Genomic DNA, 44,409 nt, shown 5'->3' with positions numbered 1-44,409 from the left:
CCCCGCGGCGTTTTCCCCCCCCCCGCCTCCTACGCCGGCGGGTGCCGCGGCCCCCACCCGCCCCCCGCGCCCCCGCGTGTGGGGGGGCCCGCTTCGGGTGGAGCCGGCTCAGTGGACGTCCCCGTCGACCGGCCGCGCCGGGTCTCGATCAGCACACCGCGCTGCGCGGGCTGCTGCGCCGTCGTCCCCGGCCCGCCCGCCCCCGCACCGAGGGCCGCCGACGACTCGCCGGCATCGGCAAGCGGCACGACGCTGCGGATGACGCTCACGAAGCCCCAGGTCAGCGACGTGGGGCCGCGTCGTTGTCCAGACCCCTGAGGGTGCCTGCTGTGCCCTGTGCGTCGACAAGGCGCGCGAGTTCCACCCTCGAAGAGATGCCGAGGCGGGCGTAGGTGCTGCGAAGGTGGTGGTCGATCGTGCGGGGACTGAGGACCATCCGGATCGCGATCTCGCGATTCGTCGCTCCGTCCGCGACCATCCGGGCGATCAGGGTCTGCTGCGCGGTGAGCGCGCCAAGGGCCGCCGCTGCCGGGAAGCGGGTGGACCGGGCCGTATCACCGAGTGCGCGCAGCTCTGCCTCCGCGTGCCGGGCGCCGGGCAGGGCCCCGAACTGCTCGAACGCCTGGAGCGCCGCACGCAGCCGGTCCCGTGCCTCCGTGGTTCGCCGCATCCGTCGGAGGGCGATGCCGTACAGCAACTCGGTCCGCGCGCGTTCGAGGTGACGGCCATCCGCGTCGTGCAGGTCCAGGGCGTCACGGTAGTGGGGGAGGGCCTCCCCGCCGGAGGCGAGCAGCGCCCGGCAGCGGGCCGCGAGGGCCAGATGACCCGGGCTGGCGACGGTGTCCGCCCAGCGTGTGTAGCCGGCGGCTGCCGCGGCCGCGGCAGCCGGTTCGCCGGCGCGGACGGCGGCCTCCACGTAGTGCGGGGTGGAGAGCAGCCGAATCGCCGGATGCCCGTGCCCGGGGCCGAGGCGGGCCAGGGTGCGCAGCTGGGAGGCGGCCTCGGCTGGGCGGCCCTGCGCGAGGTCGAGGTAGGCCAGCGCCCAGAGGCTGAGCGCCGTGGCGAGCCCGATGCCGTGCTCCGCCGCGTACGTCCGGGCCTGCCGGGCGCGGTCCCGGCACGTGGTGGTGTCGCCCTGGAGCGCGGCCAGCAGGGCGAGGCCGGCCAGGATGTGGCAGGCGACGTTGTCCTGGCCGGTTTCGCGGGCGAGGCGGTGCGCGTCGACCGCGGTGGCCGTCGCGGCGCCGAGGCGCCCGTTCCATGCCTCGGCGTACGAGCGGAACTCCAGCAGCCGGGGCAGGGCGGCGTGTTCGCCCTGGGCGCGGGCGGCGGACTCGGCCCGGTGTGCCACGGCCAGGGCGAGGTCGTCGTCGCCGAGGTAGAGCGCGGCCAGCGCCGCGTGCACCAGCACAGTGGGGTCGTCGCCATCGCGGGCGAGGGACACGGCTTCACGGAGCCGGACGGCGGCCTCGGCGTAGCGGCCACGTACGGCGGAGGCGATCCCGGTGAGACCGGCGAGCAGGGCGCGGGCGGCGGGAGCGGACGGTGGCGGGCTCTTGCGGGCGAGGACCGCGGCCTGGTGGCAGCGGTGCAGGTCGCCGGTGTAGTGGCCGACTTCGGCCGCGTACGCGAGGGCGTACGCGGCGGTCGCCGGGGCGGCGAAGGCGGAGTCGGCAGGCGTACCGCCGGTGGCCGAACGCCCCGCGCCGGTCACCGCGTACGTCCCCCGCGCGTCGGCGAAAGCCGAGGTCGCCGCCTCGGCAAGGTCGTCGTAGGCGTTGGGGGCATGCCCGGAACGCAAGGTGACCAGGCCGCGCAGCAGCCGCACGCGGGGATCCGTGCCGGGTGCCGTGCGTTCCGCGGCGGCGAGGAGGCAGCGTGCCCGGTCGGGCAGGCCTCCGTGCCAGGCGTGGAGGGCGGCACGGGCGAGGGTGGCGTGGCGGACGGCGGTGTCGGGGCTGAGGAGCGCTGAGCGTTCCGCGTGGTGGGCAGCGGTGGCCGGGTCGGGGGCGGGTGCGCCGGCCAGGGCGCGGGCGAGGCGGCTGCTCGGGCCGAGGGAGGCGCAGGCACGATGCCAGTTCCACGGGCCGGGCTCGGCCCTCGGGTCGAGGACGAGCGCCAGCGACCGGTGGGCGAGACGCCGCTCCTCGGGTCCGGCGCTGTCGTACACCACGTCCCGTACCAGCGGGTCGGCGAAGACGAGACCGGCGGCGGTGGAGCGGATGAGGCCTGCTTCCTCGGCGGGTTCGAGGTCCGTGGGCTCGTGCCCGGCGGCGGCCACCGCGCGGTCGAACGCCCGGCTCTTCACGGGGTGCTGGTCGGCGGCGGCGAGCAGCAGCAGTCGGCGCGTGGCGGCCGGCAGCCGGGCGAGGCGGGCGCGGTGCTGTTCCGTGGCCAGCAGCCGGAGGGTCAGCGGATCCGGGAGCGGGTCGAGGCCGGCGCGTTCACGCGCGGTGAGTGCGGCGGTGAACTCGGCCGCCGCGCGCGTGTCGCCGTACACCGCGAGCCTGATGCGAACGCTCACGCCGTCCTGCGACAGCCCGGGGGCGCGGTCACCCGACTGTTGTTCCAGCGCACCCGCGCTGCGTGGCCCCACTGGCATGTCTCGTAACGCTAGAGCTAAGTTACCGGCGTGTAAAGACCGGTGTAACAGCCGATGGCCGTGGCGTCGCGCCGCCCTCACTCTGGGGCTCCCCCAGCAAGTGAGAGGAACCCCGATGCGACGATTCACCCGTGCGCTCTCCGCCGCCGCGGCCTGTGCCGCGGCGACGGCCGTCCTGCTGCCGGCGGCCCCGGCCCAGGCGGCGGTGCCCGATCCGGTTCTGTTCGTCCACGGGTACAAGGGCGGTGCGTGGAACTTCAACGAGATGGTCTCCGACTTCAAGGCGTCCGGCTGGCCCGCCGACCGCCTGTACGCGATGTCGTACAACCCGTTCCAGTCGAACGAGACGACCGCCGTGCAGATCCGCGATCAGGTCAACGCGCTGCGCGCCCGCACCGGCGCGGCGAAGGTGGACGTCGTCACCCACTCGATGGGCGGCCTGGGTTCGCGCTGGTACCTGAAGTTCCTCGGCGGCACCTCGTACGTCGATGACTGGGCGTCCCTGGGCGGCCCGAACCACGGCACGAACGCGGCGCAGGTCTGCGACTGGGCGCTCGCCTCGTGCAAGGAGATGGCGACGGGCAGCACCTTCCTGACCGCGCTCAACAGCGGCGACGAGACGCCCGGGGCCGTCAACTACGGGACCTTCTGGTCCACGTGCGACGAGTTGATCAACCCGGACTCGAGCACGGTCCTGTCCGGCGCGAGCAACATCAACGTGGGGTGCGTGGAGCACGCGTGGCTGCTGGTCAGCGAGAACGTCTCGCAGCTGACGCGCAACTTCGTCAGATGACGCGAACCGTCACCGACTGAACCCCGGAGGCGGAGGGCGGTCACCCCAAGGCCGTCCTCCGTTCGGGTGCCCCACTGATCGTTTCAAGATGCCGTCCTGCGGAGACGTCGGTGCCCAAGGGAACAATGCTTGCAGCCGCGGGCTCAGGGGGATGACGCCGTAGGGAACGGCGCCGGGCTCCACGGGAGTTGGTGCTCATGTCCACGCTCCGAACGCAATTGACGAGGCCATGAGGGTGGCGATTTCCTCGCTGGAAAGACTGAGATGTCCTCGGCCTGGTCCGTTCGCGCCGGATCATCAGCCGGAGCGGGCACGTCGGCACCTACTCCTCCACGGTTCATGGGGCAGGGTGCCGCTTCGTCAGCGACGACGCCACTGAGGTCGATGTGGACTTCGCAGCCGACGGGAGCGACGTCTTCGACCTCTGACGGCTGCGCTGGTATGGGCTGAGCCAGCCGGAGCCTCTGGACGTCACGGATCAGGACCTGAGGTCCGCAGTAGGGCCCCTGCAACCGCTTCTGGACGAGCGGCCGGGGTGGTTCAGCTCGATCACTCTCGGCGCGGGGTTCATCGCCGCTCCGGCGGCGGCCCCCGCCTCCTTCACGGCGGCGGCCGACGCGCCGAGCCGGATCGCCGATCCCGGAGGCAGCCTCCTCGGTGCCGGCCGGTCCGGCTTCCTGAACCGGGCCCTCGTCGGCGACACCCACCGGCTCCGCTGGACGGTATACGCGGACGGCATGACGACCACGCTGCCCGCGACGGAGTCGACGCGCGCCGAGGTCTTCTTCACGGAGGTCCGTCCGGAAGGTGTCCGGCCTGCCCGAAGGCGCGCTCATCGGCTCTGTCCGGGCCTCCCGCTCCGGGGCCGCGTTGGTCGACATCGTCGCCCGTTCCGAGACCGTCTTCGACCCCCAGCTGACCATGGTGGACGTGGCCGCCGCCCAAGCCGGTCGGCCTCACTCCGCCCTGGAGATCAGCCTCCCCGGCAGCACCCACGGCCTCTCCGACACGCACGCGGCCTGGTCGGAGGGCACCGGCTCCACCGTGACGCCGGCCATCGCCGACCGGGGCACCGAGAAAGTGCGGCGCGTAGCGGTGGGGAAGCAGCTCGACGGCGGAACCAACGTCGGCGTGCTGGGCACATGGGTCACGTACGGCACGCCGATCGGGCTCGACCGGGACATGGACTCCCCGCCCGTCGACGTGATCCAGGCGCTCACGGCCAGGTCCGCGACCACGGACGAGACGATTAGGCTCCTCGACCACATGACCGACGCCGTGCCCGCTCCCGACGGGACCCTGCTGGTGCGCGGCGGCATCGTCGGGAAGGGCGAGGGCCTCTACCGGATCGCCGCCGGCGACGACGGCAGACCGACCGCCGAACTCGTCGCCTCCGACGGACGGCCGACCGCCGAACTCGTCGCCTCCGACGGACGGCCGACCGAGCTGACCTACCTCGGGACCGACCTCCGCATGCTCGACCTCGACGCCGATCCCGCCAAGACCCACCTCAAGTGGCGGATGTCCCGGGTCAACGCCGACGTGTACCTCAAGCTGACCCACCGGAGGTCCGGCGAGACCTTCGAGCTCAAGATGCACCTCTACCGCGAGTCCGCCGGGCGCCTACACCTACGACGACCGGACCTTCGGTGCGACAAGGCCGGGAAACTGTGGCTGTACCTCGGCAAGGGGGACGGAACCTTCGCCCCCGGACGCCGATCGGCGGCGGCTGGGGCCCGTACACCGACACCGTCGGCATCGGTGAGGCCGACGGCGACGGCAGGCCCGACCTGTATGCCCGCGGCACGGGGAACACCTCGTACTTCTACGCCGGTACGGGCGACTGGAAGGCCCCCTTCAAGGCCCGGACGGCCAGCACGGTCCCGGGCACCGAGCCGAACAGCCTGCACTACAAGGTGTTCTGACGATCCGCCACTCGCTGCCGCACCTCTCTCCCCGCCCGGGCACATCGGCATCGCCGCGCGCGCCCGGGCCGGTCCGTGAAACCCTCCCCCTCAACGAGTACGTGGACAGCGACCACCAGTTGCGTGCCTACGTGCAGGCCGACAGGGGGATCGTGGTTGCACCTCGAACTGGACTACCTTGTTCTGCTGATGAGCTTCGGGACCAAGGGCCAGGAGGAGCCGGATCCGAAACGAAGACGAGCCCCCTCCCGCGGTGCGCGGGAGGGGGCTCGTTGCGTTCTGGATCAGTCGGTCAGTTCGAACTTCCGCGTGGGCGGCTCGGCCTGACGGGGTGACCAGTGACGCTGGTGAGCCAGCGGCTCGTCAGCCGACGATGGCCCAGGACTGGGGGTGGTTCCAGGGCGTACCACAGGTCCACAGCGTGAGCCAGGTCCCGTTGCTCAGGGAGTTGCCCTTGGCGGTGATGCGCTTGCCGCCGTGGCGGGTCCAGATGCGCTCCTCCGCAAAGTTGCTTTCGAAGCGCTGCGGGTTGGCGGACGCGTAGGGGTTGCAGTCCCACAGGGTGAGCACGGCGCCGTTGGTGCCGGAGGCGTTGCCCTTGGGCGTCAGGCACTTGCCGCTGACATCGTGACGCAGCATCGTGCCGTCGTACCAGTGCCACTTCTGGAGGCTGCTGCCCGTACAGGACCAGACCGTGACGACGGTGCCGTTGGCGGTGCTGTTCCCCTCGGGGGTCGCGCACTTGTTCTCGGTGTTCCACAGGACCGAGGTGCCGACGGCCTGCGCCGGGCTAACGGTGAATGAGGTGAACCCGATCATGGCGGCCAGTGCGAAGAGCGCGGTCGACAAGATGCCGGCTTCGGGGGTCATCGGTAGGAGAGCGGGTGGTACTGAGAACGATCACGGCCGGGCTACCTCAGAATTGTCCCGTAAATGATCTTGAGTCACCCAAGGCAGTGACGATTGCCGTACGTTCGCCGGCCTGTCCAGGAGGACGAGACTGTGCATCCGGGCGATGCCGAGATGGCCTACATGTTCTTGGTGACCGAGCAGCTCCTGCTGGGCTTCGAGCGGCAAGGTGGCGGCCCGCTGGCCCAGGGCGGCGAACAGTCGTCATCCGCCCATCCTGCCGCCTGGCCGACGGCAGGGGAGGGGCGGGGCGTGCAGATCGTTGACGGCACCCTGATCCCCACCGACCGGATCCGCGCGGACGAGCCGTCCTACTCGATGAAGCACCGCAAGCACGGGATGAACGTGCAGGTCATTGCCCGTCCCGACGGCACACCGCTCTCGTTCTCCCGCGCGACACCCGGTCGCACCATGACCTGACCGCGGCCTGCGCCCACGGCATCCTGCAGCCCTGCCTCACTCGACAGATCCTCGTGAACGGTGTCGTGTGATGCGCAGGGGTGTGCGTCAAAGGATTTCACCGGTGCTGACTGCGGGGGCGATACCTGCATGACCCACCGCTGATGATCACAGGCATAGGATCACGAGCATGGACATGCGAAGAGTCGTCGAAGAACTTGTAAAGGAAGCCGACCGGCAGATCCGCGACCACAAATGGGTCCTGACGCCCGACGACCGTGCCGTCGCGGCGAAGGCCGCCGACGAACTGCACGCTGCCGTGGGCGCCCCGAAGTCCCAGCAGGACCTGCCCGAGGTCGCCCGGCTGGAACACCTGCGGGAAGCACTCGCCGCAGTGGCCATCGCCCTCGCCCACGTACACGGACACCTGGCCTGGTTCCTCGGCGCCGCGGCCACCGCTCTCACGCCAGTCCTGCACTGGCGCGCCCTGCCCGCCGATCACGGCCCCACCTTCGGCGCCGTCCCGCCGACCCTCCAGCAATACGCGGAAGCCGAGGACGCGATCCGCCGACTTCAGACCACTCTCGCCAGTATCGCCACCGCCTGACACGGTCTGACGGAGGCGCGACCCGCGCCCAGTACGGCCCACGCCCTCACGCCTGCCCGCTGGCCGGTCCACCCGCAGCGATGCGCACCCGCGAGCAGCACCGCGTACCAGTCCGGCGCCGGTATCGGGGTTCGGCGGGTCGGTGCCCCGTGCTCGCCCGCCTCGCTTCCTGTGGTGCGTCAGCTTCATGGCATCGAGGCGAGCCCTGAGGACTTCGACAAGGCCGGTGTCACCGTCTCCGGCGCTGTCCCCGCGTAGCAGTCCCGTCACGGTGCGAGTCCAGGCGGGGCGACAGAACCGCTACCGAAGGAGCGGGCGGCAGCGGAGCGAGGTAGCTGTCGCCCTTCACCGTGACACAGGTGGTGGGTGCGGGTGGTGGACGGGCGGCCGGGCGGTCAGCTCGCCGCGGGTTCAGTGGTCGTGGTGCGCGGGCCGGGATGACGTCGCCGGCCGACGGGTGCGGGCTTCCACCAGTTGGTCGGCCCGAGAAGTGCCATGACTGCGGGGACGAGGATCCCGCGGACCAGCATCGCGTCGAGGATCGCTGCGGAGGCGATGCCCGCGCCCATGAGTTTGAGGATGGTGACGTGGGAGGTCGTGATGGCAGCGGTGGAGATGGCGAGGGCCACTGCGGCGGAGGTCATCAGCCGCCCGGTGCGGGAGATGCCCTTGACGATTGCCCTCTGGTTGTCCAGGCCGCGGTCGAACTCCTCCCTGATTCTTCCGAGGAGGAAGACCTCGTAGTCGATGGACAGGCCGAACGCGACGGCCAGGGTGAACAGCAGCAGACTCGCGTCGAGGGAACCGGTGACCGTGAACCCGCCCAGCGCGTCCGCCCCGTGTCCGTACTGGAAGATCCACACGATCAAGCCGAGAACGGCAGCCAAGCTGATGACGGCCACCGCGAGCGCCTTCAGGGGTGCCATGGCACTGCGGGTGAACGCGGTGAGCGCGGCCAACAGAACCACACACATCGCCACGGCCACCCACGGCAGCGCGCCGCGCACCGCGTCTGTGGTGTCGGTGATCTGCGCGGCCCGACCGCCGACCAGGGCCGGGCCCGGCGCGGGAGTCTTCCGCAGCCCATCGACCAGGCGCGCGGCCTGAGGCGTGTCGGGTCCCGCCGTGGCCGCCACCAGCACCACTGCCGGGCGCCGCTCCTGGTCCGTCTGTCCAGGCCGACCTGCCGCAGGGTGGGGCACCACTCGCACCGCACCAACATGTGGCAGCCGGGCCACGGCGGCCGTGTAGTTTCCCAGACCTGCGCCCGGCCGTTGAAGGACCACCACCTGGACTCGTTCCGGAGGTACGTCGAAGCGCCCGCGCAGATCCGCGGCAGCGGCGGCGGCTGAGGCCGTCGGCGGCAGCGTCCGTTCGTCGATCGCGCCCAACCGCAGGCCCGCTGCGGGCCAGGCCATCACGACCAGCATCGCGAGCGCCCCAGCGCCCGCCGCCACAGGCCGGGCAGTGACACGGCGGGCGAGCTCCCGCCAGAACCGGCTGGCTCCTCCGATCGGAGCCCGGCGCAGCCTGCGCAAGGGGTCGGCGCCATCGACGCGATCACCCAGCAGCGTCAACGCGGCCGGCAGCACCGTCAACGCGGCCAGCGCCGCCAGCAACGTCACCGCAACACCCGCGAGGGCCAGCGCGCGCAGCAGCGGGACGGGGATGGCGGCCACCGCCACCAGGCACGCAGAGATCACTGCTGCCGAGCAGAGCACGCAGCGCCCCGACGTGTTGAGCGCCAGGTCCAGTGCTTGGGTGCGCGGCATCCCCTTGGCGTGTTCCTCGCGGTAGCGGGCGAGGACGAACAAGGTGAAGTCGATCGACAGGCCGAAGCCGATAGCCGCGGCCGCGTTGACCGCGAACGCAGACACCTCGGTCACGTGAGCCAGCAGACCCAGCAAGGGCACACAGCAGACGACAGCCAGCATCGCGACCACGAGGGGCAGCGCGGCCGCAGCCCACGAACCGTAGGTCAGCAAGAGGAGAAGCATGATGAGCGGCGCAGCCCAGAGCTCCGCCTTCAGAAGATCGGCCTCGGCCTGCTGGTCGATCTCGGCCGTCGCCCAAGAGACCCCGCCGGCGTCCACCCGCATCCCCGGCACCGCCGCCCGCACCTTGGGCACCAGACGCAACGCCGCTTGCTTGCGGTCCGCGTCGCTGCCCGACAGCGAGACCGTCACCAGCCCGGTGCGTCCGTCCCGCGAGATCAGCCAGGGATCTCCCGTGGCAGCCGACCGCACCGTACGCACGGCCGGCTCGTCTGCCAGCACGCGAGCAACGACCCCGGCACCCGCTGCAACCGCCGATGGTGCGCCTCCGTCGCGCATCGTCACGGCGAGCTCCAGATCCGGGATGCCGACTCCCAGCAGTTCAGCCTGGGTCTGAGCTTCGGCTGATTCGGTGCCTGTGGCGATGGTCCCTCCTGCGCCGAAAGCGCCGGAGACCGCTGGGAGGCTCAGGAGCGCCGCGACCAGCGCAACCGCCGCGCACACCACCACCCCCCAGGCCCGGGCCGCCGACCATGCCCCTCTCGCTGTCCCCTCTCCACTGCGTACTGGCATACCCCCCCTAACGATCAAGGCGTACATAAGTGATGTTGCTGTGGGCGGGAGGGCGACCCAGCGGCGACGAGCCGAGCTGCCTCTTCCCGCCCGCTCCGGGCGCGTCAGGAGCGGGTTCAGTGGTGAAGGGTGACCTTGTCATTGCGGGCTTCGGGCAGTTGGGCCGCCCTGTCGGCGGGCGCGGCGTCCAGAGTGGCGCGGCGCCGTCGGCACAGGCGGTCCAGGACCTGCACCCCCGGTTCCGCGCCGCGGAGCAGGGAGGGGCCGGAGCCGACGAAGCGCGAGCAGACGCCCACGTGGGCGTGGTGAACATCTGTCAGGACTTCGACCAGGCGTCGGTGGGCTGGTCGCAGGGTAGAAGACCTGGCCGGTGCGGCCAGGCCCCACTCGCGCAGACTCTGCACCAGGACACGGTGATCGGCCGACCACAGGCCGGAGAAGCCACGGGGAGCCTGCGGCGGGGCCATCGAGGGCCGGACCGTGTCGTGGTAGTCCTGCGCGTCGAAGGACGCGGTGACGCGCAGAGCGGCCGCGCTGGCGCGCAGGAAATGAGCGGCGCTTTCCAAGCCGAGGGCAGCACCTGCCGCCGAGGGAGCGCGAAGAGCGTGCCGCAGAGCGAGGACGGTCGCCTGGGTGAGGGCGAAGAACAGCCGGTGCCCCTGAATCCAGCGTTGGCCCGCCGTGGCTTGGGTCCGGGGTTCGGGGAGACCGGTTTTCGGCGTCAGGCCGGCCGCGTGCGCGGCGAGATCGAGGTCGGGCTCCGCTGAAGATCCGTCCGGGTTGCGGGCGAAGGCCCGCACGGTGGCCAGGGAGTCGTCGAGGGCGACGATCAACAAGGGCGCGGGGGTGCAGGCGCACCGCGAGACCGCGAAGTATTCGTCGAAGGCGGCCTCGCGGGGGTCGCGTTCTGGGAGTCGGCGGTGGTCGCCCGGTGTGCGGTGGCGGTCGGGTCGGTTCGCGGCCTCCCGCAGGGCCGACAAGTCGTGGGGCAGGTGCTGGGGCGGGGCGAGCCACAGCACGGATTCGCTTGTCATCTGGGTCATTTCGCTAGTTTTTATGCGGTACGTTACCCGGTATGTCAGTGACTCCTGGTGATGATTCGTTCCGCAGCGCAATCGGCGAGGTCGCCGCGATCCTGGAGGACTACTGGGAGGACCTGCGCGAGGAACGCCTGCCGGTGACGCCGGACCTGCGCCCCGGGGACGTACGTGCGATGCTGCCGGACCGCCTACCGGTGCACGGCGAGCCGATCCGGGATGTCCTGGCCGACGTACGGCGGGTGGTGATCCCCGGGCTCGTCCACTGGCAGCACCCCTCGTTCCTTGGCTACTACCCGACCCAGACCAGCCCCGCGTCGGTGGTCGGCGAACTGCTGGCCTCCGGCCTGGCGGTCCAGCACATGATGTGGTCGACGGGCCCGGCCGCCACCGAACTCGAGGAGGCGGTGCTGGACCACCTCGCGGTCGCGCTGGGCCTGCCGGAGTGCTTCCTCAGCACCGGGGACGGCGGCGGGGTCCTGCAGGACTCCGCGTCCTCGGCGGTCCTGGTGGCCGTAGCCGCCGCTCTGTACCGGGCCTCGGACGGACGCTGGCGCGAGCACGGCACCGAGGGGCGCTACCGCATGTACTGCACCGACCAGGCGAATTCCTGCGTCCCCAAGGCCTCACGCATCGCCGGCCTGGGAGAACCGATCCAGATCCCCACCCTCGCGGGCACCTGCGAGATGGACCCCCGCGCCCTGCGTGAGCAACTGGCAGCCGATCGCGCCGCAGGCCTGGTACCCGCGATCGTGGTCACCTCCGTCGGCACCACCGGCACCTGCGCCATCGACCCGAACGCCGCCATCGCCGCCGTGTGCCGCGAGTTCGGAACCTGGTTGCACGTGGACGCCGCCTACGCAGGCTCGGCCGCCGTCTGCCCAGAGAACCGCTGGATCAACGAGGGCGTCGAACACGCCGACTCCTACGCCGTGAACTGCCACAAGTGGCTGCTCACCGGACCGCCCTGCGACGCCATGTGGGTAGCTGACCGCCGCAGCCTCACCGCAGCCATGGACATCCGCCCGCCCTTCCTGCGCAACCAGGCCAGCGACTCCGGCGACGTCACCGACTTCCGCGACTGGCAGGTGCCGCTCATGCACCCCTTCCGCGCCCTGAAGCTGTGGTTCGTCCTGCGCACCCACGGCGTCGAGGGGCTACGCGCACACATCCGCGAACAGCTCTCCCACGCCGCGCTGCTCGCCGACCTGGTCCGGGACACCCCCGGCTTCGAACTGGTCTCCCACTCACTGGGACTGGTCTGTTTCCGCCTCACCGGTGACAACGCCCGCACCGAGCGCCTGCGCACCGACCTCGACGCCACCCACCAGATCCTGGTCACGCCCACCACCGTTGACGGCCGCTACATCCTGCGCGCCGCGCTCGGCTCGCGCCTGGCGTCCCAGGCCTCCCTGCGCAACGCCTGGGCACTGGTGCGCGAGACCGCAGCCGCGATCCCCGACAACCAGCCCGCGTCATCCGAAACGTCTCCGTCGACCCCGGTGGGCGCTCGGTAACCAGGTACCTGCCCGGACAGCGCCCATGGGGAGCCATGGACCGTGGACGTGAGCCAGTGGGATCCGGCCGCACCGGCACTCCGTCCACGTCGTATCCCACAAACGTGACGCGCCTCGTGGACATGAACCCATCGCCCCAGCCTTCGCCACGCGAACGAATTTTCAGCGGAGAACCCTGTGCACGACCATGATGACGCGACCGCGGCGGGCGAGCGCTGGTTCGCCTACGCGGCCGCGCACCCACACACGAACGTGGAGATCGGCGGGGTGGCCGTGGTCGCCGGCCCCGCCCCTTCGACCGTCGAACTGCACGCGTTGATCGACCTGATGCGGGCGGCCCACCCGCCGCTGCGCGACCGGGCCCGCCCCCGGGGCACGAGCGCGACAAGCCCGGCAGCGCCAGCCGATCACCTCGAAGAGGTCGCGCTGTCCGCGCATGGCGGTGATCTCGCGCTGCACGCAGGGATCGAGCGCGTGTGCGCCCAGCCGCTCACGGACGTCACCTGGGGCATGACCCTGCTCCACGGCCACCGTGACAACGAGTTCGCCCTGCTCCTTCGCGCCCACCACGGCCTCCTCGACGGCATGTCCCTGATCGGGATCACGCTCGCCGCGGTGCGGGAACCCGGCCCCCCGCGACGCCGCACACCCTCAGTCCCCCCACCTTCCTGGACGAGCACACGCGTACGCGCCCTGGTACGCGCGGTCGCCGGGATCACGCTGCCCGCGAACGCAATCAGCCTCGGCCCCGACCGCGTTCAGGCCCCGACCGGCCCACCCAGGCGCATGTGGGTCCGCACCCCCCTGCCTCGTATGAAGGCCATCGCCCGGGAAGGTGGTGTCAGTCTCAACGACGTCTACCTGGCCGCCCTCGCCGGCGCCCTGCGGCCCTGGCTGCCGGACAAGAGCACAGGCACCGTACGGGTGACGGTCCCCCTCAACACCCGGCGCGTCGACACGAGCACCGCGCTGGGTAATTTCCACCGCGGTGTCCCCGTCATCCTGCCTTGCCACCTGCCCACCGCCGCCGAACGCCTGGCCGCCACCCGCCCGGCCACAAGGAACATCCGGAACAGCCACCGCGATCCCGACGCGGAGGTCCTCTTCGACATCCTGCCCACGCGCTGGCATGGCAGAGCCCTGGCACGAATCCTGCACCCGCGACGCACCACCATGGTGGCCACGCACGTCCCCGGCCCCGCACATCCTCTGAAACTCCACGGCCACAGCATCAACGCGTTGCTGCCGCTGATGTTCCTGCCCGCAGGACACCACCTGTCGATCTGTCTGGGTGAATACGCCGGAACGGCGCACCTGGCCGTCGTCGCCGATCCCAGCCTGCCCAACCTCGACGAACTCCCCGCCCGCTGGCTCGCCGAGCTCGACGCGTTCGAGGGTGCCCTCACACAGCCCCGCCCTGGCACAGCCTCCATGCCCAGCACCATCACGGATCCGGCACCGGACGACGCGGAACGCGTCGCTACGAGTTCTGCCGGACCAGACTCGTAGCGGGAGCGGTACAGGTTCATGGACGCGCTGGACGGACGGCCTTCTGCCGAGCCGTAGCAGACCGGGCTACCCGCGCTCGGCCAGCGGATCGAGTTCCTCACCGGCGAAGCCGAGGAGGGCGGCCAAGGACCTCGGCGCGACCGTCACCGTCCTGCCGCCGCCCTGCCCTCCCCGGACGCGAGTCCCGCCCGCGCCGCCGTGGACACCGCGCCGCCTACGCCACCACCGCGCCGCCTACGCCGCGACCTCGCACGGCAAGGCCACCCGTCCATCAGGCGACGCCCTCCGATCCCCGCCACGCAACTTCCGTACGGCTGGTTCGCCGAGCCCTTTGTTCACGGCGATCTGGACCCCCACAGGCTGCGGTCCAGATTGCCGGCGCCTCCGCGTCACCCCCAAGGGACCCGCGTGGACCACGGACGTCTCTGCCGGAAGCGGCGCGGATCTGCAGCCCTGTTCAGCGAACCGAGGCCGGCTTGGACGGGGCTGAGGATTCGAAGATGCGGGTGAACCGCGCGGCCTGGCCGGCGGAGTGCTCCAGCACGGCCGCGAGTTCCTCTCGTGCCTGCTCGCCGTCCGGGCGCAGACCAGTGGCGTCGAAGATGCCCAGGAAGCGCACGATGGGCTGCAAGACCTCTTCGTAGTGGGTGACGGGACTGTAGATACCGGAGCGGGCCATCGACTGGGCAAGCCGCGCGTAGCCAGGGGCGCCGTGGCCGGGCGCACGGATGGAAGCGACGACATCTGCCACGGCCCGTACGGTGCGGTCAGGCTGCAGATCCATCGCCGCCGACAGGACCGTGCGGTAGAAGAGCATGTGCCGGTTCTCGTCCTTGGCGATGCGGTTGAGCATTGCCTCGCAGGCCGCGTCGCCGCACTGAAGCTTGATGTTGCGGTAGGAGACGCGGGTGCCGAGTTCCTGGAGGGTCACATAGACCAGGGAAGCGACGACATCGTCGCCGTAGTCCATGCCCCAGCCGTTTTGGACATGGGCGGTTCGGTCGTTCTCCAGGGTGACAGGATCCACCGCGCGGGTGACCATGAGGTAGTCGCGAATGGCGATACTGTGGCGGCCTTCTTCGACCGTCCAGCGGTTGATCCAGGTTCCCCAGGCTCCGTCCCGGGTGAAGAGCTCGGCGATCACCCGGTGGTAACTCGGCAGGTTGTCCTCGCTGAGGAGGTTATGCACCAGGCCATCCCTGGCTGCCTTGCCGAGAGTGCCCTGTTCCGGCTCCCAGGGTGTCCCGCCCAACACGCCGTCGAAATCGGCGCCCCGACTCCAGGGGGTGTACTGATGGGGATACCAGTCCTCCGCGCTCTCCAGGTGGACGTCCACCGCCTTCGCCACCACTGGTTCGAGCTCGCGCAGCAGGCTGATGTCACGGCGAGGTGCCTGGTAGCGGTTCATGGCTACTCCAAGGGGTTTCGGCCTGCGGAGCGTCACTTGTCCGGCCCTCCGACAGGGGTGTCACGTGATGCTTGGCCCCCCGGACGGCCCACCTGCGGGTGGTGGCTCCTGCGCCCTCACCGTTCGATGTCGGCAACGTCCGGCGCGGCCCTCGGGGGGCCGTGCCAGGACCGTCACACCCCGGGTCGGGTCAGCTTGATGGCCGTACGATGTGGCGTGGCCGCGGTGGGCTACGTGCTGCTGAGCAGTAGGACCGCGTTCTGCCCGCCGAAACCGAAGGCGCAGCTGACGGCTGTTTTGGTGGTGACCGGACGAGGCGGTCCGCTCACGATGTCCAGCATGTGCTTGCTGTCCTGCTGCTGGAAGTTCGCGGTGGGCGGGACCGTGCCGTGGCGTAGCGCGAGGACCGTGTACGCCGCCTGGATCGCGCCCGCCGCCCCCAGGGAGTGTCCGATCACCCCCTTGGACGCCGTGACTGGAGGCGTGGTGTCGCCGAAGACGCGCACCAGGGCTGCGGCTTCCGCCTCGTCGCCGAGCGGGGTGGAGGTGCCGTGCGCTTGTACGTGTCCGATGTCGTGAGGGCTGCACCCCGCGTCTTGGAGGGCGGCCACGATTGCGCGGACGGCGCCGTCGCCCTGGGGATGCGGGGCGACGGGATGGTAGGCATCGGACCCCGCACCGTAACCGCGCAGCAGGGCCAGCACCTCGGCCTGTCGGGCGCGTGCGTCGGCGGCCCGTTCCAATACGAGGACGGCGGCTCCTTCACCGAGGACGAATCCGTCCCGAGCCGAGTCGAACGGTCTGCTGGCCAGCTCGGGTTCGTCGCGGCGCGGCGACAGTGCGCGCATCCGGGTGAAGCAGGTGGCCGTCATCCGGGACCGGCCCGATTCACTGCCGCCCGCAAGCACGATGTCGCAGGTTCCCGACCGCAGCAGATCGCGTGCCACTCCGATCGCGGTCGCCCCCGAGGCGCAGGCGCTCGCGGTGGTGAAGTTGGGTCCCTGGGCGCCGAGGTCCATGGCGACCTCACTGGCAGCCATGCTCGGCACGCTGCGCGGCAGCCCGAGCGGCGAGACGCGCCATGGCCGGTCCGCGCCGAGATGGCCGAACTCGGTGATGTATGTGCTCAGGCAGTTCGCTCCGACGCCGAGTACGACCCCGACCCGTTCGCCGAGTCCGACGTCCGTGGGCAGAGCGGCGTCGGCGACTGCCCGGCGGGCGGCGAGGAGCGCGAACTGGATGAACCGTCCCACCCGCCGGGCCAGCAGCGGGCCGAGTCCTGCCGCAGTGTCGAGGCCGGTTACCTGGCAGGAGAAGTCCACGGGCAGGCCATGGAGTTCGGGGTCCCGGGCGGCCAGCGACCGGCCCCGGCACAGGGCCGCCCAGTTCTCCTCAGGCGTGTGCCCGGCCGGGGTGACGAGTCCGAGCCCGGTGATGGCGACGTCAGCGGACATCGGCGAAGGCCCGGGCGGCGTCGGCGAGGGTGGCAGACGGGGCAAGGTCCATTGCCTCTTCGGAGGGCACGATCCCGAACCGTTCCTCCGCCGCCACGACCAGTTCCATCAGGGCCAGGGAGTCCATGCCGAGACTCTCGAAGGTGAGGTCCGGCGTGAGCTGCCGGGCGTGTGCCTCGCCGCCCATCTGCTCGTTGACCAAGGCCACAAGCTGTTCGGGAAGGGCGTTGTACGCGGCTTGGGTCATGTCTGGTTCCTCCTGGAAGGGTCTTCTATCTGTACGTGGATCGCGGCCGTCACCGCCGGTCATTCGGATGAACGACGCGCGGCCTCCATGCGCGCGAACAGCTCCCGAGCTCGGGCCGCCCGTACGGTGAGCTGCTTCACATGCGCACCCAAGCGTTCCTGCGCCTGGTCGCCGGCCGCTCCGAGGCCGGCGAGAGAGGTGGCCTTCAAGGCCCGCACAAGGGGGGCCACCACGTGCTCGAGGTGGACATCCAGGTTGTAGATGCCCGATGCCGCGATGCGCGCCGCACGCCTCCGGAAGCCAGGGATCATCGCACCGGGCATCTCGAAGTGTTCGAGGACATCGGCCAGGGCGGCGAGCGCCGCGTCGGGGTACAGGGCGAGCGCGTCGGCGAACAAGTCCCGGTAGAAGAGCATGTGCAGGTTCTCGTCGGCCGCGATCCGCGTCATCAGCTGCTCGCCGGCCGGGTCTCCACAAGCTGCCCCGGCATTCCGGTGGGCCTGCCGAGTCGCCAGTTCCTGGACGGTGACGTAGGCCAGCGCATGCAGGGGCGTTGCCGCGCCCGAGTGGTAGCCGGTGCCGACGTGCCGCATCCGTAGATTTTCAAGGGCGATGGGGTCCACGACGCGGCGGGCGTGGACGTAGGCACGTAGGACCGACGCATGACGGTCCTCCTCGGCCGTCCACCGATGTACCCAGGTGCCCCAGGCGCCGTCCCGCCCGAATCGGGTGGCGATCTCGAAGTGGTAGCTGGGCAGGTTGTCCTCGGTCAGCAGATTGACCACCAGCACGTCCTGAACGGCTTGGGGCAGTGCTGTCTGCTCCGGTGACCAGGCCGTGCCGTCCAGCGGGCCGTCGTAGTCGTGTGCCGCGCTCCATGGCACGTACTGGTGCGGGAACCAGTCGCGGGCAGTGGCCAGGTGCCGCTCGAGGAGTCGCTCCACCGTCGGCTGCAACTCCCGCAGGACGCGCTCCGCATCGGCGACAGCTTCGGTCATCCACCTGTGCCCTTCTTCATATGCAGGGACATGCCTGTCCGCAGACTGCAAACGCATACGGCGGGAACCAGAAACGATCACTCACCCGTTTGATGTACTGGCGCCAACACCTCGCCACGTGCCCTTTGCGCGGCTGCGGCACCAGCAGAGGGTGAGGGCTACCCGGGTGGGAGCCGTCACGCGGGCACACAAGGCCGCCGCGCGGGCCAGCACCCTGGGATCGGACGGTCCGCCACCGATTCGTCGTCCGTAGCCGACGACCTCGCGGGTGGCCAGGTCCAGCCAGGTCGCCAGGTAGAGCCAGCCCTCGTCGGTGGCGATGAACGTGATGTCGCCGGCCCGGCACCGCCCACTTCGCCGGACGGGTCAGACTCCGACGCCTGCGCCGGGTGCCCCCGGTGAGACCGCGCTCGCGCCTGACCCGCTCGACCCGCTCTCGGCTGACCCGGCGGCCGAGTCGGCGCAGGTCGGCGTGATCCGGGGGATACCGCAGGTGTGTCAGGAGGCGATGCGCAGCACGGTGATTTCGTGGGCCAGAGCGTCTTCGGCAATCTGCGTTTCGGTGACCTCCTGGCCGAGCTCACCGACATCGAGCGCATCCAGTTCGACCTGTAACCGGTGCGCGAATGAGTGCGCCTGGTGCTGGGGCTGAGCGCTTCAGTTGGCGCGTGAGCGCCAGAGTTGGCGACCGGTGCGACTTTGAAACGACGCCAGGGACCGCCGCGACAATGTCGGCGAAGACTGCCAGGCTCGTTGTTAGATGCTTAGCTTATGTGCTAAATATCTAACATGACAGAAGCTCAGGATGAGGCGGGGGCCTTCCGTGCGCTGGCTGATCCGACGAGGCGTCAGATTCTTGAGGACCTCAGAGGTGGCGAGCTTGCGGCAGGCGAGATCGCGAGCAGGTTCGCGATCAGCGCGCCGTCCATTTCACGGCATCTCGGCGTGCTCAAAGGAGCGGGACTGGTCACCGAGCGCCGGGATGGCAACCGGATCCTCTACACACTGGCCGAGGACCGCCTGGCCACCTGCATCGGTCGGTTTCTCAGTGCAGTCTGCCCCGAACAGATCGTCCTGCGGCACACCAAATGGCGCCCCGGGGCGCAGAGCGAGGGATCATGAGGCAACCGCGTCTGTCCAGCGTCGTCGAACGACGGCTTCTGGTGAACTACCGGGTCGCCCCGGACGCCGCGGCACGCCTGCTTCCCCAGCCGTTGCGCCCGCAACTGGTGCGCGGCCACGCGGTCGCGGGCATCTGCCTCCTGCGGCTGGGAAGTGTCCGGCCGGTCTGGGCCCCCAAGGTGTTCGGGCTGCGGAGCGAGAACGCGGCGCATCGGATCGCCGTCGAATGGGACGGACCGGACGGCGTCGAGACCGGCGTCTACATCCCCCGTCGCGATACCGCCTCGCGGCTCAACGTCTGGGCCGGAGGCCGCGTCTTCCCTGGCGAACACGGCCGCGCCGCTTTCGAGGTGCAGGAGGCACCCGGCCAGGTGCGGGTCGCTTTCGCGACGTGGGACGGCGCCACCCGGGTGGACGTCACCGTCGAGCCGTCCGACGAGCTGCGGGGCAGCGATCTCTTCGCCGACCTCGCCGAAGCTTCCCGCTTCTTCCAAGACGGGGCAAAGGGCTATTCGGCCACCAGGTCCGGCCGCCACCTGGACGGCATGGAACTGCACACCGACGCCTGGCACGTGGAAGCCGGCCGGGTTCGCTCCGCCGCGTCGTCCTTCTTCGACGACCCGGACCGCTTCCCACCAGGGAGCGCAACCCTGGACTGCGCTCTGGTCATGCGCAACGTTCCCGCCAGCTGGCGCCCGCTCCCGACCATGGCCGCCAACCGAGGCGCTCCAGTCGCCGACTGAAGTGCTCCGTCACAGATGCTGCGTGTGGTTGTCCGTCAGGCCGCATGGCCTGTCCTGTGACTGATGGCTCGACCGTGGTCACGGTGGCGCGGAGGTCTGTAAGGACAGGTTGATGCGGTGGAGCTGGTGTCATCGGGATGAACTGATTCGGACAACGAGATGCGATGGAGCACCCCCGGTCGGACACCTCGCGGGTCGTGCCCGGAGTGTGGGTGGCGTAGGGGTTGTCCGGTAGCCCCCAGCAGTTGCGCCACGACCCTCTGGTGGCGAGGTCTCAGGCTTGTTGTGGTTCCCTGAAGCATTGCGGACATGCTGCTGGGTGCTGGACGACCCCAGCCGCTGGTCCACCAGGTCGCCCACTTCATCCAGGGCCGGATCTCGACTTCCCGCTGGGCGCGTAGGCCGGTTACCGGTCAGCGCGTAGTGGCACATGTGCGCAGCGTGCGGGCCGCGAGCGCCGTATCGCGTCGGACGTCGAGCGGCTGCGCGAGGGATTTCGCGCCGACTGGGCCCGTCGGCCCGAGCTTGTCGAGGACGCGCTCGGCAAGCAGACGCTCGCCTTCCTCGGACAGCTCACGGCCGCCTGCACCGCCGCCGCCGACCTCGCCCAGGCCGTCGAGGGGGCGTTTCCGCAGCACTCGGACTCCGAAATCAAAGGCGGGCCGTGCGGCCTCCCGCTGGAGGACCGGGCCCGGCTGGTGGCCGCGTACTGGCGCACGAACCTGACCATGCGCCAGAGCGACTGCAAGGCGTGGGCGGAATCCGGCGCCAAGGCCGCCTTCGGCAAGGCCCCCGTAACCGCCGACGGCGGACCTGGGCACCGGACTCGTCCCCCCACACCGTCGCGAGTGCGGCCAGATCGAACTGCCGGACTGGAAAGTCGCCCGAGTTATCAAACAGTCACGCTGCGACGAAACGCGCTCTTTGGACCCCACCCGCAAAATGACAGTCTTACATGTACGTCCGGCCATTAGACCGGTTCCCTCTGGCGCCGGAGGTGATTCAGGCAGTACACACGATGCAGTGAGCCAGTAGTGACACGGGGGAACGAGGGAACCGTATGGATCCGGAGCTTGCGGGCCTTGCTTCCGTAGCGGCTGCGACAGTGGTGCAACTGCTGACGACGGCCGGTTGGGAGCGGGCACAGACCTCGATGGGTGCGCTGTGGCGCCGCGTGTACCCAGACCGGGCGGACACGGTGGAGTCCGAGCTCGAGGAATCCCGTGCGGTGCTGCTCGCTGCACGGGAGGGCGCCGACGATCCGGCCGAGGTCGAGCAGGCCGAAGCGGAGCTGGTCGGCGAATGGCAGGGACGGCTGCGCAGGCTACTCGCGGCCGAGCCAGACCTTGCCGCGGAACTGCGCAGAATCCTCACCGACGACCTTGGTTCTGAGCCGCCCGGCAGAGGTCGGGATGAGCCGTCGATGAGGGTGTCCGTGCGGGCCTTGGACAGCAGCCGGGTCTACGTCGCCGGACGCGATCAGCACATCACCGAAGAGGGTGGTCGATGAGCCCGGAAGAGCCGCAGGCGAAGCGCGGTGCCAAACGCCCGGACACCGCAGACCACACGGTGGAGGGCGCGCCGCGCGGCGAGGGCGACGGTATCCATATCGAGGCATACGCCCGCGATCAGGCAAGCGTCAATGTCGCCGGGCGTGACCAGCACTTCCACTACGTCGAGGGAGTGCGCAAACGCCGCCGCGCCGAGGCAGGGAGTTCGGTGCCGGACTGCCCCTATCCGGGGCTGGCCGCCTTCGGGCAGGAGCACGAGCGGTGGTTCTTCGGACGAGAAGCGCTCGTCGCCGAGTTGACCGATCGCCTCGACCGGCGCCTGGACTCGGGTCGGCTCCAGGCGGTTGTGGCCCCCTCGGGCGCGGGCAAGTCCTCGCTGTTGCGGGCCGGACTGCTGCCGCACCTGGACCGGGCCGCGCTGCCCGGCTCCGACCGGTGGCCGAAACTCTTGCTCACCCCCGGCGTCTACCCGCTCCGTACTCTGGCTGACCAGATCGTGGCGCTCAGAGGCGTCGGATCGGAGGTGACGGCCGCCGATCTCGTCGCCGATCCGCCGCGGTGCCTCTCAGTCCTGGCCGAGGCCTTGCGGAACGACCTGCCGGGGCAGCCCGCGCGGGCGGTCATCGTGGTCGACCAGTTCGAGGAGCTCTTCACTCTGTGTACCGACGAGCAGGAACGGCGCTCCTTCGTCACACTGCTCGCCCGCCTTGCGGGCGGCCAGGCGTACACCGGCACGGAGGGTCCCTTGCAAGCCCTCGTGGTTCTGGGCATCCGGTCGGACTTCTACGCCGCATGCGTCGATTACCCTCCCCTGCGCGCAGCACTGCAGGACGCCCCGCTGGTCGTCGGCCCCATGACCGACGAGGAGTTGCGCGAGGCCGTCCTGCTGCCCGCCATGGACGTGGGGCTCGACGTAGAGGACGGGTTGATCGAGGTGCTCCTGCACGACCTGGGAGCCACCATGGCGATGGGGCCCGCAGGGGAAGCGCGCTACGAGGCAGGGCGCCTGCCGCTGCTCGCGCACGCCCTGCGGGTCTGCTGGCAGCAGCGGCACGGCGCCACACTCACCGTGCGCGGGTACCGCGACACCGGAGGCATCCAAGGCGCCATCGCCTCGACCGCGGACCGCATCTACAGCGGCCTCGACGACGACGAGCGGGGCGTGGCACAGTCTCTCTTCCTGCGGATGGTGCGGGTCGGCGACGGCACGGAGGACGTCCGGCGACGCCTGAGCCGCGCTGAGTTGGCGGACGTCGGCGGCGGCCGTGCCGAGGCGGTGGTCGACGCGTTCACCAGGGCCCGGCTGCTCACCCGCGAGCAGGAGACTGTCGAGATCACCCACGAGGCTCTGCTGCGCACGTGGCCCCGGCTGCGCGGCTGGATCGACGCCGACCGGGCCGGGCGCCTCATCCACCAGAACCTGGAGGAGGCGGCGGCCACGTGGGATGAGAGCGGTCGTGACCCGGCACACCTTTATCGTGGCAGTCCCCTGGAGATCGCGCGCGCCTGGGCACTCAACGCCGCGCCAAACGGCCTGAGTTCGGGGGCAAGGGCGTTCCTGACCGCTGGGGAAGGGGCGCGGCGCCGCGCCGCTCGGCTGCGGAACGCGGTCATCGCCGCCCTCGCCGTCCTGACCCTGCTCGCCTCGGGTGCCGCAGGCGTCGCGTTCAGGCAGCAGGGCGAGGCAGTACACCAACGGGACCTCGCCGTCTACAACCGGGTCGTCGCCGAAGCCGACCGGCTGCGCGGCACGGATCAGTCACTGGCCTCACAGCTCGACCTCGTGGCGCACCGGATGCGGCCCGGCGACGAGACGTACACCCGGCTGCTGAACTCCGGGAACACCCCGCTGTCCAAGCAGTTGCGGGGCCACACAGAACGGGTCTCGTCGGTGGCGTTCAGCCCGGACGGGCGCACCCTGGCCACCGGCAGTGGCGATGCCACGATCCGGCTGTGGGACACCTCCACCCCAAGCAGCCCCCGCGCTTTGGAACGGCCGCTGACCGGCCACGCCAAGGCCGTGCTTGCGGTGGCGTTCAGCCCGGACGGGCGCACTCTGGCCACTGCAGGTGATGACCGTGATCGGTGGGTCCGGCTGTGGGACGTGTCCGACCCGTCGGACCCCGAGCCCATCGGCCGGCCCTTGACCGGCCATGACGCCGTCATCAGCGGGGTGGCGTTCAGCCCGGACGGCCACCTGCTCGCCAGCAGCTCCGGCGATGCCACGGTCCGGCTGTGGGACGTGTCGAACCCTTCCGATGCCAAGCTCGTGGGTACACCGCTCAAGGATGGTCCGGGCAGGCTCTGGGCCGTGGCCTTCTCCCCGGACGGCAAGACACTCGCGACCGGGGCCGACGACTTCAAGGCCCGGTTGTGGGATGTGTCCGACCCGAAGGAGCCAAGGCGGCGCGGAGCCCCGCTCAATGGCCACACCAACACCGTCGCGTCCCTGGCGTTCAGCCCCGACAGCCGGACCCTCGCCACCGGCAGTGGCGACTCCACCGTACGGCTGTGGAACGTCGCGGACCCAGACAAGCCCACGTACGCCAACCAGCTCCTCAAGGGGCGCAGCACCGTGATCTCCTCGGTGGCGTTCAGCCCGGACGGGCATATCTTGGCAACCGCCAGCGCGGACGCGACCGTGCAGACGTGGAGCGTCTCCGACCCAAGACGTCCCAAGGCGCTCGGGCAGGCATGGACGGGGCACAGCAACACCGTGTCGTCGGTGGCGTTCAGCCCCGACGGGTACACCCTCGCCTCCGGCAGCTACGACCAGACGGCCCGGCTGTGGGACATGCCGCGCACGGTGCTGACCGGCCACTTCAACGGCGTGCTCGGAGCGGCGTTCAGCCCGGACGGGCGGCTCTTCGCCACCGGTGGTCTGGGCGGGGCGGTGCGGCTGTGGGACAGGTCGGAGCCTGACCGTCCGAAAGTTGTCGGCCGGGGGTTCCAGGCTCATACCGCCGACGTCAGGTCCCTGGCGTTCAGCCCGGACGGGAAGTTCCTCGCGAGTGCCGGGTACGACGGCGTGATCCAGCTGTGGAACATATCCGATCCGTTCAGACCCAAGTACTTGGGCAGTCCTCTCACCGGGCACGAGGGTGGCATCTGGACCATGGCGTTCAGCCCGGATGGCAAGACCCTGGCCACAGGCGGCCAGGACGCCACGATCCGCCTGTGGGATGTCACGGACCCGGGCCGCGCCGGGCCGGTCGGCCGTCCGGTGCGGCACCACGAGGGCATGGTGCTCGCCGTGGCGTTCAGCCCGGACGGAGACATGTTGGCCAGTGGCAGCTACGACACCACGGCTCAGCTGTGGGACGTCCGAGACCGGACTGGACCCGAGCGCGTCGGCCGGCCGCTGAAGGGCCACATCAATGGTGTCTCCTCCCTGGCGTTCAGCCCGGACGGTAAGACCCTCGCCACCGGCAGTAACGACTTCTCGGTGCGCCTGTGGAACGTTTCCCTGCCCAGCCATCCCATCAGCCTTGGCGAGCCGCTGACCGGGCACACCGATTCCGTGTTCGCCCTCGCCTTCAGTCCGGACGGCGGCACTCTCGCCACGGGCAGCTACGGTCAGGCGTCGGTGCAGTTGTGGGACGTCCGCACGCCCGCCCGGCCGAGCCGTCGCGGCCTGCCGCTGACCGCCCACACCGACTCCGTGTACGCCGTTGTCTTCAGCCAGGACGGGAAGACGCTGGCCACCGGCAGCCTCGACCAGTCGGCCAGGCTGTGGCAGCTCGACGTGGACGCGAGCATCGAGAGAATCTGTGTCGACACCGAGCCCCTCAGCCACGTGCAATGGCGCCGCTTCGTCGGGGAGGCAGTGGCGTACGCGCCGCCATGCGCCTGACGCGCCCAGCAGTTGACATTCTGGTTCTGGCGTCAGGCAGTACTGCCGAGGCAGCCCGATCCCCTGCGATCCGGTCGGCGATCTCCGTGTCGATGAACTCGCCCCCTCCGCGCGCAGCCGCTTCCACGAGGCGGCGACGTCGCGCAACTTGGGGTGAGCGGCGTCCGCGAGCGCGGTGGACAGGCGAGACGAGAACGCGTGGGGAGTCCCATGGGTGTCGCCGTAGAGCGCGAAGTCGTCCCCCCCCCAGCACTCCGGGGCTCACCGGCCGCGAAGAGACGCCCGCATCAGCTGCGACAGGACCGTGCACCGCGAGAGCCGGATGTTCGAGATCCGTAGCATCCGAGCGCCGCCCCGACCCGCCGGCACGACGCCAACGTCCTCCACCAGACGCTGCAACTGCGGCGTCCGCCGTCGGTAGCGCATGGCCAGCCCCAGTATCTGTTCGACGAAGGTCACCTTCGGGCACGTCGCGTTCTCGCAGGACGGTCGGCGTACGGACAAGTCGATGCGCACCGGCCGGCCCCCGAGACAGGCATCGGCGAGGCGCGCCGTACGGAGCGGCTGTGGCACCACTCGCTGAGCCGCGGTCGCATCCCGCGCATCGCGTGGGAACACCGGACCTCGTACGGGCGTGAACCACGACACTAGCGTCAGAGACATCAACCGACACCGCCAGCACGCCAGTCAACTGCGGGAGCAATGAGGAGAGTTCGACAGAACACAGCGACAGGCTGCCCGTCATGCGGACTGGCTGATCGTGTCATCGAGAGGACCTCCGGCTACGACATTCTTGCCCTCTGCCCCCGTGGTGGCTCAGGAGTAGGTCATGGGGCAGCCGTGCCGTATGGAGTACTGCGCGGCGCGCAGGTAGAGAGCCACGTAGAAGGCCGCGTCCCGGTCCTCGGCCGACGGTCCTGTCGGCGCCCGGTCGGGCCGCTCCGCCCCGCCCTCCAGGAACCACAAGCTCAGCGCGAGGTTCTCGCCCGCCGGTATCGCGTCCACCGGCAGTTCGATGGCGTCGGCGAGCCGCTCGGCCAGGGCGAGCACCCGCGGGGCCCCGGCGACCACTGTCTCGTCGCCGGAGTACGCGGTGCCGACGGGGAGCACGATTTCCTCCTCCAACGGGAACGGCACCAGCACACTCCAGTCGAGGAGGGCCGAAAGCTCCGCATCGGTCAGCCGCGTCCTGCACAGTGCCACGAAGCGGTCCATGGACGGGCTGACCTTCTCCTCGAACCAGCCCGGCGCCTCCCTCGCGACCTGCCGCAGCTCGTAAGGGGGCAGCCCGCGCCGCTCCAGCTCGGTGTTCAGCGCGGCGGCGACGTCCCCGTACCCGTCCTCCCCGAGTTGCGACCAGTCCTGCGCGGTGACACTCACCAGATAGACACCCATGATCGCAACGTACCGGTCGCCACCGGCAACGTCCTGCCTCTCGTAGGAGCGCGGCGGCCGTGCCCACCGGTTCAGCGCCGCCTGAGGCTTGTATGGGGCAGAGGCGCCGACCGCTCGACCGCTCGACCGCCCGGCACCCAGCGCCCTGTCAGGCTTCGCCGCGCCGGGACCAGGTCCCCCTACCGCCGGCTGTCATCAGCGTGTTGACGATGTGTGACCGGTTGCGGCCGCCCCGAAGCAGCCGCTCGGCCGCCAGGCCGAACGCCAGCGCAGGTCCCACGAGACCGAGGGTCTCGCCGGTGCCTAGCGCCAGCCCCGCGCCAGCGAGCCCGAGGCCCGTCTCGGCCGCGGCCCAGGCGAGCCGCCCGGGCCGCTCTCCGGAGGCCGGCAGCTTCCGCCGGACGGCTCGGAGCAGTGAGGGGAGGGCGTCGTCGGCCGCCGCCGCGTCCCCGGCGCGCAGCGCCGCCTGGAAGGCGTCGCGCCGACGGGTCACGACCTTGTCCTGATGGATCTTCGCGATGTCCTGCCAGCCCAGTTCGGCGACCGCCGCGAGGTTGCCCGGGGCCATCCCGTGCTCCGCGGGGGCTGTGGCCCCGGGGCCGGCGGGCTCGAAGAGCGCGTCCGTGGGACGCCCGAGGTAGAGCCCGATGTCGGCCGCTTTCGGGAGCGACCGCGGGGAAGCCCCGTCGGTGCCCAGCGTCCGCTGCACCGCTGCGTTCCAGGCCTGCGTCGCGGTGTTCCACATCGCCGTCCTGTGTGGCGGGTCCGTCGCGTCTAGCTGGGCGAGGAGCACGGCCCTGCGGTGCCGGTTCGACGGCTCCACGTGCTCGTCGAGATAGGCGAGGGTGCGTTCCACCGGGGCGTAGTCGTGGCTGGGGAGCCCCGGCAGCTCCGCCACCTCCTCCAACACGTCGCGGTACGAGCAGGGGCGCGTCACGGCGCTCGTGCCCAGTGGCACTCCCGCCTCGCGGGAGAAGTGATGCAGGGTCCACGCCACGGCCTCCAGCCTGCGCCGGATCTCCCCGCCCTCCTCGTACCGTGCGCCCAGTGCGGTACCCCGCGCGAACAGCGGCCCGGGATTCGCCTCCCCGCGCTCCAGAACGGCTTCGGACAGCCTGACCAGGGGCTCCGCCGTGTCGAACGAAGACGAGAGCCAGCCGGGCTCCAGGGCGCGGTGCAGGCCGGTGGTGACCAGGGCGAAGGGGTCGCTGCCGGCCGGAGCGGCGGTGGTGCAGCGCAGGAACGACGGGCAGCCGCGCACGAAGGACCGGAAGTCCTCGGTCTCGAACAGCGCTTGTACCGCATGGCTGTCGATGAGCTGCACGTCGCTCAGCACCACCGTGTGCCCTAACAGGGCATGGATCTTCAGCATGACGGCCAATGACGTGTCCTGCGGACCCCACCCGGACACGCGTAGATGCTCACCATCAAGCCAGTGGGCATAGATCTCCATGGTTCCCCCTTCCCCGCCGAGCGAGGGGCTCCCCCTCGGCAGCAGACCCTACGGTGAAGAAGCCAACTCTGCTAAGTGCCTGGTCGGTTGGGGCCCGGGCGCACACCCCGCACTGCCCCAGACCCAGACCGAGACCGAGACCGAGTCCGAGACCGAGACCGTGACCGTGACCGTGACCGTGACCGTGACCGAGACCGCGATGGCATAGCCACAGCGCGGCGGAGATCCCGAGGTGGCTTTGTCCACGAGAACGGGTTCTGGCACAAGTCCTGACGTGGCTCGGTTCCGCGAGATCCTTGCCCAGGTGCTTGCCTACGGGCGGGCGGACGCCGTGCCCACGCGGCTGGCCGTCGGACGCAAGGGGTGGGGCCAGCTCAACGATTCCTCCCCGACACTGCCTGAGTCGATCACCCACATAGCTCAAAAGTGGGGCCACTCGAAACCGATCTGGTGAGGCCAAACCATGCTGTCGAAGACCCCGACCGGAAAAACCTCTCAGTATCCCCAGCCGGCGTAGATGGTGACGTTCTCGCCGTTGTCCCTGGCTCCGACGCACACGTCACGCCAGTCGAGCAGCCAGCCGCTGGAGCGGCAGCTCTCCTGCTGGAGGCCCAGTTCGCGGATGATCTCCGGGCGGGACAGGCCGTCCCGGCTGGTGACCGTCGCGACGCGCCAGCAGCCGCCGGAACCGCAGCTGGTGCCTTCGGTGACCATGCTGATGCCTGGCGGCAATGAGGGGAAAGTCTTGGACGGCGGGGCTTCCGAGCCTTCGCTGATCATCAGCGCATACAGGAGGCCGGCCACGAGGGTGAGAGCGAACTGCATCCCGAGGAAGCCGATCGCTCCGTTGCGGCGGACAGTCCATTGCGGGGGAGGGGAGTTCTCGTGCCGGCCTTCCAGTCCCGCGCCGCAGGCGATGAGCACGGGCGCCAGGGCCGTGAACACCAGATGGGCGTCGGGCCTGGGGGCGTGGATCCAACCGTGCTGGACGCTGATCAGCAGACTGGCTCCGGCGAGCAGCGCGCCGCCGATAGCGAAGCCGACAGGGGGGGTGCGGGCGATCGTCGTCCAGACGACGGCGGGCGCGACGGCGAAGAGTATCCCCAGGACGGTCAGCATGTACGGGGGGACGTGCGGCCTCGAGCACCCGGTTCCACGCGGCCGGGGCTCACCTCAGGCCCGCACGCCGGTCGTTGATGAAGTTCTCGACGGCACCCGGGACCACATCCTCAAGAAGACCAAGCAGTACGGCAGGCAACCGTCTCCCTCGAAGCACCCGCCCGGGGCCGACCAGGCCACACCGGCCGCCTCGGGCCCGCAGCGGCCCCGGCCACCAGCCGGCTTGAGCGCCCCCTTCGTGCCGTTGCCATCGCGGCGCCCCGCGCAAACCCACCCCGCGTCGGGTGGAGAAGCGAGCGGCCGGGAGGTCCGGAAGGGCGGCGCCGCCAAGGGAATCGGTACGAATGCGGTTGAAGTTGCCCGTGAGACTGCCGCCGAGGGGGGTAGCAGCACCCATGCTGCTACCTACCCCTGCTGCAGCAGAACGTCGGGGTCGGAGGGCATTTCGGGTCGCTTTCCAGGAGTTCTGGCGCCGCCTTCGTTCACGCAGGAGCTGCTGGCGATGCCGAGGCCCTGAATCTCGTTGCAGCAGGCGGTGTCCGGTCAGGTCTGAGCGGAGAGAGCACCTGTTCCGCTCACGTGGCGAGGGCGAGGTTGTGCATGTGGGCGACGGCCTGGACCGCGTGATGGAGGTCGTCGCCGCGCTGTCGGCAGCCGCGGAGGATCTTGTAGTGCTTCATCCGGGCGAGGGCGTGCTCGACACGGGCCCTGACCCGTCGGTGCTCAGGGTTGTCCTCCTCCTGGCCGGCCAGCAGGGCCCGGCCGGGTCGTTTACGGTGCGGGACTACGAGCCCGGTGTTGATGAAGGCGCCGTCGCCCAGCACGGTCACGCCTTCGCAGTGCCGGGCCAGGCCGGAATCGAGCCACGCTTTCGCGTCTGCGGTGTTACCGTGCACCGGCCGGGCCGCGGCGATCACCAGCCTCGTGTCGGCATCGATGATGACCTGCACGTTCGCCGAAGACCGGGGGTTGCGCGAGGACGCTCCGACCTTCCGGTCACGGACCGGGACGAGGGTGCCGTCCACGATCCACCACCGTTCCACCGCGTCGGCGGGACGGGTGGCCTGCTCGATCGCCAGCAGCGGCCGCAGCCGCTGGATCACCCGGCACACCGTCGCCGGCGAGCAGCCGAACGGTGGCGCGAGCTGCCGCATGGTGAGGTTCGTGCGGTAGTAGACGGCCACCAGCAGCACCCGGTCGGCCGGCGGCAGGCACCACGGCCGGCCACCACCGGGACCGTTCCCGCCCCGCTCGCGAACCACCTTCACCAGCCGCTCGAACTGCCGCATCCGCAGACCCGTGAACATCGAGCTCACCGGCCGCTGCTACACCAAGGCGCGGCGCGCGCCCCTGGTCCACGGCGTGATCCGGGACGTCAACGGCGGCCGGGGGATCCGGCTGCCCGGCGGCCCCCTACACCCTGACCCAGCTCGCAGGGATCGTCGTCCTGATCCTGACCCGCCCGCGGTGGGGCGGCTCGATGCTGCCGGTGGCCGAGGCGGAGATCCTGTGGATCTACGGTCACAGCGCGCGCCGCGGGCTCGTCGAGCCGTTCCCTGACGCGCACCGAGTCCCCGGTCCGCGGCCGCGGACGGAATGTCGTGTCTACGGGTACTTCGCCGCCTGGCAGACGGATGCGGCCTTCGAGCAGCTCAACGGACTCCTGCGACGACTGGTCCGGGAAGCAGAAGGCCGCGACGCCGAGCCCAGCGCCTGCGTCCTCGACGCCCAGAGCATCAAGACTTCAGCGAACGTCCCGGCCGCCAGCCAGGGCATCGACGCGGGCAAGAAGATCGCAGGCCGCAAACGCCACATCGCCGTCGACACTCTAGGCCTCCTCCTGGCCGTGCTGGTCACCGCAGCCAGCGTCTCCGACAACGCAGGCGGCATCCAGGTGCTCACACAGATCGCCCAGGCCTGTCCGCACGTCACCAAAGCCTGGGCCGACACCGGATACGGCACCCAGGCCATCGATGACGGCGCCCGCCTCGGCATCACCGTCGAAGTCGTCCACCGCGAGCCTGGCCAGAAGGGCTTCAAGGTCATCCCGCGGCGCTGGGTTGTGACGCGAACGTCCGACTGGCTCATGCACCACCGCCGCCTGGTCCGCGACCACGAAACCCCACCACACCGCTCTGAAGCCATGATCACGCCGGCGATGATGGACCTGATAAGCCGTAGGCTGACCAGGAAATCCACCCCGAACTGGCGCGATACCCGAACTCCCCGTGCGTCAATGGACCGGGTGGGATCGCTGGCTCGGGCCGGGAGGGTCAAAGCTCACCCCGTTCTCGTCGAGTGCGTTGAAGACAGTCACGCGACCCGTCTCGAAGGCGAAGCTGATGTCGACGTTTCCTTGAGCGACGTCCCCGCCCATCCACTCGAGCAGTTCGGCCCCCTTGAGTGGCAGCCCCCGCAGAGCCTGCAGCCCGGGAAAGGGCTCGGGGCGCCACTGCAGGTCGAAGCCGGCCACCGGACGGGATCGGTGGGGTCGATCATGTTCCACGTCAGGGCGAGATCGCCCAGCTTGTGATGGTTGATCTCGACCTGCTGACCATCGAAGTCGAACAGCACAGGGCAGTCGCAGAACCAGGCGTCATCCCTGAGATCCCAGACCATCCAGACTCTCGTGAGCGTCCGGCCAGCGAGACCACGCAGACGATGCCCATGCTCCTGCACGACATGACGACGGCCGTCCAACCATACCGGCTGGTAGCCCGCGATGCCGAAATCGAACATGAGGTCATCTTGCCAGAGGCGCCCCAACTCGGAGCAAAGCAGTCCTGAGCGGCGCCCAACCGCCGACTTCTCAAACGGCCCTGCCGGGATGAAACGCTCTTTAGCCGGCCGGCGGGATGACCATCGCGCGAGGTGCCCGGCCCACTCCGTGCGGCCGGGCACCTCGTCGCGGGTCGGATCAGGCCGCTGTCGCCCGATCCGGATCGTCAAGGAGGGTGTTGACCCTCAGCCACCGGTAGCCGTACGCGTCCAGCGCGACATCGACGACGCCGGCGGCCGCCGACTTGAAGGTGTCACCGGTGAAGACATCGGTGAGCAGCCGGCCGCCCCTCAGCCCCGGGACCTCGACGGAGGCGGTGACGGACCGCTCGGAGAAATTGTGCAGCACGAGCACCGCGCCGCCCTCCAGCGAACTGAGGTGGACCAGCACGCCCGGATCGTCCACGTCGATGACCCGGTAGTCGCCCCAGGCCAGCTCGGGGGTCTCCCGGTAGCGTTCGATCAGCGTCCGCATCCGACCCAGTGGCGAAGCCGGGTCGTGCGCCTGGTCGTGCACGTTGACCTTCGTCGGGCCGAACGCACCCGTCACGACGGGATTGGGCAGTTCCACTCCTTCCCCAGCGGTGAAACCGCCACTCTTGTCGGGCGTCCACTGCATCGGGGTGCGGACGGCCTGCCGGCCCTCGGCGGCGAGGTTCTCGCCCATGCCTATCTCCTCGCCGTAGAACAGCACCGGTGTGCCGGGCAGGGAGAAGAGCAGGCTGTAGGCCAGTTCCACGCGCCGCCGGTCGCCGTCGACCATCGGCGGCAGGCGGCGGCGCAGGCCCCGGTCGTAGAGCTGCATGTCCTTGTCGGGGCCGAAGGCGGCGAACACCTCGGCGCGCTCGTCGTCGTCGAGTTTGTCGAGCGTGAGCTCGTCGTGGTTGCGGACGAACGTCGCCCAGTGCGCGTCGCGGGGCGCCGCGGGGCGCTCCCGGAGAGCCGCCGCCAGAGGGGCCGCCTCGCCCCGCGCCATCGACAGGTACATCTGCTGCATGCCGATGAAGTCGAAGCACATGGTCAGCTCGTCACCGCGGGAGGACTCCGAGTCGCCGAAGAACTTCGCGGTGTCCGGGTAGGGCAGGTTCACCTCGCCCAGCAGCACCGCGTCACCGCTGCGACGTCCGAGGAAGGCTCGCAGGTCGGCGAGGTACTCGTGCGGGTCGGGCAGGTGGTCCGCGTCCTCCTGGCCGTCGGTCTCCAGCAGGAACGGCACCGCGTCGACCCGGAATCCCGACAGTCCGAGCTGCGTCCAGAAGCCCATGATGCGCGCTATCTCGTCACGGACCGCCGGGTTGGCGACGTTGAGGTCGGGCTGCTGCTTGTAGAACCGGTGCAGGTAGTACTGCTCGGTGGTCTCGTCGTACTCCCACACGCTCTTCTCGGCGTCGGGGAAGACCACACCCTCGGGGCCGTCCTCCGGCGGGCTGTCGCACCAGACGTACCAGTCGCGGTACTTCGACGTGCGGCTGGAGCGGGCGTCCTGGAACCACGGATGGTGGTCGGAGGTGTGGTTGACGACCAGGTCGGCGATGACCCGGATGCCCCGGTCGCGGGCGGTGCGCACGAACTCGGTGAAGTCGCCCAGCGTGCCGAGCCGGGGATCGACGGCGTAGAAGTCGGTGATGTCGTAGCCGTCGTCGCGCTCCCGCGTCGGGTAGAACGGCATCAGCCACACGCAGGTGACGCCGAGGCGCACCAAGTGGTCGATGCGCTGTGTCAGGCCCGCGAAGTCGCCGGTGCCGTCGCCGTCGGAGTCCTGGTACGTCTCCACGTCCAGGCAGTAGACGACCGCGTTCTTCCACCACAGGTCGGAGGTGCGGGTCAGCCTCATCGGACACCCTCCGCGACGGCGGCCGGGGGCCGGGTGACATCCAGCTGCGGCAGCACCTTCGCGCCGAACGCGTCGATGAAGGCGCTCTGCTCCTTGCCGACGTGGTGCAGCATGACGGCGTCGAAGCCGAGGTCGGCGTACTCCTGGAGCCAGGCCGCGTGCCGGCCGAGATCGTTGGAGACGTTGACGGACTCCGCGACCCTGTCCGGAGAGACGTGCTCGCTGACGTTGTCGAACAGCTCGGCGGAGTCGAGGTCCCAGCTCGCCGGCGGCCCGTGCACGTTGGTGCGCCACTGGTCGTGGGCGAGTTCCTGGGCGGTTTCCAGGTCGGGGGCCCAGCTGAGGTGCACCTGGAGGTGCAGCCGACCGACGCCACCCGCCGAACGGTACGCGTCCACGATCCGGCGCAGTGTCTCGTGCGGCGCGTTCACCGTGATCAGGCCGTCCGCCCACTCCGCGCACCACCGCGCGGTCGCCTCGCTGCACGCGGCCCCCACCAACGGTGGCACCGTCTCCGGACGGGTCCACAACCTGGCCCGGTCCACGGTCACCAGCCCGTCGTGGCTCACCTCCTCGCCGCGAAGCAGCGCCCGGATGATGTCGACGCACTCGCGCAGCCTCGCGTTCCGGACGTCCTTACGCGGCCAGCGGTCGCCGGTGATGTGCTCGTTGGACGCCTCACCGCTTCCCAGCGCCGCCCAGAAGCGGCCTGGGTACATCGCGGCGAGGCTGCCGATCGCCTGCGCGACGATCGCCGGATGGTAACGCTGGCCCGGGGCGTTCACCACTCCGAAGGGGATTCTGTCGGTGGCCTGGAGCGCCGCGCCGAGCCAGGACCAGGCGAAGCCGGACTCACCCTGCCGGGCGCTCCACGGTGAGAAGTGGTCCGAGCACATCGCGGCGGTGAAGCCCGCGCCTTCCGCGCGCACGACGGCTGCCAGCAGGTCGGCGGGAGGTACTTGTTCATGGGAGGCGTGGAATCCGTAGACGGTCATGGGATCCGCGTACCCGGCACCGGAGGGATCATCGGTCGCCGTCCCCGCCCGCTCGGCTCAGTCGTTGCGCCGGTGCACCCGCGCCTCCCACGGGGCAAGCACCAGGCGGCCGGGCCGCGGGGGGAGCGACGGACCGTTGCCCATGACGAGTTCGGCGCCGTCCCATCCGGCGGGCATCACGGCGGAGGCGGTGTCGCCGGTGAAGTTCCCGACGACCAAGAGCACCGTGCGGCCGTACCGGCGGGTGAACGCGTAGATCCGCTCGTCGTCCGGCAGCAGCATCGTGAAGTCGCCGTGGACGACCGCCGGTTCCTGGTGCCGGAGGGCGATCAGCCGACGGTAGTGGTGGTAGACGGAGTCGGGATCCGCGAGGGCCGCTTCGGCGTTGACCTCGGTGTGGTCCGGGTTGACGGAGATCCACGGGGTGCCCGTGGTGAACCCCGCATGCGCGGACGCGTCCCACTGCATGGGTGTACGGGCGTTGTCGCGGCCCATCGCCCGTAGTCCCGGGAGGACGTCTTCGGGTTCCGCCCCCGTGCGCAGCGCCTCCGCGTAGTGGTTCAGGGACTCGATGTCCCTGAAGTCCTCGATGGCGCGCAAGGGCGCGTTGGCCATGCCGAGTTCCTCGCCCTGGTAGATGTACGGCGTGCCCCGGTACAGGTGGAGTACGGTCGCGAGCATCGTCGCGGACCGGGTCCGGTGGCTTGGTCCGTCGTCACCGAACCGGGAGACCACCCGGGGCTGGTCGTGGTTGTTCCAGTACAGGCTGTTCCACCCGACGTCGGCGAGGCCGGACTGCCAGCGGCCGAGCGAGGCCTTGAGGTCGGTGAGCCGCAGTGGGCGGGGATCGAACTTGCCCCGCCCGTGGTCGAGCCCTACGTGCTCGAACTGGAAGACCATGTCGAGCTCGGCACGCGCCGGGTCGGTGAACAGGCGGGCCTGCTCGACCGTCACCCCGGGCATCTCCCCGACGGTCAGCAGCCGGCCCGGGTACCGGGCGAACACCTCGCGGTGCATCTCCTGGAGGTAGTCGTGTATGCGGGGTCCGCAGACGAAGTAGGGCGAGCCGTCACCGTACGGCCCCTGTTCGTGCACCTCGCCGTCGGGGAGGGCGGGGTCCTTGGAGATGAGGTTGACGACGTCCATCCGGAAGCCGTCCACGCCCCGGTCCAGCCACCAGCGCATCATCGCGTACACGGCCCGACGCATCCGGGGGTTCTCCCAGTTGAGGTCGGGCTGCTTCGGCGAGAAGAGATGGAGGTAGTACGCGTCGCTCGCCGCGTCCAGCTCCCAGGCGGAGCCGGAGAAGAAGGAGCCCCAGTTGTTGGGTTCGCGTCCCTCACGTGGCGGACGCCACCAGTACCAGTCGCGCTTCGGGCTCGCCGGGTCGCGTGACTCCTGGAACCACGGATGCTCGTCGGAGGTGTGGTTGACCACCAGGTCCATGACGAGCTTCATCCCGCGCTCGTGCACGGCGCCCAGCAGCCGGTCGAAGGCCGCCAGGTCACCGAAGACGGGGTCGATGTCCTGGTAGTCGCTGATGTCGTACCCGTTGTCGGCCTGCGGGGACGGGTTGACGGGCGACAGCCACAGCACGTCGACGCCGAGCCCGGACAGATGGTCCAGGCGTCCGGTGAGACCGTTCAGGTCGCCGACGCCGTCACCGTCGGAGTCGGCAAAGCTGCGCGGATAGACCTGGTAGACCACCGCGGACCGCCACCACGCGTCCTGGGCGTGCCCCATGTCGTCGGCTGCCATCGGTGGACTCCTCTCGCCCGGGGTGGGGAACGTGAGTCTCCTTTCCCCGAGGGCCGAGGTCATACCGGCCAGGGCGGCATCGCCGGCCGGGCGCCCCGGCTCCGCCGGGACGAACCGACCCGCTGAGGCCCATCCCTGCGCGCACCGGCCGGCTCCTTCTCGGCGAACTCCCGCGCGAGGTATGGCGGACCTCGCCCCTCAGCGGTCCCGTACCGGAGGGCACAGCGGTCCGCTTCGAATTGGCAGGGGCCCCTTCTCATTCTGTAACGAGCAGTTACAGGTAGCCCGACTCCGCACCCGTGGCCCGATCCAGCCGATCTTCACTCCCGTCCTCGGAGCAGCTGAACCAGTCGATGCATGCAGTCGCAGCCCCGTCCCTGCTGCAATCTGAGGGGAAGGAGCCTGGCTCCTGCTGTCTCGCAGCACCGCGCGACCTGGGTTCTGGATGGATGCGGTGCCACCTGACAGCAAGGGGCGATTGCCTTCAGTCGCTGCACTCCAGTCGCAGCGACTGAAGAGGAGTGACCGTCGCTTCACCCAGTCGCTGACAAAGAACAGCAGGTCAGAGGGACAATGGGCAGGTATGCAGCGACTGAAGCGACCGAAGTTCTTCATATCAGCTACGTAGATCGCGCGTGTGCGTGTCATATATGGGCGTCTACAGTCGCTTCAGTCGCTGTTCTACAGAGTCCACGGCCTCTGACCTCATCTTTTGTCCAGCTACTCGCGGCAGCGACTGAAGCGACTCAGTCGCTGCCGCCGGCTACCGGAACGACTCGCCTGACTCCAGGTCATCGGCTCGAACGGACGTTTTCGCCAGGCTGTCTCCGTTGTTGAGTTGCTTCAGTCGCTACCGGGGGAACGAAACGCCTGCTGACCTGCGGGTTTCCTCCAGCGACGCGATGGGGTGGGGGACGCCGAGCCGCAGGGCGAGAGCCCAGACATTGCCGAAGGGGAAGACGAAGGCCAGGGCCGCGATGACCGCCATGACCACGGTCACGGTGCGCCGGGTGAACCGTTCCTCCGCCATGCCTGCAACCTCTTTTCTGGCGTAGACCTTTCGGGGTCACTTGGTGAGTGGGGACAGGGGTCTTGCCGTCCGACTGGTCGAGCGGAGCAGAGCGTCCAGGCACAGCTCCGGGTCGGCGGTCAGGTGTGAGGTGTCCTCGGGGACGCGGGCGGCGTCGGCGTCGGAGACGTAGGGGTGCGGATGCGGGTGTAGCCGGGGCGGCCCTCCATGGCCATCACCGCGACGCCGACGTAGGCGGCGTCTGCAAGGTGATGTCCAGGGAGCCGTCGGGGTTGGTCCGCATGCCGCTGCGGTCGCCGATCGCGTACCGGTTCAGCGGGTTGTCGGCGAAGAGATGGCGCTCGTTCATGATGGTGAGGGACCAGAAGCCGTCGACGGGCGGGATCTGAGCGGCGTCGGAGTGCAGCACGTAGGAGTGGGCACCGTCGAGAGGCCGGCCGTCGCCGTCGTGGGTGGCGTGCGGGTACAAGGTATCGGCGTCGGGGTTGGTCCCGTACCCGACCAGAGTGATGACCGCGAGCTTGGCGTAATCGGTCCCGTATTCCTGCCGTTGGCAACAACGGGGCGCTCGTCCGTGAGATCTCCCCGCGCCATGGACCACGATCATCCACAGCTCAAGATCCACTTTCCTGCACGGCCTAGTTGTATTGACCCGCAGCGTTGTTGACGCGGGTGATGGGCGGGTGTCCGTCGAGTGCGGTGTGGCAGCGGTGGTGGTTGTAGGTGTGGAGGAAGTCTGCCAGGGCTTCGGTCCGCTCCGTGTTGGAGGTGTAGGGCTTCAGGTAGGCCCATTCGTCGAGCAGGGTGCGGTTGAAGCGTTCGGCTTTGCCGTTCGTCTGCGGCCGGTAGGGCCGGATCTTCTTGTGGCTGATGCCGGCTGCGGTGAGGTTCTGGGTGAACTGCTTCGACTTGTAGCAGGCGCCGTTGTCGGTCAGGACGCGTTCGACGGTGATGTTGTGTGCCTGGAAGAATGCGTTCGCCCGCTGCCAGAAGGCGATGGCGGTGTGCTGGCGCTCGTCGGGCAAGACCTCGCTGTAGGCCAGGCGGGAGTGGTCGTCCACGGCTGAGTGAATGTAGCTGTAGCCGATCACCGGAGTGGAGCTCTTGCGCTGGGTCGTGGTGGCCTGGCGATTGCGGTCACCGGCCGTCCTGCCGACGGTTCGCCATCCGCCGCCGTCGGGGATGTTGCCGAGCTTCTTGATGTCGACGTGGACCAGCTCGCCGGGCGCGGCGCGTTCGTAGCGGCGGATCGGCTCGCCGGTGGGCCGGTCGAGCCAGGCCAGGCGGTTCAGGCCGTGCCGGACCAGGATCCGGTGCACGGTCGAGGCGGGCAGGCCCAGGATCGGGCCGATCCGTGCGGGGCCGAGCTTGCGGTCGGTCCTTAACCGGCAGACCCGCGCCTCGAGCACGGCGGTGGTCCGGCGTGGGGTTGTGCGGGGCCGGCTGGAACGGTCGGCGAGGCCCGCGTCGCCCTCGGCCCGCCAGCGGCGGACCCACTTGTGGGCCGTGGGCCGGGATATGCCCATCTCCGCGGCAACGTGCGCGACCGGGCGGCCCGCCAGGACACGCTCGATCAGTAGCCGCCTGCCGTGAACCGTCAGCCGGGCATTACGGTGGGACACGAAGACCTCCGTGTGTGGTGTGGAGCCTAGACACCTCCACCACACCGGAGGTCTTCGCCATGATCAAGACCACCACTGTTAACAACGTTCGTGATCAATACACCTAGTCACCCAGCAACCGCCACGCTGTCAGGGCCACACGCGCCCTGGTCAGGCCTGTCGGGGTGGTGAGGTCCACGGACAGGGCTCTGCCGATCAGGTCGATGCGGCGGGCCACGCTGCTGTGGTGCAGGTGCAGGATGTCGGCGGCCCGGCGCAGCGACCCCGTCGCGCAGTACGCCTCCAGCGTGTCCAGAGTCTCTCGGCTCTCTCGGCTCTCTCGGCGCTCCCGGCTCTCCCGGGCCTCCTGGGTCTCTTCCTCGGGGTTCCCCGGGTCTCCGGCCACTCGGATGAGTGCCGCGACGTCGGGGTTGTCGCGTAGCACCTCCCTCGGCACCTCCGCGAGCAGCGCCAGCGCGCCCAACTCCGCGTGGTCGATAACTTGTTCGCGCGCGGTGGTGAGACGCAGGGCGGTGCGGGCTTCCCGCCACGCCAGGTCCGGCTTGTCCGCCGCGCCGATGCCCGCGCGCACGCCCGCGGGGAACAGGGTCCGGTCCACGGCCGAGGCCAGGATTACGCCGACTGTGCCGATCCGCGCCGCCTTCACAGGCCGGCCGGGGCAGACGACTCCGCCCACCTGGTCGAGCGGCAGTCGTGGCGACCGTACGGCGGCCACCCGGACCGGCGGCCCGGCGGCGAACCCGAGAAGCCGCAGCGCCCGCGCACGGGCCGCCTCGTCGGTCTCGGCGCTGATGACCAGCTCGACGAGCGCGGGGTCCGCCATGGTCGTACGGGCCGGACCGTACCGTTCGACGGCCCCCGCCACGGCGAGGGCCAGCCGGTCGAGCAGCACCTCGTCGAGCGGTCCGGCCGGGCCGGACCGCTCCAGCCACACCCTGCCGATCTCCTCCTCGTCGAGGACCACCGGGGCAGTGCCGGACGCGGGCCCCGCCGGGCCGGCGGCCTCACGGCCGTCCGGCGCGACGCGGATCGTCCGTCCGGTGCCGTGGAGTCCCACGCCGGTGACGCACTCGGCGAGACCGGCCGAGGCCCGGGCGAGCGCGGGAAGGTCCACGCGCCTGCGCATCAGGGTGTCGTAGAACGCGACGATGCGGAGCGCGCCTTCGACGTGCGGATCGAGTCCGGACAGCCGTACGGCCAAAGCCTCCATGGCAGCAGGATAGGAGGACGGGCGGGCGGAGGGCGGGCGCCGATCGGCGCGCGATCGGCCTCGGATGCCCGACGGACGGCGGACGACCCGCCGCGGGCGGTTCCCCGAGGATGATCGTCATGGACCCCGAACTCGAAGCTTTCGTACCGTTCTTCCCCCGTACCGGCCTCACCGACCCGGTCACCGCGCGGAAGAACTTCAGCCAGCTGGCCGCCGCCGTACCGGTCCCCGACACCACGGGCATAGAGGTCGAGGACCACACGGTTCCCGCCGATTCGCCCGTGCCGGTACGGGTCTACCGCCCGCACCAGGCCCAAGGCGCCGTCATCTGGCTGCACGGTGGCGGATTCCTCATGGGCGACCTGGACACCGAACACCCTTGGGCCGCCCGCATCGCGGCCTCCTCCGGCGCTGTGGTGATCTCGGTGGGCTACCGGCTCGCCCCCGAACACCCCTACCCGGCCGCCCTGGACGACGCGTACGCCGTGCTGGAGTGGGCCACCGCACACGCGGCCGAACTGGGCGTCGAGCCCGACCGCATCGCGATCGGCGGCCACAGCGCGGGCGCCAACCTCGCTGCCGCGGTGACCCTGTGGGCCCGCGACCGGCAGGGGCCGCCGATCCGTTTCCAGCTGCTCAACCAGCCGGGTCTCGACGATCGGCAGGACTCGTGGTCGGCGGTGAACTTCACGGACACGCCGTGGTTCTACCGGGAGAAGCTCACGGCCTCGTGGCGGTACTACCTGGGCGGCGGCCCGGCGACCCCGTACGCCGCCCCGGCCCGCGCCGAGGACCTGACCGGCCTGCCTCCGGCATACCTCGCCACCGCCGAGTTCGACCCGAACCGCGACGAGGGCATCGCGTACGCGCTGCGCCTGCTCCAGGCAGGGGTGTCGGTCGAGATCCACCAGTGGCCCGGCACCTTCCACGGTTCGCAGGCGATCCTCTCCGCCGAGGTCTCGCAGCGGCAGAACGCCGAACTCGGCGCCGTCCTGCGCCGGGCCCTGGCCGGATGAGGCCGACCGGACGAGCTCCCAGCGCCCACCCCCCTCGCGTGCCGTCGCACCACCCGCACCCTCCCGTCGCACCCGACCGAAGGAGTACGTACGCCGTGAAACTCCGATCGAAGATCCGCCTCTCCCTGATCGCCGGCGTGGCCGCGCTCACCGCCTGCGTGGGCACGGTCGCGGCCGCCCCCGCCCCGCAACCGACGACGGCCGGGACGGCGTCCGGGGCGGCGGCGACGCCGAACCGCGTCGAGCCCGCACGGCTGCGCGCCGCCCTGGACGCCGTCCACCGGGCGGGCGTCCCCGGGGTCTTCGGCGAGGTGCGGGACGCCGACCGGACCTGGCGCGGGGCCTCCGGGGTCGCCGACTTCGCCACCGGACGGCCCGTGAGCCCCGACATGCGCCAACGCGTCGGCAGCATCACCAAGACCTTCACCGCTGCGGCCGTCATGCAGCAGGTCGAGCGGGGCCGGATTCGCCTCGACGCGCCCGTCGGCGACTACCTGCCCGACCTCGTGCCGGGGGAGCGGGGCAGGAGGATCACCGTCCGGATGCTCCTCAACAACACGAGCGGCATCCCCGACTACATCCCGTACGCCTTCCCCTCCCTCCAGCGGAACTCACCCACCAGCCTGGACGACAACCGCTTCCGCGAGTTCCGGCCGGCCGAGCTGATCGCGCTGGGACTCGCGGCGCCGCCCGCAGGCGAACCCGGCGGCCCCACGGGCGTCTACTCCAACACCAACTGGCTGCTGCTCGGCCAACTCCTGGAACGGGTCACCGGAACCACCGCCGAGCGCTACATCACCCGACACGTCATCGACCGCGCGGGGCTGCGGCACACCCGGTTCCCGGACGGGCCGACGATCGACGGGCCGCACGCGCGCATGTACGAGTCCCTGTGGGGCCTGCTCGAGCCGCCGCGCGACTACAGCGTCTACAACATGTCGTGGACGGGCACGGGGGCCGCTCTCATCTCCACGATGGATGACCTCAACCGCTTCTACGCGCGGCTGCTCGACGGCAGGATCGTCAGCCGGGCGTCCCTGGCCCAGATGCAGCGCACGGTACCGGTCCGCGCACTCGACGGAACGATGATCGAATACGGCCTCGGGCTGCACAAGGTCGTCATCTCGGACTGCGGCACTTTCTGGGGCCACGACGGCACGGTGTGGGGAGCCGGCACGATCTCCCTGACCCGGGCGGACGGCGGCCGCCAGATGTCGATGGCGGTCAACCTCCAGCGCTGGAACCCCCGGAGCGCGGCGGGAACCCCGCAGCCCCACCCCATCGACACGGCCCTGAAGACGCTGTACGACCGGTCCCTCTGCGACGCGTAGCCCGCGTGCGGCGCGAGGCACCGAGGCGCACCGGGAATTCCGGTGCGCCTCCCCGGGCGCCCGCATAGCCTCCCCGGCATGTCCCTTGAGATGAACGTCGCCGTACGCGGTCTGCTCGACGCCCCGCACATGGCCGTGCTCGCCACGCTCAACCCCGACGGGGCCCCGCAGAGTTCGGTGGTGTGGGGCAGCCGCGACGGCGGAGAGTTGCTGATCTCCACCACACAGCGCCGGCGCAAGGCCCGGAACATGCTCCGGGACCCGCGCGTCGGCCTGACGGTCTTCGACCCCGCCGACCCCCGTCCAAGCGGGAGGGTTGTTCTGTCCGTGAGGGGTTTGTCTCGCTGCGAGACAGTTGTGGTGTCTTCTGGTCCGCGCGCTCCGCGTCGGCACGACTGGCCAGTGCCGCGTCAGCCCGCGTTCGGCTGGGGCGCCGCGGACAGGCTCTGCTTGACGTACCTGCTGGTCTCGTCGGCGAGGATCTCCAGCAGGCCGGTCTCGATGCCGTACAGGGCCTGGGCCGCGACGTCGGCGGCGGCGACCTTCTGATCGGCGGGCACGCCGGCGGCCATGTCGGTGTCCATGTAGCCGACATGCAGCGCCGAGACGGTGATCCCGCGCGGTGCCAGTTCCTCGCGGCTCGCGTCGCTCAGCGCCCAGGCGGCGGCCTTGGAGGCCGCGTAGGAGCCGAGGCCGGCCGGGTGGAACCAGGACAGGGCGGACAGGACGTTGAGTACGGCGCCGCCGCCGTTGCCCTCGATGACGGAAGCGAAGGCCCGTGTGGTGGCGAGCGGGCCGAAGAAGTTGGTCTCCATCTCGCGACGTACCTCGTCCAGGTCGCTGCCGACCAGCGTCGCGCCGGTGGAGATGCCCGCGTTGTTGATCAGAAGCGTCGCGTCGGCGGCGATGCGGGCGGCCTCCCGTATCGACTCCTGGTCCGTCACGTCGAGGCGCAACATCTGGTGCGCACCGCGATGTCCGGCACGACACTCCGTGCGCACCACCTGGCGATGGCTAGCACTGTCGCACACACTCGGTGCACCGCACCTGATGTTCGCCACCGCACCGGTGCGCGCACCCTCGGCCTGACCCCTTGACCAGGTCGGCCTGGTAAGAGCGGCACCGTCACCGGCGAATTTCGCGGGGTGACGCGGACCCCGGGCGACGCTGACCGAACGTGGTGTCCAGGGCGCGGGCGAGGTGACCAGCTGGCGGAGCTGGGATCGGGCGGATGTGCTGCAGGGCATCGAGCCCTACCCGGTACTCCGCGGCCTCGCCCGAGCCCCCCTGGTGAACGAGGTCTGGGGGCAAGGCCTCCAGGAACTCTTGCTCCCGCACCTCAGCGGAGCTGCTCAGCTTGTTCTTTATCTACCAAGATCTTCCGGGCTTGCCGATGGCCTTGAGGGTCTCGGGGCGTTTGACGGTTTTGCCGACGTCGTAGCGGGGTGCCCGGTGTTTGTTCTTGGTGCCGGGTGGCCGTCCGGGGCCGGTTCCTCGGGGTTTGGGAACACGGGTCGGGCAGGCGAGGTGAGCGCGGATGTTCCTGAACCCTCGGCGGACCCGGGCCGGGGTTAGGGCCTGTTGCGAAAGTTGATCTTTGCGTGCGGTGAGGTAGGCGTGATGGTCGGGCTCAGGTATCGTCCGTCTCGGCTGCAATCCCGGTGCTG

At 70.2% G+C, this 44,409-nt stretch carries 33 protein-coding genes and 6 pseudogenes; 17 read left to right on the top strand and 22 right to left on the bottom strand.

What is annotated here, in order from left to right:
- Positions 1-280: 280 nt before the first annotated feature.
- On the bottom strand, positions 281-2,524 hold the full coding sequence (locus ACFWV2_RS28425) for a LuxR C-terminal-related transcriptional regulator (RefSeq protein WP_384409135.1): 2,244 nt from the start codon (positions 2,522-2,524) through the stop codon (positions 281-283).
- Positions 2,525-2,717: 193 nt separating this feature from the next.
- On the opposite strand from ACFWV2_RS28425, the gene ACFWV2_RS28420 reads away from it, so the two are divergent.
- The 3 genes from ACFWV2_RS28420 to ACFWV2_RS28410 all read left to right on the top strand — a co-directional run bounded on the left by ACFWV2_RS28420 (position 2,718) and on the right by ACFWV2_RS28410 (position 5,399).
- Complete coding sequence (locus ACFWV2_RS28420) at positions 2,718-3,395, top strand: esterase/lipase family protein (RefSeq protein ID WP_384409133.1); 678 nt, start codon at positions 2,718-2,720, stop codon at positions 3,393-3,395.
- A 275-nt stretch (positions 3,396-3,670) separates the two neighbouring features.
- Positions 3,671-3,823 carry a DUF6896 domain-containing protein gene (locus tag ACFWV2_RS28415; protein WP_384409245.1) on the top strand — a complete coding sequence of 51 codons (153 nt, stop codon included), beginning with the start codon at positions 3,671-3,673 and terminating at the stop codon, positions 3,821-3,823.
- Between the two features lie 379 nt (positions 3,824-4,202).
- Positions 4,203-5,399: a hypothetical protein gene (locus tag ACFWV2_RS28410; protein ID WP_384409131.1), complete on the top strand. Its 1,197-nt coding sequence runs from the start codon at positions 4,203-4,205 to the stop codon at positions 5,397-5,399.
- 284 nt (positions 5,400-5,683) lie between these two features.
- Here the strand turns inward: ACFWV2_RS28410 and ACFWV2_RS28405 are convergent, their stop codons facing one another.
- Entirely contained in the window at positions 5,684-6,190 is a 507-nt protein-coding gene (locus ACFWV2_RS28405) for an RICIN domain-containing protein (RefSeq protein WP_384409129.1), read from the bottom strand.
- Positions 6,191-6,466: 276 nt separating this feature from the next.
- On the opposite strand from ACFWV2_RS28405, the pseudogene ACFWV2_RS28400 reads away from it, so the two are divergent.
- Positions 6,467-6,705 (top strand): annotated as a pseudogene (locus ACFWV2_RS28400) (transposase family protein); the annotation flags it as partial.
- A 113-nt stretch (positions 6,706-6,818) separates the two neighbouring features.
- Positions 6,819-7,235, top strand: coding sequence for a hypothetical protein (locus ACFWV2_RS28395; RefSeq protein ID WP_384409127.1), 417 nt, complete (start codon positions 6,819-6,821; stop codon positions 7,233-7,235).
- Between the two features lie 395 nt (positions 7,236-7,630).
- Here the strand turns inward: ACFWV2_RS28395 and ACFWV2_RS28390 are convergent, their stop codons facing one another.
- Both ACFWV2_RS28390 and ACFWV2_RS28385 read right to left on the bottom strand, forming a co-directional pair.
- On the bottom strand, positions 7,631-9,568 hold the full coding sequence (locus ACFWV2_RS28390; protein WP_384409243.1) for an MMPL family transporter: 1,938 nt from the start codon (positions 9,566-9,568) through the stop codon (positions 7,631-7,633).
- 350 nt (positions 9,569-9,918) lie between these two features.
- Complete coding sequence (locus tag ACFWV2_RS28385) at positions 9,919-10,845, bottom strand: hypothetical protein (RefSeq protein WP_384409125.1); 927 nt, start codon at positions 10,843-10,845, stop codon at positions 9,919-9,921.
- 32 nt (positions 10,846-10,877) lie between these two features.
- Between ACFWV2_RS28385 and ACFWV2_RS28380 the strand changes: the two genes are divergently transcribed.
- Together ACFWV2_RS28380 and ACFWV2_RS28375 are read left to right on the top strand one after the other, a co-directional pair.
- Positions 10,878-12,356, top strand: a complete 1,479-nt coding sequence (locus ACFWV2_RS28380) for a pyridoxal phosphate-dependent decarboxylase family protein (RefSeq protein WP_384409123.1) — start codon at positions 10,878-10,880, stop codon at positions 12,354-12,356.
- A 177-nt stretch (positions 12,357-12,533) separates the two neighbouring features.
- Positions 12,534-13,865, top strand: a complete 1,332-nt coding sequence (locus ACFWV2_RS28375) for a WS/DGAT domain-containing protein (RefSeq protein WP_384409121.1) — start codon at positions 12,534-12,536, stop codon at positions 13,863-13,865.
- 457 nt (positions 13,866-14,322) lie between these two features.
- Here ACFWV2_RS28375 and ACFWV2_RS28370 read toward each other — a convergent pair whose 3' ends face one another.
- From ACFWV2_RS28370 to ACFWV2_RS28355, 4 genes are all read right to left on the bottom strand, one after another.
- Positions 14,323-15,273, bottom strand: a complete 951-nt coding sequence (locus ACFWV2_RS28370; protein ID WP_384409119.1) for an acyl-ACP desaturase — start codon at positions 15,271-15,273, stop codon at positions 14,323-14,325.
- A gap of 230 nt (positions 15,274-15,503) precedes the next feature.
- On the bottom strand, positions 15,504-16,727 hold the full coding sequence (locus ACFWV2_RS28365; RefSeq protein WP_384409117.1) for a beta-ketoacyl-[acyl-carrier-protein] synthase family protein: 1,224 nt from the start codon (positions 16,725-16,727) through the stop codon (positions 15,504-15,506).
- Positions 16,717-16,974: a phosphopantetheine-binding protein gene (locus ACFWV2_RS28360; RefSeq protein WP_384409115.1), complete on the bottom strand. Its 258-nt coding sequence runs from the start codon at positions 16,972-16,974 to the stop codon at positions 16,717-16,719. Before ACFWV2_RS28360 ends, ACFWV2_RS28365 begins: the two co-directional genes overlap by 11 nt.
- 59 nt (positions 16,975-17,033) lie before the next feature.
- Positions 17,034-17,972 (bottom strand): acyl-ACP desaturase, encoded by a 939-nt coding sequence (locus tag ACFWV2_RS28355; RefSeq protein ID WP_384409113.1) that lies wholly within the window; start codon positions 17,970-17,972, stop codon positions 17,034-17,036.
- Positions 17,973-18,761: 789 nt separating this feature from the next.
- Between ACFWV2_RS28355 and ACFWV2_RS28350 the strand changes: the two genes are divergently transcribed.
- Together ACFWV2_RS28350 and ACFWV2_RS28345 are read left to right on the top strand one after the other, a co-directional pair.
- A complete protein-coding gene (locus ACFWV2_RS28350) occupies positions 18,762-19,094 on the top strand; it encodes a metalloregulator ArsR/SmtB family transcription factor (RefSeq protein WP_150263333.1) in 333 nt (110 codons plus the stop codon).
- On the top strand, positions 19,091-19,837 hold the full coding sequence (locus ACFWV2_RS28345) for a DUF2071 domain-containing protein (RefSeq protein WP_384409111.1): 747 nt from the start codon (positions 19,091-19,093) through the stop codon (positions 19,835-19,837). The genes ACFWV2_RS28350 and ACFWV2_RS28345 overlap by 4 nt, the downstream gene beginning before the upstream one ends.
- A 413-nt stretch (positions 19,838-20,250) precedes the next feature.
- Here ACFWV2_RS28345 and ACFWV2_RS28340 read toward each other — a convergent pair whose 3' ends face one another.
- Positions 20,251-20,475 (bottom strand): hypothetical protein, encoded by a 225-nt coding sequence (locus ACFWV2_RS28340; RefSeq protein ID WP_384409109.1) that lies wholly within the window; start codon positions 20,473-20,475, stop codon positions 20,251-20,253.
- Here ACFWV2_RS28340 and ACFWV2_RS28335 point away from each other — a divergent pair.
- The 3 genes and pseudogenes from ACFWV2_RS28335 to ACFWV2_RS28325 all read left to right on the top strand — a co-directional run.
- Positions 20,476-20,716: pseudogene (locus ACFWV2_RS28335) on the top strand (hypothetical protein); the annotation flags it as partial.
- 181 nt (positions 20,717-20,897) lie between these two features.
- Entirely contained in the window at positions 20,898-21,347 is a 450-nt protein-coding gene (locus ACFWV2_RS28330; RefSeq protein ID WP_384409107.1) for a hypothetical protein, read from the top strand.
- A complete protein-coding gene (locus tag ACFWV2_RS28325; RefSeq protein WP_384409105.1) occupies positions 21,344-25,201 on the top strand; it encodes a hypothetical protein in 3,858 nt (1,285 codons plus the stop codon). Before ACFWV2_RS28330 ends, ACFWV2_RS28325 begins: the two co-directional genes overlap by 4 nt.
- Positions 25,202-26,017: 816 nt before the next feature.
- On the opposite strand, the gene ACFWV2_RS28320 is transcribed toward ACFWV2_RS28325, so the two are convergent.
- The 4 genes from ACFWV2_RS28320 to ACFWV2_RS28305 form a co-directional block, all read right to left on the bottom strand.
- Positions 26,018-26,596 carry a hypothetical protein gene (locus ACFWV2_RS28320; protein WP_384409103.1) on the bottom strand — a complete coding sequence of 193 codons (579 nt, stop codon included), beginning with the start codon at positions 26,594-26,596 and terminating at the stop codon, positions 26,018-26,020.
- Positions 26,597-26,744: 148 nt separating this feature from the next.
- Positions 26,745-27,968 (bottom strand): hypothetical protein, encoded by a 1,224-nt coding sequence (locus tag ACFWV2_RS28315; protein WP_384409101.1) that lies wholly within the window; start codon positions 27,966-27,968, stop codon positions 26,745-26,747.
- A gap of 576 nt (positions 27,969-28,544) precedes the next feature.
- Positions 28,545-29,168 carry a hypothetical protein gene (locus ACFWV2_RS28310; RefSeq protein WP_384409099.1) on the bottom strand — a complete coding sequence of 208 codons (624 nt, stop codon included), beginning with the start codon at positions 29,166-29,168 and terminating at the stop codon, positions 28,545-28,547.
- Between the two features lie 575 nt (positions 29,169-29,743).
- Positions 29,744-30,475: a transposase family protein gene (locus ACFWV2_RS28305; RefSeq protein WP_384409241.1), complete on the bottom strand. Its 732-nt coding sequence runs from the start codon at positions 30,473-30,475 to the stop codon at positions 29,744-29,746.
- 296 nt (positions 30,476-30,771) lie between these two features.
- On the opposite strand from ACFWV2_RS28305, the pseudogene ACFWV2_RS28300 reads away from it, so the two are divergent.
- Together ACFWV2_RS28300 and ACFWV2_RS28295 are read left to right on the top strand one after the other, a co-directional pair.
- Positions 30,772-31,386: pseudogene (locus ACFWV2_RS28300) on the top strand (IS5 family transposase); the annotation flags it as partial.
- Between the two features lie 314 nt (positions 31,387-31,700).
- Positions 31,701-31,955, top strand: a complete 255-nt coding sequence (locus tag ACFWV2_RS28295) for a hypothetical protein (RefSeq protein ID WP_384409097.1) — start codon at positions 31,701-31,703, stop codon at positions 31,953-31,955.
- Between the two features lie 130 nt (positions 31,956-32,085).
- On the opposite strand, the gene ACFWV2_RS28290 is transcribed toward ACFWV2_RS28295, so the two are convergent.
- The 7 genes and pseudogenes from ACFWV2_RS28290 to ACFWV2_RS28260 form a co-directional block, all read right to left on the bottom strand.
- On the bottom strand, positions 32,086-33,780 hold the full coding sequence (locus ACFWV2_RS28290; RefSeq protein ID WP_384409095.1) for an alpha-amylase family protein: 1,695 nt from the start codon (positions 33,778-33,780) through the stop codon (positions 32,086-32,088).
- Complete coding sequence (locus ACFWV2_RS28285) at positions 33,777-34,775, bottom strand: TIGR03885 family FMN-dependent LLM class oxidoreductase (protein WP_384409093.1); 999 nt, start codon at positions 34,773-34,775, stop codon at positions 33,777-33,779. The genes ACFWV2_RS28290 and ACFWV2_RS28285 overlap by 4 nt, the downstream gene beginning before the upstream one ends.
- Positions 34,776-34,832: 57 nt before the next feature.
- The gene (locus ACFWV2_RS28280; RefSeq protein ID WP_384409091.1) at positions 34,833-36,533 is read right to left on the bottom strand and encodes an alpha-glucosidase; all 1,701 of its coding nucleotides are present in this window, start codon (positions 36,531-36,533) and stop codon (positions 34,833-34,835) included.
- An 892-nt stretch (positions 36,534-37,425) separates the two neighbouring features.
- Positions 37,426-37,563: pseudogene (locus ACFWV2_RS28275) on the bottom strand (SpdA protein); the annotation flags it as partial.
- A 214-nt stretch (positions 37,564-37,777) separates the two neighbouring features.
- Positions 37,778-38,032, bottom strand: a complete 255-nt coding sequence (locus ACFWV2_RS28270) for a DUF1214 domain-containing protein (protein ID WP_384409089.1) — start codon at positions 38,030-38,032, stop codon at positions 37,778-37,780.
- A 169-nt stretch (positions 38,033-38,201) separates the two neighbouring features.
- Entirely contained in the window at positions 38,202-39,185 is a 984-nt protein-coding gene (locus ACFWV2_RS28265; protein ID WP_384409087.1) for an IS481 family transposase, read from the bottom strand.
- A 103-nt stretch (positions 39,186-39,288) separates the two neighbouring features.
- Complete coding sequence (locus tag ACFWV2_RS28260) at positions 39,289-40,395, bottom strand: helix-turn-helix domain-containing protein (RefSeq protein WP_384409085.1); 1,107 nt, start codon at positions 40,393-40,395, stop codon at positions 39,289-39,291.
- 119 nt (positions 40,396-40,514) lie between these two features.
- Here ACFWV2_RS28260 and ACFWV2_RS28255 point away from each other — a divergent pair, with 119 nt between their 5' ends.
- The 3 genes and pseudogenes from ACFWV2_RS28255 to ACFWV2_RS28245 form a co-directional block, all read left to right on the top strand.
- Positions 40,515-41,411, top strand: a complete 897-nt coding sequence (locus ACFWV2_RS28255; protein ID WP_384409083.1) for an alpha/beta hydrolase — start codon at positions 40,515-40,517, stop codon at positions 41,409-41,411.
- A 95-nt stretch (positions 41,412-41,506) separates the two neighbouring features.
- Positions 41,507-42,742: a serine hydrolase domain-containing protein gene (locus ACFWV2_RS28250; protein WP_384409081.1), complete on the top strand. Its 1,236-nt coding sequence runs from the start codon at positions 41,507-41,509 to the stop codon at positions 42,740-42,742.
- A gap of 78 nt (positions 42,743-42,820) precedes the next feature.
- Positions 42,821-43,036 (top strand): annotated as a pseudogene (locus tag ACFWV2_RS28245) (pyridoxamine 5'-phosphate oxidase family protein); the annotation flags it as partial.
- 116 nt (positions 43,037-43,152) lie between these two features.
- Here ACFWV2_RS28245 and ACFWV2_RS28240 read toward each other — a convergent pair.
- Entirely contained in the window at positions 43,153-43,989 is an 837-nt protein-coding gene (locus ACFWV2_RS28240; RefSeq protein WP_384409079.1) for an SDR family oxidoreductase, read from the bottom strand.
- Between the two features lie 121 nt (positions 43,990-44,110).
- A pseudogene (locus tag ACFWV2_RS28235) lies at positions 44,111-44,323 on the bottom strand (transposase); the annotation flags it as partial.
- Between the last annotated feature and the right edge of the window lie 86 nt (positions 44,324-44,409).

It is taken from the genome of Streptomyces sp. NPDC058671 (assembly GCF_042716475.1).
Classification (GTDB): Bacteria; Actinomycetota; Actinomycetes; order Streptomycetales; family Streptomycetaceae; genus Streptomyces.
The sequence above is the reverse complement of the archived record's forward strand: the minus strand, read 5'-3'. Positions and strand labels throughout refer to the sequence as shown.

Bases quoted from the DNA above. Each gene is read 5' to 3' on its own strand.
- ACFWV2_RS28420 (WP_384409133.1), top strand. From the start codon at position 2,718: ATGCGACGATTCACCCGTGCGCTCTCCGCCGCCGCGGCCTGTGCCGCG.
- ACFWV2_RS28405 (WP_384409129.1), bottom strand. From the start codon at position 6,190: ATGACCCCCGAAGCCGGCATCTTGTCGACCGCGCTCTTCGCACTGGCC.
- ACFWV2_RS28395 (WP_384409127.1), top strand. From the start codon at position 6,819: ATGGACATGCGAAGAGTCGTCGAAGAACTTGTAAAGGAAGCCGACCGG.
- ACFWV2_RS28390 (WP_384409243.1), bottom strand. From the start codon at position 9,568: ATGCGCGACGGAGGCGCACCATCGGCGGTTGCAGCGGGTGCCGGGGTC.
- ACFWV2_RS28385 (WP_384409125.1), bottom strand. From the start codon at position 10,845: ATGACCCAGATGACAAGCGAATCCGTGCTGTGGCTCGCCCCGCCCCAG.
- ACFWV2_RS28380 (WP_384409123.1), top strand. From the start codon at position 10,878: ATGTCAGTGACTCCTGGTGATGATTCGTTCCGCAGCGCAATCGGCGAG.
- ACFWV2_RS28370 (WP_384409119.1), bottom strand. From the start codon at position 15,273: ATGAACCGCTACCAGGCACCTCGCCGTGACATCAGCCTGCTGCGCGAG.
- ACFWV2_RS28365 (WP_384409117.1), bottom strand. From the start codon at position 16,727: ATGTCCGCTGACGTCGCCATCACCGGGCTCGGACTCGTCACCCCGGCC.
- ACFWV2_RS28360 (WP_384409115.1), bottom strand. From the start codon at position 16,974: ATGACCCAAGCCGCGTACAACGCCCTTCCCGAACAGCTTGTGGCCTTG.
- ACFWV2_RS28355 (WP_384409113.1), bottom strand. From the start codon at position 17,972: ATGACCGAAGCTGTCGCCGATGCGGAGCGCGTCCTGCGGGAGTTGCAG.
- ACFWV2_RS28350 (WP_150263333.1), top strand. From the start codon at position 18,762: ATGACAGAAGCTCAGGATGAGGCGGGGGCCTTCCGTGCGCTGGCTGAT.
- ACFWV2_RS28345 (WP_384409111.1), top strand. From the start codon at position 19,091: ATGAGGCAACCGCGTCTGTCCAGCGTCGTCGAACGACGGCTTCTGGTG.
- ACFWV2_RS28330 (WP_384409107.1), top strand. From the start codon at position 20,898: ATGGATCCGGAGCTTGCGGGCCTTGCTTCCGTAGCGGCTGCGACAGTG.
- ACFWV2_RS28325 (WP_384409105.1), top strand. From the start codon at position 21,344: ATGAGCCCGGAAGAGCCGCAGGCGAAGCGCGGTGCCAAACGCCCGGAC.
- ACFWV2_RS28320 (WP_384409103.1), bottom strand. From the start codon at position 26,596: ATGGGTGTCTATCTGGTGAGTGTCACCGCGCAGGACTGGTCGCAACTC.
- ACFWV2_RS28315 (WP_384409101.1), bottom strand. From the start codon at position 27,968: ATGCTGAAGATCCATGCCCTGTTAGGGCACACGGTGGTGCTGAGCGAC.
- ACFWV2_RS28310 (WP_384409099.1), bottom strand. From the start codon at position 29,168: ATGCTGACCGTCCTGGGGATACTCTTCGCCGTCGCGCCCGCCGTCGTC.
- ACFWV2_RS28305 (WP_384409241.1), bottom strand. From the start codon at position 30,475: ATGTTCACGGGTCTGCGGATGCGGCAGTTCGAGCGGCTGGTGAAGGTG.
- ACFWV2_RS28295 (WP_384409097.1), top strand. From the start codon at position 31,701: ATGGTTGATCTCGACCTGCTGACCATCGAAGTCGAACAGCACAGGGCA.
- ACFWV2_RS28290 (WP_384409095.1), bottom strand. From the start codon at position 33,780: ATGAGGCTGACCCGCACCTCCGACCTGTGGTGGAAGAACGCGGTCGTC.
- ACFWV2_RS28285 (WP_384409093.1), bottom strand. From the start codon at position 34,775: ATGACCGTCTACGGATTCCACGCCTCCCATGAACAAGTACCTCCCGCC.
- ACFWV2_RS28280 (WP_384409091.1), bottom strand. From the start codon at position 36,533: ATGGCAGCCGACGACATGGGGCACGCCCAGGACGCGTGGTGGCGGTCC.
- ACFWV2_RS28260 (WP_384409085.1), bottom strand. From the start codon at position 40,395: ATGGAGGCTTTGGCCGTACGGCTGTCCGGACTCGATCCGCACGTCGAA.
- ACFWV2_RS28255 (WP_384409083.1), top strand. From the start codon at position 40,515: ATGGACCCCGAACTCGAAGCTTTCGTACCGTTCTTCCCCCGTACCGGC.
- ACFWV2_RS28240 (WP_384409079.1), bottom strand. From the start codon at position 43,989: ATGCCCTGCAGCACATCCGCCCGATCCCAGCTCCGCCAGCTGGTCACC.